The sequence below is a fragment of the Bacillus sp. AP50 genome (assembly GCF_040492675.1).
Classification (GTDB): Bacteria; Bacillota; Bacilli; order Bacillales; family Bacillaceae_G; genus Bacillus_A; species Bacillus_A cereus.
In genome coordinates, this window is sequence record NZ_JBEUTW010000155.1 from 1 (window position 1) to 43,991 (window position 43,991).

The following is a 43,991-nucleotide window of genomic DNA, read 5'->3' on the forward strand; positions in this document are numbered from 1 at the left end:
AAAGTAAAGTTTTTTCTTAAATTATTTTTTGTTCCCACTGCATTGCTTTTAATTCACCTGATCCGGCTACTACATAACCCTCTTTTTGATTAACAATGCGCCATCCGTGCCCTTTAACTGAATCACATACTGTAACAATACCTTCTTCAAGAAGCACACGGCACACACTACTAATACCCGCCTTATTTTGCGTTGAAGTTGTATATAAAACATGTTGATCTACACTTAAGTCTAAATAACTACTTGCTTTCTGCTCACTTTGACATGTGTGCCAATATATTTTTTCACTTGCAATACTTTCATCTATTTTACAATAAGAAATATTCCCGCTAACTCCCTTGCACGATCCACTTGCCGCTACTAAATAAGAATCGTGTAAAGTCAACGCGGAGATCATTTGATTCATCGCAATTTTAATCCTCTTTAATTTACGTGTCTTCAAATCAAAGAGCCAAACACCACCATATTTAGCATGTATTTTCGTACCAATAAATAAGTAATGTTTATATAAAAATAACGATCGAATAGACGGTGCCGCACTGCCATACTCAAGAAACGGATGAATAGTTTCCCATGTCGAACCGAAATTATTAGAAAGATACAGCGTTTTTTCTCCATGAGCAACAACAGTTCCTTGTACATTGCTACATACATTCCAACTCGTTGCTTTTGTTGGAAAACGCTGAATTGTCCAGTTCTCTCCACCATTCATACTACGAATAAAAATCCCTTCGTCACCTACACCATAAACTACATTATCTTCGCTATGTAAATCCCTAATTCGTTTTTGAAAACCATTTAAAATTCGTTTCCATTCTCCGTCTTGTTCAACAAATAAGCCATTATATGTAGTAGCTAACAACAGTTTTCCATCTCTTAACTTTGTAATAGCAGTTGCACTTAACATTGTCTCCACGTTGACACTCCCATTCTTAGAACTTCTCAGCAAATGCAATTGCAAAATTACTGCATTTTTCAACATCCTCTTCATCTTCTGGAGCTAATTCAATTTTTAGCCCTTCTTGTACAAGCTCTGCACCGCGCTCTACAAGACGTTCTTCAAATATCGTTACCGCTTCACAAAACAGTTCATACGCTGTATCACCCGATCCGAACACCGCTACCTTTTTCCCAGCTAAATCTATATTTTCTAAGTCATCATGAAAATCTTCCGCTTCAAATGGTAATTCACCATCGCCCCACGTATAAGATCCTAAAATGATTCCATCATAAGCTAATAATTCTTCAGCATCCATGCCTTCCATTTCTTGCAATACTACTTCATGATCAAAAGCATCTAAACTAACTTTAATTAAATCAGCAATACTCTCTGTATTTCCTGACATACTTGCATAAGCTATTAAAATTTTTGCCACTTTGGCATCCCCCTCTAACAATAAATGATTCTCATTCTCATTATATTAATAATGAGAATCAATTTCAATTGATTTTTTTCTACTTTTATTTACATTTCACATCTGACTATTTATATTTCATTTTAAATATCTACATTCATATTCAACTATTGCCAAATCTATCTTCAAACATTATTGTATTATCATCATTTCACATTACTTATTTCAAATAAAAAATGTTTTTGTATCATGCTCAATCTCTAATCAATTGTTCACTTTACAGAAAGAGGAGTCCTTATGATGAGAAAGTATTTTATTAGATTTTTAAAAGCAACCTCCCTTTTAACAATATTCTTACTAATAGGAGCTGCTATTATTTTATTCGGTACTTCATACGGTCATAATTTACGTGTTATCGCAGCCGAGAGTATTTTAACTTCTCAGCATCCACAATATGCAAAATTCACGTTATTGTCTGATGAAGAATTAAATGATATTTCTCAATCCATCACAAATCCAAAATGGAAAAATAGTGAATTTTTAACTTCTAAACTTTCAAAAAAAGAGTTAGAAAGACGAAAAGATTTACCACTAGATGTTTCTATTGAAACAATAAAGAAAAAATATAATGATCATTTTTTCGAAGGGAAATTAATGACAATTAGTAATCCATTCAACGTAAAACTTGTTACCCAGCAAGGTTCAGAAGGTAAAGACGTCGGAGAAAAAATATACGTAATGGCAAAGCGAAACCATGCAGTTGCCGCTGTCAATGCCAGTGGTTTTTGGGATGAAACCGGGCATGGTGGTGGTAAAACCGGAATCGGTATTGTTATTGAAAACGGTAAAGTTATAAACACGCCGAAAGATATTAATACCCCTACCCTCACTAGTGGTATTACAAAATATGGACAAATGGTTTCTGGAGAGTTTTCTGCTAACCAATTGTTAAATAAAAATGTTGTTTCCGCTGCTGGATTTATGCCTCAGCTAATTGTAAATGGAGAAAAAATGATTACAAATGATGGTGGTTGGGGATATGGCCCTCGAAGCATTATGGCTCAGAAAAAAGATGGATCGATTATGTTTTTCGTCATTGATGGTAGACAACCTCATAGCATTGGTGCTTCCTTGAGAGATTGTCAAGATATTCTTTATGAAAAAGGTGCTGTCAATGCGATGGCAATGGACGGTGGATCATCAGCAACATTATATGCAATGGGAGATATTTTAAATATCCCTTCCACCTTATCTCATAAATCACGCTATTTACCAAACGCATGGGTAGTTACAGCGAACCCTAAGCAACAAGTTCATGTAACAATAGACGGTAATTCTGCGAGCTCTCAAAAAATTTCTGAATTAACAAGGACGACTGCTATAGCTTTCAATAAATAAAAAAGCACAGATGACTATACAATCATCTGTGCTTTTTTATTACTTTTTAAAAATACCAAACGGCTTTCCAACTGGTAAAACAACTTTTCCGAAGTGTGTGTTTAACACTGCTGCTGCTGAACCATAGAAAGATAATAATGAAATAAGAAGTTCAGAATATGCTGCTAAATTATGCATTGCATGCGGCATAACACCTAAAGTACTTAATGAAAGACCGATAAATAAGAAATCAATAAGGACGAAAATCATAAATAATACTTTATGTGTTTCCATTGCACCAATTGTCATAAAGATTGTGAAAATCAAATATCCGATAAAGGCTACACCAAGCTGTTTTGAATCTGCAGCTTGTGCTAATTTTTCGCCAAATACTCCAAGTTGAATTAACCAAGTCATTCCAACACCTAGCCAAAATAGACCGTACGCACCGAATGCTGTTGTACCGAATGTATTGTTATGCTTTGCATCATGAATGCAAGCAAAGATTTGTGCAAATCCTCCTAAAAAGATTGCCCACGGTAATACAAGTGAAACGCCATCTGTTAAGCCTAACTTTTGAGATGATGCTACAAGTGTTACCATCGCTAATCCAAATAGACCAATTCCAGATGGATCTGCTGTTGTCATTTTCACATGATGTGTAGTAGTTTGATTGCTCATATAAACCTCCTGATTATAAACATACTCGAATACAATACTTAAATCAGAAGCCTATGTCAATGGTTTTTTTTGTATGTTGTCAGACGTTATATTTTATAATGATTAAATATATTTCCGACCACTTCATAAGGTTTTATATTCACTTTTTCCAACTCATTTATCGGTAGCCATAACGGAATATAACTTCCTCTACCTTCCCACTGAAATTCCTCAGCTGTTCCACTTCCGAACACTCCGCCTGTAATATAGGCAGCATAATAATATTCATTTCCTTTATATTTTACCTTTGCAATAAGGTGCTCCACTTTTATATGTACCCCTAATTCTTCGTATACCTCTCTTTTCGTTGCCTCTTCAGGCGTTTCACCTTCCTCAATCCCTCCGCCAGGAAACACATAATATGTTTCCTCTTCTCGAATACGTTTTATAAGAGCGATTTTTCCTTCCTGTACAATGATAGCCGCTCCGCGATTTCTTATCATTTTATTACCTCAATACGAATCGCAACTGTTCCCCACTCTTTTTCTTGTTCTTTCGTATATATTTTGTATGTACTTTCTAACATTTCCTCTAAACTATCATTTTCACAATCCAATAATTTTTTATCGATTTGTTCATACATGGCTTTAAAGCTCTCGTATCGCTTTATTTCCGTTACTTTTACCGTCATCATTTCTTTTGTCGTAAGATTCGTAAATACGATTTCATCGCCTTTGTTTATTAGTTGACGTTTTTCATCGTATAGGCGTACTTCATATACTTTTTTTCCTGATTGAATTGACTGAAACGGTTTATTATATAGACCCATTTCGTATCGCATACATCCCACTTCCTTTTGTTCATTTCACCTATTAATACAGTTCACATTACTACATCTTGCATATAATATTCCATACGTATCACTTAATTGAGAAAGGAGGCTGAAGAAGCATGTTATATTTAAATCAAAAACCTGAATATAATAAATATGATATTGGTGATTATACTTATAGTAAAGTAGGGCCAACCATTTTTTCTTGGAACGATGAAACAAAATTAAAAATAGGTAAGTTTTGTTCATTAGCAGAAGAAGTCGTTTTCATACTTGGCGGTGAACATCGCGCAGACTGGATAACAACTTATCCATTTAATGCACTTTTTGATGAAGGAGCACATATTACTGGTCACCCTTCTTCAAAAGGTGATATCGTAGTCGGCAATGATGTATGGATTGGTTATCAATCCTGCATTTTATCTGGTGTTACAATTGGTAACGGGGCCATTATCGGCGCCAGGAGCATTGTTACAAAAGATGTACCCCCGTATGCAATTGTAGCTGGTAATCCTGCAAAATTTGTTCGATATCGTTTCCCGCAAGAAACGATTGACAAACTAGAGAATCTCGCATGGTGGGACTGGGACATTTCTGTTATAAAAGGAGCCATTCCATTACTACTCTCCGACAAAATCGACGAATTTTTCACCTCACCCGAAAAAGAATCTACATGATAAATACAGAAAGAGCATCCTTCTTTCCGGATGCTCTTTCTGTATTTATTTTTTATTTATTTGCAAATGATTACACGGAGAACATTGAAAAGGAATTTTCCCTAAGCAATTAAGATTCGTTTCACAAATTTGTTCTATCGTTGGAACAAATGGAATGACAACTATGTTACTTTCTACCATTTGTGTAACAGGTGGCAATACTGTGCCTACTTGATGTTCGAAACGAATACTCGCTTGATTTATATAATTTCCTGAACCATTTGGCGCGCTCTGCACTACTACTTGGAACGAAACTGTCCGTGCTTCACCTGGATTTAAATTTCCTATAATAAAACCTGATACTGGGTTTACATTTGGCACTGGCGTATTATCAATCGTTACAGTTCCAAGGACAAATTGAACACTACTATCTAACATATCTTGAAAACGAATATTTTGTATTGCTGTATCCCCCGTATTTGTAATAACTGTCGTAAACGTAATAACATCGCCAATTGTTGCTGCCTGTAAATTTGCCGTTTTTACGACTGTCGTTGAGACATTTTGAGAAATAAACGGGATAACAACTGTATTGCTATCACCTTCAACTACTACTGGCGGCTCATTCGGATTTACAGTTGCGAGCCCATTTGCTATAGCAGTATTTGTAACTAAATTATTTATTTGTCCTCCTGTTATTACAACTTGGAAATTAATAATTGCTGCGTCATTTGGCTGAAAATCACCTAACGGAATACCGGTATTCGGATTAGCAAATGGAAGAGGTACATCATTTACCGTTACCGTGCCATTTATAAATAAAGTATTCGGATCAATGATATCTGTTAAAACAATATTCGTCACAGGAACTGTACTGTCATTTATAACGGCAATTCCATAAGTGACAACATCTCCTACCATCGCTACTTCAAAGTTTGCTCCTTTTGCAACAAATAAGATTGCAGTATTTACCGTCACTATAACTGTATTGCTCGTATCCATCACTGTAACTGGAGGCTCCCCTGGTACTAAAATATATTCTGCTAACGCCCCAGCAACGTTCACTACTGTACCACCATCTGGAAAGCTCGTAATCGTAGCTTCATATGTTACAATCGCCGTCTCACCAACTGGAACGTCTACAATCGTAAATCCAACCTGCGGATTTACTCCCGGACGAGCTACTCCATTTACAGTTACACTATTTGGTACAAAAACAGCTTCCGGAGATAGGACATCGATAAATTGAATATTCATCGCATCAGCAGTACCAGTATTTAATATTCGAACCGTATACTTTACTGTTTCTCCTACTCCAACAATTGAATGATCTACTTCTTTTTGCATATCTAAACTGCCTCTATTTACTGGTGTGACTGTCGTATTACTTGAATTCGTAATTGTAAACGGAGGTTCTCCTGGAATTAATTCAAAATCACCCGTTACTCTTGCTGTATTCATAATGCTACTAGAAGGCGGAACTGCGATTACATTTACTTCAAATGTAATTAATACGCTATCCCCTACTGCAAGATTAGGCAATGCAAAGCCTACAAATGGATCTAAACCTACTTGCGGAATCCCATTTATTTGTACACTTCCAGGAACGAATTCTAAACTAGGTGATGGAACATCGCTAAACTGAACGTTCGTCGCTGTTACCGTTCCCGTATTTGTAACTTGCACACTATACGTTAACGTATCTCCTAATCGTGTCGCTTCTTTATTTACAGATTTTATAACGCTGAATCGTCCTCTATTCACTCTAGTTATCGTCGTATTACTCGGCTCTGTTACTACAACCGGTGGCTCTCCTGGCACTAAAGTAAAGCTTCCTGTTATATTTGCAACGTTCGTAATTGTTCCTGATGACGGGATGTTTGTAACTGTCGCTTGAAACGTCACTATAACTGTTTCACCAACTGGGATATCTCCAACTCCAAATCCAGTAATCGGATTTAAGTTTGGTTGCGGGGCTCCATTTATCGTTACACTATTTGGTACAAATGACGCACCTGTTGAAATCGTATCAATAAACTGAACATTGTTAGCTGTTACTGTTCCTGTATTCGTTATTTGCACTGTATACGTCAATACATCTCCAACTAGAGTAGCGGCTCTATTTACTTGTTTAATAACATTAAAGCGTCCTCTATTTACAGTTGTGAGTGTTGTATTACTTGGCTGATTTACTATAACTGGTGGTTCTCCTGGTACTAAAATAAAGCTTCCGGTAACATTTGCCGTATTGGCAATTGTTCCGTTTGACGGAACGCTAACAACTGTTACTTGGAATGTGACTTCTACACTTTCACCTGGAGTTATATCCGGAAGTGAGAAGCCAGTGTTAGGATCTAATCCAGGCTGTAACACACCGTTTATCGTTACACTATTCGGTACGAATGTTATAGAGGATGGTAATACATCACTATATTGAACATTCGTCGCTATCACTGTTCCCGTATTTTGAACTACTGTTGTATATGTGATTGTATCGCCTACTGCAACAACCGGCTGACTTACTGATTTTAAAACATTCAAACCAGATTCATTTATTTCTGTTAATGTCGTGTTACTTGTCGTCGTTTCAGTAATAGGCGGCTCTGTTTCACTTACAGCAAACGTAGCCGTAACGTCCACAAAGTTAACAACTGTTCCACCTTGAGGTATGCTCGTTACCATCTCTTGGTATGTGACAAGTACAAAATCACCTACAGGTATATCTGGAACTGCAAAGCCTATGAACGGATCTAATCCTGGTTCTGGCACTCCGTTTATACTCACACTTCCTGGAACAAATGCTACACCACTCGTACTAGAATCAAGAAATTGGACATTCGTTGCCGGTACCGTTCCAAAGTTAAAAATTAGTACATCATAGGTTAATATTTCCCCAACCGTCGCTGCCTCTTTATCTACTATTTTTACTGGAAAAATTGAAGCTATATTAATTGTCGTAACGACTAAATTCGTTAATATCGTTTGCGTAATTGGTGGCTCCTGCGGATTCGGTTGTGAAGTAAATGTAACGTCAGCATCATTTAATATGACTTCATTATCAGGAATTTCCGTAATGGTCACTTGGAACGTTACAGAAATACTCGCACCAGCATTTAATAACGGACTAACTGTAAAGCCTATTTCTGGATTTAATCCAGGTTGCTGTATTCCACCTATCGTTACACTGTTGTCAACAAACGTCGTCCCTTCTGGAATGACATCTTGGAAGAGTACATCTGTAACAGGGATAATTCCTACATTCGTTATTAGCACTGTATACGTTAATACATCCCCAACAGCCCCAGTTGCAATATTTACTGTTTTTATTGCTATCACTTCACCAGGAGGAGGTAACGGTATTGTAACTACCGTTGTATTACTTGAGTTCGTTGTTGTTACAGGTGGTTGTAAAGGATTCAATAAGAAAGTAGCTGTAGCAGACGCTGTGTTTAGAACTGCCCCAAGCGTTGATGGTGCAACAACTATCACTTGGAATGTTACTGTCAATGATGTGCCAGCTGCAATATTAGGAAGCGGGAAACCAATATTTGGATCAAATCCAGGTTGAGGCGTTCCATTTATCGTTACACTATTTGCTACAAATGTTGTTTCTGGAGCAATCGTGTCAATGAAAGAAATATTTGTAGCTGCAACTGTACCTGTATTTCGTATAACAACAGAATATGTGTAAGTCTCTCCAAGTGCTGCTTGTTGTACAGATGAAGATTTTTGTATAGTTAGTCTCGCTGTATTTACTTGTGTTACTACAAAATTACTATTTGTAGTAGTCGTTATAGGAGGTCCTGCCGGATTTATAAGGAAATTTGCAGTAACATTCGATTGATTTCTTATATTTCCACCACTCGGAACGCTTGTCACTGTCACTTGGAACGTAATTGTAGCAGTTTGCCCAACTGGAATATTTGTAACAGGAAAACCCACTATAGGATTCGCACCTTGCTGAACGACTCCATTAATCGTTACACTATTCGCTACAAATGTAGCTCCAGATGGGATTGGATCTTGAAAAATAATATTCGTTGCGGGGACAGTTCCTGTGTTTTGAATAAGAATCGTATACGTTAACGTATCTCCTACACCTGCTTGTGGTGTATTTACACTTTTTATTACATTAATTGATCCTACATTCACTCGCGTCACAACAATATTACTAATCGTTACAATTGTAATTGGTGGCTGGAGAGGACTTACTTGGAAATCAGCAGTTACATTCGCATTATTCGGAAGAACTCTATTTGGTGGTACACTCGTGATTGCCACTTGGAAAGTAACTGTTACTATACCTCCTACTGGAATATTAGCAAGTGGAAATCCAGTTGTCGGGTTTAAACCTGGTTGAGGTGTCCCGTTTATTGTTACACTATTCGCTACAAAAGTGGTTCCAACTGGAATCGGATCAAGGAATGATACATTTGTCGCTACTACCGTTCCACTATTTTGTATAGCAACTGTATATGTTAGTGTATCTCCTACACCTGCTTCAGTAGCGCTTACACTCTTCATTACATTTAGTCCTGAGGAATTAACAACTGTCATAACAGTATTACTTGGAACCGTCACAGTAATTGGTGGCTCTGTTGGATTTACAAGAAAATCTCCAGTTACATTCGCGTTATTTACAACATTATTCCCTGGCGGAATTTCATCAATTAATACTTCAAATGAAATAATTACACTCGCGCCAGTAGGTAAATCATTTAATGGGAATCCTAGTCCTGGATCTGTCCCCTCTTGTAAAACACCATTAACCAATACACTATTTTCAATAAATAATGTCCCTGGCGGAATTGAATCTTGGAAAAATACACTTGTAGCTGGTACACTACCTGCATTTATAACTTCGATTGTATATACTAAAACATCTCCTACCGTTGCCACATTCGTATTCACTGCTTTCACAACTTCAAAGTTCCCTGATTGTACTGTCGTATTCACAACGTTACTCGGTACATTGATTGTTACTGGTGGTTCATTCGGATTCACTTGAAAGCTTGCTGTTACATTTGCTTGATTTAAAATATCTTCATTTTCTGGATTCTGTACAATTACTACGTCAAATGTGACTACAACCGTTTGAGCCGCAGGAATATTCGGAAGAGAGAATCCTGTATTCGGATTTAGTCCACTTTGCTGTACTCCATTAATTGTTACAGAATTTGCAACGAAGGAAACAGCGGAAGAAATAGTGTCTTGAAATAACACATTTGTTAGCGGAACGTTTCCTGTATTTTGAACGGCAATCGTATATGTTAAAGTATCTCCTACTGCTGCTTGTGTTGTATTCACTTCTTTTATTACATTTAAACCGCCTGTATTAACTTGTGTCACAACTGTATTCGTTTGTCTATTAATCGTTATTGGCGGCTGATTCGGAATAACGACGAAATTAGCAGACACATTTCCGCGATTCGGAATCGTACCTCCTGATGGCGTAGAAGTTACTCGTACTTGAAATGTAACTGTCCTAGTCCCACCTGGAGATATGTTAGCAACTGTAAAGCCAGTTGCCGGATTTGCCCCAGGTTGCGAAATTCCATCTACAGTTACACTATTTGTGATAAAAGTCGTTCCAGTTGGGATTGGATCTTGAAAAATAACATTCGTCGCAAGTACATTTCCTGTATTTTGAATTGTTACCGTGTACGTAAGAACGTCGTTAACCGTTGCAAAAGCTTTATCCACTGTTTTTCTCGTTGTTATATCAGCTATATTAATTGTCGTAACTACAGTATTGCTTGTCGCTTGCCCTGAAACTGGTGGTTGACCAGGTACTGGAGTAAAGTTAAATGTTACACTCGCACGGTTTGGAATTGGATTGACAAGAGGGTTTGATGTCACTCGAACTTGAAAGCGCACTACAGTCGTTTGCGATGCATTAATACTTCCAAGATTAATACTACTTGCTGGATTCGCTCCTGGACGTGCTACCCCGTTTACCGTAACGCTATTTGCGACAAATGTTGTTCCAGCAGGGATACTATCAACAAAAATAACATTGTTTGCAGTGATGTTTCCATTATTCGTTACATTAACCGTGTACGTTAATACATCATTAAGTGTTGCCGTCTGTAGATCTACAGACTTTTGCATACTTATAGTTGCTTGATTCACTGTCGTTTGTACTGTATTTGAAGAAGACGTACTTGCAATAGGAAGGCTACCAACGAAAGGACGAAATTGGTAAGACACCATTGCACGATTTGAAATAGGATTTGGATTTGGAAACGATGTAATTCTTACTTGGAATGTAACGATTCTTTGAGCATTATTTGGTATCGTTCCTAAATTAATTCCACTAGCTGGATTCGCACTTGGTTGTGTTACTCCACCAACCGTTACACTACCAGCTATAAATGCTGTGCCGTTCGGAATACTATCTTGTAATATAACGTTGTCCGCACTTCCTGTTCCTGTATTCGGAACTGTAATCGTATAAGTGAGAATATCTCCTATACCTGCAACTGCTTTATCAACAGATTTGACAGGATTTATAATCGGTCCCGTCGCATCAATTTGAACACCAAAACCAGCCGCTGCATAACCATCACCATTTGTAACGAACCGAACGGTTGCTGACGTTTGATTATTTACTAATGATGATGAAGCATCTACGTTTGTAATATCCCATCCTTGTCTTCGAACAGCCAAAGCTATCCCTAATGGCTGATTCAAATCTCCAAACGTTCCGGTTGTATCTAATTCCCCAAAGTCATTACAAATTTGAGATTGAAAGAAATTATTTGCCGGATTTCTCGGTCCGAATAATGCAACTGTAGCATTTGGGTTTGGTCCAAAGCGAAGTTGATCTCCAGAAATGTTGGAATCTCCCTCTTGAACAGTTACGAGTACTCTTCCTGTAACAGCTCCTGTAGCTGGAGTAGCAAATCCTGAAATAGTAGCATCAACAGGCGGGGATGAAGCATCAATAATTTCTTGGCCTGCATAAACTGACAAATTCCGAAGAGGTAAACTTGCATTTTGATATACAACCTCAAGCGTCCAGCCAGCTGAACGACTGATTGTTGGATCAGCTGAAGTTCTTGCAGCGGGCACAGCACCTGTTGTATATGTGCCTGCCCCACCTGCACTAACAAGATTCGTTACATTAGCAGAGCGAGCATAATAAAACTGATTTCCTACTGAACCTTGCTGCGCGGTAGCGGGATCTGGCGTAACAGCAAACGTCCCTGATGGTGTTGTAAATGTAATATCATCATTTAAAAATGGTAAAACATCTTCCGTATCAGTCCGAAAAGTACCAGCCCAAACTAACTCTGCATATAGCACACTACTCCCCGCCGGAAGATTTAAAATTGCACTTGAAGAATTCAATTGCCATTCATCCGTCGTTCCTGCTGGGAACCCTGGTACTTGCAGCGCTGTATTTACCGTAGTAAATACAGCAAGTGTACCAAAAATATTACCTGGCGCAGGTGATGTAGGGCTAAGCCCTAACGTGTTCCCAGTGAACGTGACGGCACCAGGTACTGTTGTTGTAAAACGGTTTATAAAAGGCACACAATCATCTCATTTCATTTATAGTAAAAAGTGCTCTATACTATAAAATGTAGACAAACTATGCAATGTACGTTGTCCAACAAAATTCCGCACATACGAGAGGAGTTTATAAAACTATGCGCTACGTTATCATAACAGGAACTTCACAAGGTTTAGGTGAGGCTATTGCCACTCAATTGTTAGAAGAAAGTACAACTGTCATCTCTATTTCTAGAAGAGAAAATAAAGAACTTACTAAACTTGCAAAGCAATATAACAGCAATTGTATTTTTCATTCCTTAGATCTTCAAGATGTACATAACTTAGAAACTAACTTTAAAGAAATCATTTCATCCATTAAAGAAGACAATGTATCCTCTATTCATTTAATTAATAATGCAGGTACAGTTGCACCTATGAAGCCGATTGAAAAAGCAGAAAGTGAACAATTCATTACGAACGTTCACATTAATTTACTTGCACCTATGATTCTTACATCTACGTTTATGAAACATACGAAAGAATGGAAAGTAGATAAACGCGTTATAAATATTTCATCTGGTGCAGGAAAAAATCCTTATTTCGGATGGGGCGCTTATTGTACGACGAAAGCTGGTGTAAATATGTTTACACAATGCGTAGCAACTGAAGAATGGGAAAAAGAATATCCAGTAAAAATCGTCGCTTTTGCCCCCGGTGTTGTTGATACAAATATGCAAGCACAAATTCGTGAAACAGCTAAAGAAGACTTCACAAATTTAGATCGCTTCATTGCATTAAAAGAAGAAGGAAAGCTATTATCACCTGAATATGTTGCGAAAGCTATTCGTAACTTACTAGAAACTGAGGAATTCCCTCAAGGCGAGGTTATTAGAATTGATGAATAACAAAAAGGCGTGCTAAAATAGCACGCCTTTTTGTTTTACTTCTCTAAAAATATGAGCACAGATTCCGCAATTTGTTCATAACCAATTTCTTGATAAATTTTATTAGATGTCGGATTCGCTAGATCAGTATATAACGTAGTCGTCTGATAGCCTTCATCTAACATACGTTGACTAAGTGCTGCTACACAATGAGATGCATACCCTTTTTTCCTTGCTTCTTTCGGCGTATATACGAAATTGACTGTTATATTATTTTTAGTTGGTCTCGTTTTTGCAGCTACAGAAACGAGTTTCCCATCCACTTCCAAACCAAACAGTCGATTTGTAGTTATTAATGTATACGCAGTTTGTTTTGCTTCTTCTTTCGTAGTAGGAAGCTTTACGTCTTCACAAAATTGATATATCCACTGTTCTATTAATGGTAATTCATCATTATTTACCGCTCGGAAAAGTCCATTCGCATTACACTTCTTCTTTACTCTGTTCAGCTCATACACACCTTGCTCCATTGCAACATTCGTTTTTTTATTTTCTAATACGGCAATCTCTTCCGCTAATTTCTGTATAATTTTCTTATTACCGATCAATCCAGGAATATCCGGATATACTTTCGTTAATTCTTTTGCAAGTTCCTCAATAGTTACTCCCGCAATTTCAGAAGTTGCAACAATGATTTGTTTCTTCTCTTCTGTTTGCAGAAATACAACCGCAATTTCTTCTCCTTGTTTCGCTATCCCCATAAATATCGGTTCTTGGACCATTTGTAATACACCTAATATGAGATTGTTTTCCTGCTCATTCTTTTCTAGAAATGGTGTAACATCTTCTTTAAAATGAAAAATCTCTTCATATACATGTAATTAAATCATCGACAATCTCTTCTCTCTATTCATAGTTTAATTAAGTATTGGCGATTAATTCATCAAATCCCTCTTTTACGATTCAATAATATTCAAAGCTAATGTATTCAAAGCATTTTCAGCTTGTAAAATTCTCTGTTTTTCCTTTTCAAATACATCTTCTTCTTTTTGAAATGACTCTTTTCGATTTTTGATCATGCGCTCCATCTCTTTTTTACTCGGTCCACCGTATACATTTCTTTTTTGAATAAAAGCTTCTGGCGATATAATTTCTTTCCACTCTTTTTCTAATAAATTTATTTTAAAATGTTCTTGCAAGTACATATTTACCTCTTTGAAGTGTAATTCATGTAGTTCTTTTTTCTGCTCCAATGACATATTTGCAATAGCACTTGCTGCATGATGAGCATGCCGAAATGGAATTTCATAGTTTTTTGTTAAAACATCGGCGAAATCCGTTATCGTTATTGCATGTTTATAGGAACGACTTTTTAACGTTTCTTCTTCTACTTTCATCGTTCGGATCACTGCATTCATCATACAAAAAACACGAATTGCCTTTTCAATCCCTTTATATAAATATGGCTGCAAGTCATCTTCCGTATCGACAATATCACCAAATGGTGTATTATGAATCATTTGAAATACTGTAAATGCTTCTCCTAAAGCACTACTCGTAATTGCACGAGCATGTTCAATTGAAACCGGGTTTCGTTTTTGCGGCATAATACTACTGATTTGTACATATGACTTTGCAACAGTAATACCGTCATATTCTTTCGTTGCTAACAACAAAAAGTCATGAATCCATCTACTCGTATTCGTCATCATTACCATAAGTAGCGAGCTAACTTCTAATAAATAATCCGCTCCAGCAACAGCATCATATGAGTTCTCAATTACATTTGTAAATCCAAGTAGATGAGCAACTCGTTCTCGTTTAATCGGGAAACTTGTTGTAGAGAGTGCAGCCGCCCCCATTGGAGACTGATTTAAAAGCTGGTACGTTTTTTTCATTCGTTCTAAATCTCTTTGCATCGTATCATAAATTGCTAACGTATAATGACCAAATGTTGTTGGCTGTGCTGGTTGTGTATGTGTATAAGCTGGCATAATCGTTTCCTTATGATCAGCAGCAAGTTGCAGTACACTTTCTTGCAATAACAAATGATGTTCTATTAATCGTAATACATATCGCCTTAAACTCATGCGATACATCGTTACGCCCATATCATTTCTACTTCTACCAATATGCATATTACTTACAAAATCGCATTTCGCTTCTTGAGAAATTAAATGTTCGACTAAAAAAAAGAGATCTTCATGCTGCTCTGTATAGAGCAATTGCTCTTCTGGAATTCCCTCTACCTTTTTTAATGCGTGTAATATAACTTTAGCTTCTTCCTTTTTCATTAAATTTTCTTCCGTCAGCATCGTAATATGTGCTTTATGCACTTGAAACATATCTTTCAATAAGTAATTTCGTTGAAAATCAAATACATGTTGTAATACACAATCCACATATGTTTTCCCAGGGAAATCAGCGCCTTCACTCTTTATAAACTCTTCTTTACTTTGTTTCATCACCTTTTCCCCTCTCACCTAATTATTACTACCCATCATACCCAGAGATAGAAAAAAAGTGCTTGTACATAAAAATAAACCCGGTGCTCTCTGCACCGAGTTTATTTAATAAAAGTCGCATCATACTTATCACTTTGCAACACTTGGAAATGCAAGTTTGCTAAATGTTTCCGTATTTCTGCACTATCGTCTTCATTTAAATTATTCGCCAAAAACACAATTTCTGTACAGTTTCCACGTTTATCCATAGCATAAACTGCTTTTGTAACCGTCCATGGTGTGTAACCATTCTTTTGCCCCGCATGTCTGAATGTTTTACGGTATTTCTTGGCACTCATGTCTGTTTCAACGATATTTGCCCACACTTTTTCTTCAGCCTCTGTCAAGCCACCTTTATGGTTTGCCTTTTGAAGTAATACCATATAATCATTTGCAGAAGCTGCTGGTAATCTATCTGACCAAATTTTGTCGTAACGTTCCTCTAAATAAAGCGGAATTTCCTTCTGTAATAATGGTCCCTTCTTCTTTAAGCGTTCATGAATAATCATCGCATATTCACGATATTGCTCTTGAGACATTTCTTTTAACTTTTTCTCTATTTTATATTTTGGAACATGTAATTCTTTATGCAAATATCCCGGGATATACAAAGATGAAACGATTGGAAATAGTGGTTGATGTGCAGGAAGTGATAAACTTTGTAAATTTCGATTGATGTTATCTAATCCTAACAATTCCATTAAGTATTCAGCATTTGCATTCGAACTAAACTTAACCATTCCTTTTGCCACTTCTTCTAAAGAAACCGCTCCTTCAGTTATCTTACCCGTCTTCTCCAAATACTTTTGCCATCTATCTTGTGCACCACCATCTGTATTCGGCACATAATAACGATTCACATCATTAATCGACACGAAACTAGAAGAATCAATTTTCCCTTCAGTAACTTGTTTCGTATATTCAAGCGCCACAATTAATTTCATCGTACTAGCAACTGGCAATACAACATTTGGGTTTACAGAATAAACAACTTTATCATTTCTCTTTACTAGAAGCGCACTATTTTTTTCATCTTTATGTTCTTCAATAAAAGATGCAATATACTGTGCATCATCATTATTTGAACTCCACACTTTTTTCACTAAAAAGTTACCCGATATTAGCAAAACAAAAATACCCACAATTACTGCGCATACTATAGTTTTTTTCAAGTAAAATTCCTCTCCTATTGTGTAACTCTTCTCTATTTATCATTTAAAAACAAAATAATGGAGATGGTCATTTAAATAACCATCTCCATTATTTTAACTTGTATGCTCCTATTATGTCTACGTCATAAATTTCACAAAATCCTCAAGAAACTTTTTATAATGTAACGACCAACCAATTCGCACCCAATTTTTTAATGCTTTTGCATCAGGTTGAGGCCGAAAATCAGCAATACTCTCTCCTTTTGCAATTCCAACTGTATCTACATCGACACGACGATATACATAATCTAAAAGGGATGGATTTGCCGCAACCATCATTGTAACGACGTCATGTACTGGACTTCCTTTTATTTTCGGATTTAACTTTCTATAAGCTTTATAATAGTACGTAAATATCGGCTCGATTAACTTATTAAAACTCGTTTTAGAGTGTTTCGTAATATATTTTACCATTTCCGGTGTAATAATTGCTTCAGATGTAACGTTAAGTGGCACTAATGTTACATTTTTGGCATTTTGCATAACTAATTGTGACGCAATGGGATCACCATGAAAATTCGCCTCTGCGACTGGTGTTACATTGCCAGGCATTAAGAAAGCACCGCCCATTATATAATATTCTTTCACATACTTCATCATCGGCTTTTCTAAAATAAATGCTGTCGCTAATGTTGTTGATCTACCAGCATCGACTATTATTAATTCTCCTTTATATTTTTCAAGAAGATCAAAAAATGTACAAAAAGGCTTTATATTTGGTGAAAAAGTTTTTGGAGGTTTAATTGGCCCTAAACCGTCTGTCCCATGAATTTCTGGATAATACGTCGTAATATCTCCGGATAAAGGAATTTTCGCACCATTAATAACAGGTATATCTTCCCGTCCTGCCATTTGCAATAAATATGCGGCATTACTTGTCGCCTTTTCTTGTGTTACATTTCCATATCCCGTTACTACACCAACAATATCAATATCAGGATGCAACAATCCATACATAATTGCTAAAGAGTCATCAATGCCTGGGTCTCCTAAAAATAATACTTTTTTCATCGACCTCAACTCCATCCCCTCAGTTGTTATTAATTTATGAATAACCGTGGATATACAGAATAAAAAATGAACAAATTCACACAAAAAAACGCAGTCTTATAAGGACTACGTTTCTTCAGCTAACCTATACTGTTTTTTTTACAGCACTCATACTTCCAATGATGTAAGCGATAAACGCAAAACAAATCGGGAAGACAACTGTATGTATACCGAACGGATTTGGATAGAAAAGATGAATACACATATATGAGCCTACCCCAACTAAAATAGACGCAAGCGCTCCTGTAGCATTTCCTTTCCTCCAATATAACCCTAATACGATTGGCCAAATGAATGCTGCTTCTAATCCACCGAAAGAAAATAAATTTAGCCATATTAAAAAATCTGGTGGTTTAATTGCCGCTGCATAAACGAGTAGTCCTACAATACCCGTAATCCACAAACTTCCTTTTTTTATCGTACTGTCTGCTGCATCTTTATTTATGTAATTTACGTATATATCTTTAATAATTGACGAGCTTACAAGTAATAATAAAGAGTTTACTGTAGACATAATCGCTGCCATCGGTGCAGCTAAGAAAACTCCAGCTAACCAAGGTGGCAACACTTCCATCGCAAGTAGCGGCATTACTTTATCTGGTACCGTTATACCTGGAAGTACTACTCTTGCAAATACACCTGTTAAATGCATACCGATCATAATTGTGCCAACGACAACGGTTCCAATTATTAAAGCTTGGTGCATCGCTTTTGAATTTTTATAAGACATGGCACGCACGCTAATTTGCGGTAAACCGACAACGCCAATTCCAATTAAAATCCAAAATGATGTAACATATGATTTCGTTAAACTGCCATCTGCTCCGAATGGTGTAATTAACTTTGGATTAATTTGAACAAGTTCCTGCATAATCTTTTCAATTCCACCACCAGCAATGACAGTAGCAATTAAAATGATTGTTGTTCCAACTAACATAATGATTCCTAATAATGTATCTGATAGAGCAACTGCACGAAATCCACCAATTAATACGTACACAAGTACAGAAAAAGTAAATAAAAATAGTGCTGTTGTATACGATAGCCCCGTTAGTGACTCGATTAATCGTCCACCGCCGACCCACTGGGCTACTGTCGCTGAAAATAAAAAGATAATAATACATAACGCAGAAAGTATAACAACTGCTTTATTATTGTATCTCCCTTTTAAATAATCGATAAGAGTAATTGCTTCCATCTTCCTAGCGATAATTGCAAACTTTTTACCGATAACCGTTAAAACGATATACCCTGTTACAACTTGAATCGCAGATAACAGTACCCATCCAAGACCCATATTGTAAGCAATACCAGGGCCACCAATAAAGCTACTTGCACTACCGTATGTAGCAATCATTGTCATCGCTAATAATAAACCGCCTAGCTCACGCCCACCAAGAAAATATTCTTGCAAAAATTTATTATGAGCAGTTGCTTGCACGCGTCTTGAAGCATATACACCAATTAAAAATACAACGATAAACGAAATTATCATTGGAATGATTACATACCAATTCATCTATTATTCCTCACTTTTTTCTTCCTCATCGAGTGAAATATCTTGAAATACAAAACGAACAACTAAACTAAGTAAAATAACCATAACGATAAATCCAACGATACAGCTATAAAAAAACCATGCGGGAAAACCTAATACATATGTATATTCATTCGGATTTTTACTACCAAGCCCATAAGCAAATCCGTACCAAATTATAAAATTAATAATAGCAAGTCCAAGACCAATTAACGCTTCTCTATGGGCTATTCGAAAGCGTGGATCATCATGATAATCTTTCATTTTTACCCCTCCTCTCACGATGTATTATTGTACCATTGTTCTTCTAGTTTTTCCTACTAGAAAGCAAAAACAAGCAGGATTTTTTATAATCATATAGAAGATTCTCTTACATTACATATTTTTTACAATTGTAACACAAATGAAATTTGAATTTTCAGTATTTATTAATTATGATTTTAATTAGAGGCTTTCCATCTAGTTTCCACATCCTTGATTTCGGAATAAGCGCCGTCTCGTACTGCGTTTACATTATATTTTCAAGGGGGTTATACAATGAGTCAACTAGCTGTAAATCTTCATGAAAAGGTAGAGAAGTTTCTTCAAGGTACAAAAAAGTTATATGTGAATGGATCTTTCATTGAAAGCGCTTCCGGTAAAACATTTAAAACACCTAACCCAGCAACTGGTGAAACACTTGCCGTCGTTTCTGAAGCTGGTCGCGAAGATATTCATAAAGCTGTAGTCGCAGCTCGTATGGCTTTTGACGAAGGTCCTTGGTCTCGTATGAGCACTGCTGAGCGAAGCCGTCTCATGTACAAGTTAGCTGATTTAATGGAAGAACATAAAGAAGAGCTTGCACAGCTCGAAACATTAGATAACGGAAAGCCAATCCGTGAAACAATGGCAGCAGACATCCCACTTGCAATTGAGCATATGCGCTATTACGCTGGCTGGGCTACGAAAATCGTTGGTCAAACAATTCCTGTTTCCGGTGATTACTTTAACTATACACGCCATGAAGCTGTTGGTGTCGTTGGTCAAATTATTCCTTGGAACTTCCCGCTTCTTATGGCAATGTGGAAAATGGGAGCAGCGCTTGCTACAGGATGTACAATCGTTTTAAAACCTGCAGAACAAACTCCACTATCTGCTCTATACTTAGCTGAATTAATTGAAGAAGCTGGATTCCCGAAAGGTGTTATTAATATCGTACCTGGATTCGGTGAATCAGCTGGACAAGCTCTCGTTAATCATCCACTCGTTGATAAAATTGCATTTACCGGTTCTACTCCTGTCGGTAAACAAATTATGCGACAAGCATCCGAATCATTAAAACGCGTTACACTTGAGTTAGGCGGTAAATCACCAAATATCATCTTGCCGGATGCTGATTTATCTCGCGCGATTCCTGGTGCACTTTCTGGTGTTATGTTTAACCAAGGACAAGTATGCTCTGCTGGATCACGCTTATTTGTTCCGAAGAAAATGTATGATAATGTCATGGCTGATCTCGTCCTCTATTCTAAAAAACTAAATCAAGGTGTCGGTCTTAACCCTGAAACAACAATTGGTCCTCTCGTTTCTGAAGAACAACAAAAACGTGTAATGGGCTACATTGAAAAAGGGATTGAAGAAGGCGCTGAAGTACTTTGCGGAGGAAGTAATCCATTCGATCAAGGCTACTTCGTTTCTCCTACAGTATTCGCTGACGTAAATGATGAAATGACGATCGCAAAAGAAGAAATTTTCGGTCCAGTTATTTCTGCAATACCATTTAACGATATTGATGAAGTAATTGAACGTGCAAATAAATCACAATTCGGCTTAGCGGCTGGTGTGTGGACAGAAAATGTTAAAACAGCACACTATGTTGCAAGTAAAGTACGTGCAGGTACAGTGTGGGTAAACTGTTATAACGTGTTTGATGCAGCATCTCCATTTGGAGGATTTAAACAATCTGGTCTTGGCCGTGAAATGGGATCTTATGCATTAAATAACTATACAGAAGTAAAGAGCGTTTGGCTTAACTTAAATTAATGAAAAGAACCTGACCTATCCGGTCAGGTTCTTTTCATTATGTATTCCTTTAAACTTGCAGTCCTCCGCTCACATTTAGTACTTCACCTGTAATATAAGATGCGTATTCTGATGCTAAAAAGGCTGCTGCGTTCGCAATATCTTCTGGCGTTCCAATTCTACCAACTGGAATAGCGCCAACCATCTTTTCTTTCACTTTATCTGGTATCGTTTTGGTCATATCTGTATCCATAAACCCCGGACAAATCGCATTACAAGTAATACCGAAACTTCCAACTTCTTTCGCTGCTGTTTTTGTTAATCCTACAACTCCAGCTTTCGTTGCAGCATAATTTGCCTGTCCAATATTCCCCTCTCTACTTATAGAAGAAATATTAATAATTCTTCCATATCCTTGTTGTCTCATATAAAGAAGTGCTGGTTGCATACAATAAAAAACACCAGTTAAATTCACTTGTAATACTTGTTCCCAAGCAGATTTCTCCATTTTATGTAACATTGCGTCTCTTGTAATTCCAGCATTATTCACCAAAATATGTAATGTACCAAATTTTTGAACTGCATATTCAATTAACGACTTTGCTTCATTTTGATTACTCACATCACATCGATATGAGCACACTTCATATCCTTCATCTGATAACTCACGTGTCGTTTTTTGTAGCTTCTCTTCATTTACATCGCTAATTAATACTTTCGCCCCTAGCTTTGCATAAACCCTTGCAATCTCTTTTCCAATTCCCTGTGCAGCTCCTGTTACAACAGCTGTTTTCCCATTTAAAAACTCCATTCCTATCCCCCATTTCTATTACTTATACTGTATATTTCGGCTTTTTACTTTCCAACTCCTCTTTGTATAAAAAAGTCTATTTGTGTCAAACTAACTTTGCAACGTCGCATAAAGTGAAACTTTAATTAGTGGGAAGTTTGTTCATCCCCACTGATTATCAGCCCTCACCAATCGGGCATTTACGGGCAGTTAATCTCCCACCTAGCTTCTTTGTTCCATCTGAGTTTTAAGGTTGGAGTTTTACTACCCGTTATGCGGGATAAAGTGCAAGGAGATTGTGTCGAATGAATAAAAAGAATTTCAAACAAAGCAAAGCAACGGATGGCATTGATGTTGAGTTCTCTCGCGAACTCGCTGACCACAATGACTTAGAAGCAAACGCACGTGCAAATGCCGCTGATGCACGTCAAAAGCGCCAACCAACCGAAAAATAAGGTACATCACAACCTTATTCTTTTCAAAAGGGACCTACTACCCAACAAAATAAACCGAGAGACATCTCTCGGTTTATTTTCTATATTTTTTTGCATAATGAGCCAAAGTAAGCAACGGATATATATGAGCATAACTATGATAACGAATATAAAACCCACCTGGTAAACCTGTTCCAGTAGGATATTTTTCATTTATATAAGGGTTGGAGAGCAAATATGAAATACCTTTTCGAATAACTGGCGTTTCTTTATCATAGTAAGAAATGAGGGCATCTAACGCCCATGCTGTTTGGGATGGTGTACTAAATGGCAAAGTAACAAATCTTTTTTCTACACTACTTTGGCAAGATTCTCCCCAGCCACCATCTTCATGCTGTATATGTTCAAGCCATAAAGCTGCTCGTTTCAATGATGGATCGCTAGATGGTATTCCTAGTGACCGTAAACCAGTCAACACTGCCCACGTACCATATATATAACAAATTCCCCATTTCCCATACCACGATCCATTTTCCTCTTGTACATTCATTAACCAATTTATCGCACTTTGTTTTTGTTTCTCGGGCAATTCATTTTGCGTATACGTTCCGAAAAATTCTAACACTCTTCCTGTAATATCTGGTGTAGAAGGGTCTGTAATCATATCACTTGCATTTTCGATTGGTAAATTTGCTAATATACGGCTCGTTACCCCTTTTTCAAAAGCCCCCCAACCACCATCATTATTTTGCAATCCTTTAACCCAATTAACCGCTCGCTTCCAAGCATTATCTACATGTTCGTTCCCTCTACTTCGCGCCAATGCTCTTAACACAGCAGTTGTATCATCAATATCTGGAATCGTCGTATTCACATCCGAAAAGCCCCAACCACCCGGGAAGAGATCCGGTGCATGTACACTCCAATCTACTTTCTTCGTTTGCTGTTTTCTTAGTAAATATGCTGATGCATTTTGAATCACTTTACTTGCTTTCGGAACTTGAGCTTCTTGCAAAGCATAACTGAGTAAAGCTGTATCCCATATAGTTGATGGAGAGTTTTGCAAATGGCTCCCTCTCTCCACCTTCCATATATAAGATGTAATTCCCATTATAGCCTTCTCAATAATTGGTGATTGAATAGAATGTCCTAATGCAAGTAAAGCATAAATCATATAAAACGAGGCAGTTGCGTAGCTATATAATGTTCCATTTTCATCAATACGCTCTTTCATAAAACGTTCTACTTCCTCATATCCTTTATGATGCAAAGAAAGTGGATACGTTATAATTTTCTTCACGTCACTTACTAACGTTTGAAAAACTGGAGACCGATCCTCTCGAAACCATTCTCCGCCCCCGCCTGCAATGTGATTTAAATTTGGCAATAACTTTTTCCCTACTCGAAATCTTTTATTTAAACACAACATCATCGGAATTAAATGAATACGTGCTGAGCTACTCAATTCAAATATACTGAGAGGGGAATCATTCTGCAGAAACATAATTGGTGTTGGCAAATGAAAAAGAGAAGGATATTCATATTCTCCATGAATCGCTAATAAAAACTTCGTCATAAAATGAGCACGTGCTACCCCACCGCGCTCATTTATAAACATTTCCGCTCGCTTCATATTCGCATCTTCTTTTGTGTATTTTTCCGATGCAAGTAAGGCGGCATAAGATTGAATGGTAGCTGATAAATTACCTCCCACCTCATCTTCATACAATTTCCATGTTCCTTCATTTGTTTGAAGTGATGCTAATCTTTTCACAAACGGTTCTATCTCTTTATCTCTACCTAATAATTTTAATAAAAAAATCATATGGCAATCTGTTAATGGAGCTCCTTCAAAACAAAACCGCCACGTACCATCTTGCCGTTGCATTGTTTGAAGTGCAGTTGTTCTTCTCGCTATTTCTTCATGCACTTTTTCATATAATAACAAGTTACTCACCCACCCTTTCGAAATCCGTATAACGATATTCAAAAAGGTAGCTGAATATGTATAAAAACAAAGAAAAGCAGAACATATAAAATGTTCTGCTCATAAACAATACCCTACTCCGACAATAATTCCTAATAAAGCACCGACTACTACTTCATACGGTGTATGCCCAACAAGTTCATTTAACTTCTTATATTCTGTTTCTCTACCGTGAAAAAAGTCATTCAATATTTTTGCTTGTTTACTTACTGCAAGCCTTACTCCTGAAGCATCATACATAACAATAATGGCAAAAATAGTAGCAACCGCAAACATCGAGCTTTCCACACCTTCCACTACTCCAACTCCTGTAGCAAGCGCTGTAACTGTTGAAGCATGAGAACTTGGCATCCCACCTGAAGCAAAAAACTTTGCAAAATCAAATTCACCTGTTTTAACTAATTTAAAGACTACTTTCGTTAATTGTGCTAAAAACCATGAAATTACAGCTGCCATAAGCGGATCATTATGTAAAATTGTTTCCATGTTCTCAGCTCCTTACTAGCTATAATGGAAATCCTATATAGTATCAGTATAAAGAAAAATGCGTAGAAAATACTACGCATTATGATACTTTTGCTGATTTATTTTTTATAAATTTCGGTTGTTTCTGCACTAAAAACTTAGTCTTCGCTACCGAGAATACAAATAATGCAACCCATATACAGAAAAATGCAATCATATGAGTAGATGTGAAATGTTCACCAAATACGAATACACCTAAAATTAAGCTAATTGTTGGTGCAATATATTGTAAAAAACCTACCATATAAAGCGGAATAAGTTGGGCTCCTTTTGCAAAATAAAAAAGTGGTAGAGCTGTAACAATACCCGCTCCTATTAATAGTAATGTCGATAACATTGAGATAGAGCCAAATGAGCCGAAACCATGTACTCCTGTCATTACTAGATAAATAATCGCAAACGGCGTTACTAACATCGTTTCCATCGTAAGTCCAATTGTCGCATCATAGTTTAACAATTTTTTCGTTAATCCGTATAATCCAAATGAAAGGGCAAGTGATAAAGAAACCCACGGGATAGCCCCGAAACGTACTGTTAAAATGATAACCCCCACTCCAGCTAAACCAACTGCAACATATTGCCAGAAGTTTAACTTTTCCTTTAAAACGACTGTACCAAGTAAAATACTAATAAGCGGATTAATATAATAGCCAAGACTCGCTTCAATAACATGATTATGATTAACGGCCCATATGTAAACAAACCAGTTTCCACTAATCAAGACTGAAGCTATTGTTAATGACATTAATAATTTAGGTCGTTTAAAAAGATTCACAAATTCCCCAATAAACTGGCGAAACCTCTTCGTAACACCTAATACGAGTAACATAAAAACAAACGCCCAAACGATGCGGTGTGCTAATATTTCATCTGCTGGAACTTCCTCAACCCATTTCCAATAAATCGGTAGGATTCCCCACATCGTGTAAGCACCAGCCGCATATAGTATCCCTTTTTTTTGCTCTGCTGATTGACTCCCCATCTTCCTTTTTCTCCTCTTCTCATTTTTTCTCCATTATACGGTCTCACATGCTCACTTTACCAATAATCAATCTGCATTTCTTTCGACATTTCTCATACAACGAATAATAAACATACCGTTATTACAACAAGTAACGGTATGCCGAAAACAAATTTCTTTTTATGAGTTTTATGATGAAACATATACATGCCAATCCAAGCTCCAACTGCTCCCCCAGCTGCCGCTGATAAAAACAACGTACTTTCTGGCGTTCTCCACTGTTTCTTCTTCGCTTTTCGTTTATCAAGCCCCATAAGGCTAAAAGCTATAATGTTAATAATAAGAAAATAAATCCATTTCATCGCTTTCTCTCCTTATGAAAAATTCGCTTAATGGTAACACGAAAAAACGACGGAAACAACTGAAGAACTCTTTTTATCCAACTAGTTTCATTCCTTTTTCTTAATTAGTTACCTTCATATTTACATAACCAACTAAAATCGCAGTTAAAGCATTTAATATAGAAAAATGTTATGAGCAGAATCCTATATTTCATTACATTCATCCACTACCATATCATCAAAAAAATTGCTCTCAATCACTTTCTCATCAAAACGAAGAACTACAATTAGCCCTACATATAAAGAAACAAAATTTAGAAACCATTCCCCATTCTCATCTTTCTTAGCTAAGCATTTAAATATCTCTTGAAATTGCATACGCTCATCTGTCGCAACAACCGGTCGCACGCCAAAATATTTCAATACAAGATGTAGGTTGAGCTGCACGGATAATGATAAAATATACTTTAATAACTCGGTATAATGAGCAACATTTTTTTGACTATATAACTTCACAAGCTCTTGATGTAAAGTAGAAATTGATAATTCTTCTTTAGTCACTTTTGTTGCTTCTATCATTTCAATCATCTTTTTCATATCCATTCCATTTACCCCTCCTGTTACAAAACAAAAGCCAAAGTATACTTATTTTATAATCAACAATAATTGATTATTTCTCGTCTCTCTTTCTTCTTCACTTACTAAGTCATACTTTTTTAAAAGATGAAATACATCATTTAATATTTCTTGTGAGTGATTACCTTGTAAAAAATTTTTTAACCCTTTAAAAATCTCTTCTGATAAAAAACTCTTTTGACTTTCAAGCTTATTCATCACATCTTCAATAGAATGATCAATGTTACATGCCATACTAAACTTCCCCCTCTATCCTCTATAAATAATATCCTCAGCTAACGATGTAAACACTTCTCCAACAAGAGAATCTTCATCATATACAGATGAACCATTATTTTCTTCACGTTTCGCAAAAGGTATTTGAGCAATTACTTCTGTTTGCAATTGTTCTGCAAGCATTTCGCCGCCGCCTTTTCCGAAGAGATAATTTTTCGATCCATCTTGTTCTTCATAATAAGCCATATTTTCCACAATACCTAAAATCTCATGCTTCGTATGTTTTGCCATTACACCGACTCTTGAAGCAACGAATGAAGCTACATTGTGCGGAGTTGTAACAATTATTTCTTTCGCTTGCGGAATCATCGCTGCAACATCGATCGCAACATCTCCTGTACCTGGTGGTAAATCAAGTAATAAATAATCTAATTCTCCCCAGTGCGTATTCGCAAGAAAATTTTGAATCCATTTATTTAGCATCGGTCCGCGCCACATAACTGGGTTATTTCCTTCTGTAAAAAATCCCATCGACATGATTTTAACACCGTGACTAATGACTGGAATTGCCGTTTGATCAATCATCGTTGGTTTCTTATTCGTTTCCATCATAGCTGGAATACTAAAACCATATATATCTGCATCTAATATCCCCACCTTTTTGCCCATACGCGCTAGTGCAGTTGCAAGATTAATTGTCACCGTTGATTTTCCAACTCCGCCTTTTCCGCTCGTTACAGTAATAAAACGTACTCCTGAATCCGGGCGAAGCATGCTCGGCATACCAGTTTCTGTTCTAGTATTTTTCTTTAATTTCTCTGTTAAAGCTGTACGTTCTTCTTGTGTCATAGAACCAAATGTTACCTCCACTTTAGAGGCACCAATTGCGTGAAGTGATTCTTCAATATCTTGTTGAATTTTTGCTTTTAACGGACAACCTTGGATTGTTAGTACTACTTCAAGTTTAACCTCTGTTCCGTTCATTTGTATATTTCTAACCATATTTAATTCTACAACACTTTTGTGTAACTCTGGATCCTCTACATGTTTTAATGCATTCATTATTTGTTCTTGAGTAAGCATAGAACTCATCCCTTCTCTTATTCTAATTTATATACAACATTTTCTTGGCGCTTCATCTGGTGAAAAAGCTTATCATCCACCGCTAACAGGCGGGATTAATGCGACTATATCTCCAGCTTTTATCATCTCTTCATTCATTACAAACTCTTCGTTAACAGCGACCATCACTTTATCCAACGATTGTAAACAATAGCTGGCTTTAAGCCATTCTTTTAATTGTTGCACTGTCATTTCTTGCTTTTCTGAAATCACTAATCGATCCGATCCAACTTCCTCACGCAAATTTGCAAACAATAAAATTATAATCATTTTCTCATTCTTCCTTCTTTGGTTTTCCTTCTGGATATGGTGTATTTTCAAGTTGATCTCCAATCCACATCGTTCCATCTTCCCAAAATTCTTTTTTCCAAATTGGAACAATTCGTTTTATACGTTCAATCGCGTACTCATTCGCTTCATAAGCTACTTTACGATGCGGTGATGAAACTGCAATGACTACCGCAATATCCATTATTTCTAGCCGCCCTACACGGTGCGTAATTGCTACTTTTGTATCCGGCCATCTTTCACAAATTTCTTCTCCAATTCTCATAAGTTGTTTTACTGCCATCGGTTTATATGCTTCATACTCTAAATGTAGCGTTCGTTTTCCTTTTGTTAATTCTCTCACCGTACCAATAAATGTTGTAATCGCACCTGCTTCTCTTCTTGCGACTTTATTCGTTACTTCTTCAACTAAAATCGGATTATCTACAATCTCAAATAGCACTTGTTCCATTAAAACCACCTCTCACTTTATGAAATGTCCAAGGCCATTCACTACCTTCGTTATCTTCTAATAAAAGAACATCGACAAACATATCTTTTTTATATCCTCTTGTCCCGCCCGGCAATACGATAAACGCGTTGGATTCTGCCAATGAAGAAACTGAGCTAGATTTATCAAACCCTGATGGATAAGCGATTAATTTCCCCTCATCATATTGCAATTTTGCTCGTACAAATCTTGTAAATGGATTCGGTTTTAGAAAATCTTCTCCTAATAACGCTTTTTCTCTTTTTAAATGTACTTTTTCACTAAACATATACGTCCGAATACACGGTCTTACGAATAATTCAAACCCTACGTAACAAGCTGATGGATTTCCTGATAAACCAAATAATAACTTGCCATTTAATTGTGCTACAGTCGTAACACTTCCTGGTCGCATTGCAACTTTATTAAAAAGAACAGATGCACCTAACTTTTCGTAAATAGCTGGTAAATAATCATAATCTCCTACTGATACACCGCCCGTTGTAATTAACATATCTACTTGGCCAAGCGCTTCTTTCACAGCTGTAAAACACGTATTAAAATCATCACTAAACTTCCCAAAATATTTTACTCTTCCGCCCGCTCTTCGAATTTGAGACAATATCATGTACGTATTACTGTTTCGGATTTTCCCTGGCTGTAATGAATCATTGACATCCAGTAATTCACTCCCATTCGCTAACAGTCCAATTACAGGCTTTCTCGCAACTGGTACTTCACTATAACCGAATGTAGCAAGAAGAGCTGAAATACCTGGATTAATGTACGATCCCTTCTTTGCAAGAACTGTTCCTTTACGAGCATCTTCACCTTGAAAAGAAATATTGTCGCCCGTTTTGAATGATCGCTTCACTTCCATATAATTGTTGCCATTCTTCTCATATTGACGAGTCAGCTCTAACATAACAACCGCATCACACCCATTCGGAATTTGTGCTCCCGTCATAATTCGAACTGCTTGAAACGGACCTACTTTCTCATGGAATAGCGATCCTGCGCCAATTTCACCCATTACTTCAAATACAATTGGCGTTTCATAACTTGCTAAATTAGTATCTTCTGCTCGAATAGCAAATCCGTCATACGGCGAACGATTAAATGACGGCACATCATGGTCAGCTACTAAATCCTCTGCTAATATACGTCCATAAGCTAATTCAATTGGTAATAGCTCCTTTAAGCCTTTATCAGCAAACCCCATCACTTTACGAACAGCTTCTTCAACCGTAATTGGCACTCTTCTTTCCATTATTGACACCCTCTCTATTAACCGAATACGCGATAATATAGTTGTTTCGCTTTCGAAATATCATTTGTACCATGAATAAAAACACGATCATCCTGAAAAACAACGATGCGGTAATCATCGAATCGGCAAGATAGTAAATACGGATTCCGATCTACTTTCCCCAATTTTTTTAATACTTTTTCTATATCATCAAAATTGTATTTCCTATTGTCTACTGTTCTAATTTGAACTGTATTTCTTCCGCATAAAACAGCTGCTTTCGTTTGGTTTTCGTATGATAAATAAGGATAAGTTCGATTTGAACCGCATGAGAGACAAGCGTCTGTTTTTATTTTCCCTAATTTTATAAAATGATTTTGATTACTCCATATATCAAACATGAAAAATGTTTTTCTAATTGCTGAGAAATCTTCCACTAAAATTTTGAGTGCTTCTGCCACTTGATATGCTGCGACGATTTGAACAGTAGGGCTAATAATTCCAGCGGTATCACATGTCACACCTGTAACAGGAATATTTTTAAGCATACAATGTAAACACGGTGTCTCTTGTGGAATAATTGTATAACTCATACCATACGATCCAACGCAAGAACCATATACCCACGGAATATTATGTTTTTGTGATAAATCATTTATTACAAATCGAATATCAAAATTATCTGTTGCATCAATGATTACATCTACATTTTTTAATAGACCTTCCATATTTTCTGAAGTTGCATCCATTACGAAAGCATGTATTTGTACTTCCGAATTAATTTGTTCTAACCGATTTTTTGCAGCAATTGCTTTCGGCATTTTCTCTCTCGCATTTTGTTCAGAGTACAATTGTTGCCTTTGTAAATTACTCCATTCAACGTAGTCACGATCAATAATCGTCAACTTGCCAACACCTGCACGTACGAAACTTTCGGCACTTGCACTTCCTAATGCGCCTGCCCCTACAATTAACACATGTTTATTTCGAATTTTTTCTTGTCCTTTACTCCCAATTGGTTTGAACAACTGTTGTCGTGAATACCGATCAGCCATTACATACCCTTCCTCTCAAGAACTCTATTTCATATTAGAATGTTGTTTCTGATAACAAGCAAAGTAAGCAAAACCAACAAACCCAGCTCCTCCAATTACATTTCCGATAAAAACAGGAACAAAATTTTTAGCCAGATCCATCCACGTTAGATGACCAGCAAAAATAACAGCGGAAATGACAAACATATTTGCTACTACTTGCTGAAATCCAATCACTACAAATGCCATAATTGGAATCCAAATTCCGATGATTTTTCCGACAAAATCACTCGTCCCGTAAGCGAGCCAAAGAGCAAGACAAACGAGCCAATTACAACCAATTGCTAAAATTAAAGTTCTCCCAAATGATTCATGTAACTTCCCTTCCGCTATCGCTACCGTTTTATTTAAATACTCTCCCTCTGTTAATCCGCCAAGATGCCCAAAGCAATACGCAACGAAAATTGCCCCAATAAAATTCATGAGAGTAATCCAAACCCAGTTATTCAGTACGCTTATCAATGTAATTTTCTTTGCATAAAGCGCCATAGACAGTGACATCATATTTCCCGTAATTAATTCTCCTCCTGCTAATACTACGAGCATGAGTCCAACAGGAAATACTGCTCCTCCTAAAACATTCACTAGACTTCCCCAGCGCTCAGGTAAATTCCCTAAAACTCGAATGTTAAGTAAAAAACCTATCGCAATAAACGCTCCTCCTAAAAAACCGAGAATAAGCATCGCTGGCAATGTCTGTCTTACTTTTTGAACACCGGCCTCAATGACAAGCTCAGCAATTTGTTCCGGCTTATGAAATGCCATTACCCATTCCTCCATTTTCTCCAAATAAAAAAGCAGCTTCAAAAAACCTCCTCAAAATAAAGGTTTTTGAATGCTGCTTAATTTCTCTGCACATCTTTTACAGAGATATCAATCATCACTTTTACTATAAAATAGAAAATCCACAACTCTTGTAAATTTTCCATTTTTCACTATGAAGCTAGCTTTATATATTAACCACCGATATGTGACATTTCAATTTTAGGTATTGTTTTCTTATTTGTATGATTTAAGCGTTCATCTGAATAACGATCTTCCCTATTATTCCATATATCGCGTACTACATCTGTAATGTCCTCATCTGTATGTTCAGAACGAAGCAATTCCCTTAAATCATTTCCTTTAGAAGCAAATAAGCAAGTATATAATTTTCCTTCTGCAGAAATACGAGCTCTCGTACATGATGAGCAAAAAGAATCTGTTACTGATGAAATAATACCTATTTCCTCATCGCTTCCTATATAACGATACCTAGTAGCCACTTCACCAGAATAATTTGCTTCTATCCGTTCTAACGGCATAACTTGATGAATCGTATCTACTATTTCTTGTTTAGAGACGACCTCTTTTAAATCCCAACCATTATAATTTCCAACATCCATATACTCAATAAAACGAAGAATATGCTTATTTTCCTTAAAATATTGCGCCATCTGCAAAATGTCCTGTTCGTTTTTTCCCTTTTGAACGACCATATTTATTTTAATTTTCATTCCAACTTCAGCTGCAGCCTGTATTCCTTCCAGAACCCTTTGCACTTTGCTCCTATTACCATTTAAATAGAAAAACCGCTCTTCTTCTAAGGAATCTAAGCTAACTGTTACACGTGATAGTCCCGCCTTATATAAATCAGGAGCAAACTTTTTAAGTAACGATCCATTGGTTGTTAAACCGATATCTTCTACACCATCAATTTTATTAAGGCGCTCAATAAGCTTTGGAAGCCCTCTTCGAAGTAACGGTTCTCCGCCCGTAATCCGTAATTTTCTCACACCTAAAGAAACGAAAATACGTGTTATCCTTTCAATTTCATCAAAAGATAAAATTTTATCATTAGACAAAAACGAGTAATCAGGACCAAATATTTCTTCTGGCATACAATATCGACAGCGAAAATTACAGCGATCAGTAACTGAAATACGTAAATCCTTTAACGGACGTTGCAACTTGTCTAATGTAACTGATTTCATCTTCATTGCCTCACTTTTATTTTATATTTAAAACACGTTCTGGATGGGTATATACATTTAAGGAGTGATTACGAATAAATCCTATTGTCGTAATACCTAAATCTTCCGCTAGTTGCAAAGCTAACTCAGTTGGAGCTGATTTTGATAGTATAATTTCACAACCGATTTTTGCAACTTTCAATAATATTTCCGAAGAAATACGACCACTAAAAACAATGATTTTATCTTTTATAGAAATATCGTTTCTTAAACAATAACCGTAAATTTTGTCTAATGCATTATGCCTACCAATATCCATTCGACTTAAAATAATACCATTCACATCACATAAAGCTGCATTATGAACCCCACCAGTATGATGAAACGTATCCGCAGATTGCTGCATTTCTTTCATTAACCGAAAACAATCCTCTGCAGCAACCTGTACATGGACACCCTTCATTTTTTTTGCACTTAGTGCATCATTTGCAAAAACAAACCCTTGCCTACCCATACCACAACAAGACGTAATATAGCGTTTATTTTGCATTTGTTCATAATACGGATTTACTTTTGTCGTTGTTACATGCACAAATCCTTCTTTCTCCTGCACCCATACACTATCAATATCTTCATACTTCCGAATGATTCCTTCAGACGCTAAGAAGCCTATTACCATATCTTCTATATATTCTGGAGTACTAACCATTGTAACAAACTCCTGTCCGTTCATTTTAATGGTGACAGGAAACTCTGTTACAATGCTGTCCTCTATATGCTTAAACGCCCCTTGTTCATAACGAAAGATTTCTCTTTCTACCTGTATCGGTTTCACGATCAGTATCCTTCTCTCACGTTATATTTTTATCGAAAACAAATACCGAAACTGCAATATCTTCTTCTACTTTCATATCTGAAAACAAATTCACTAATTTTGCTCCAACAAGTTCCTCCAAATGTTCACGGGAATTCGCAGCATACACCTCTTGAATCATTTTCGTTCTAGCCATATGAACCATTTCCGCACCGTCCATCGTACTTGAAATAAATTTTTCAGTAGGTGTTAAGTTTCCATAAAGAGTCGCTATAGCCATATTTTCTGCAAAAACAGTATGAATTCGTTCTGGTCCTTTTCCGAAAAGTTCTTTTCGAAGTTTTCGTATCATATCATTAAATTCATGTACTTTTTTTGACATACAATCATACCTCCCAAAAGCCTCATTTTACTTTATTATATATTTTACCAAAATGAGCCTTCCGCCCAAACTATTTCGTACAAATATTTAGGCGGAAAGGTTCACTTCATGAAGTTTATTCGTCTTTTAACCCTTTCCCCATACCTTTTAAGAAATGAAGCCCAAACCCGATAGCACGGTTAATATCTGGGTCTTTCAATACTTTCATAAGATCGAATACCCCTACTTTTTTATTACTTTCTAGATGTTCATTACCTTCTTCTAGTCCGACTAATAAACTACCTATAAGCTTTTTCGTAAGTTCTGGGTCAAGTTCAGTTAACGCACCTGCAGCACCCATCATATTATTAATTAAATTTGTAACAGGCTCACGAGTTACTTGACCTAGAACAATTTTCGCAATTGGTTCTTTCGCTTTTAGCATTGAATTTGCAGCTTCTAGCATTCCAATGTCATTTAATTCTCCTACTATATTAAACATCTGATTTAGAGCTTCCTCATTATTAGTTAGAAGCTCTTTTAAATCATCTAACTTTTGCTGTTTTATTTCTTCCTCAGTTAATTCTTGTTTTTGAATCATTTTTATAGGTGCAGCCATAGTTTTCTCCTCCTACTTATCCGTTAAATGCACATACCCTGGACGTGCCCACTTACGATGTACCTCAATGCCAGCTTGAGGGTGACGTTTTTTATTGCGTGGGTTCGCTTTTGGCATCGGATTTTCGCCGTCAACTTCTAACACTTCCATACGTACTTTCGTTTGTTTATACGCAGGTGTATTCGTACGTACATCCACAGCAGGACCTGTTAAGAAATTAATTGCTGTTTCGTTATCTGTAGAGTTCATCGGTAAATATAACTCATTCGCTTTTACACGATCTGTAACGAGTGCACGTAATTTTAATGCTCCAAAAGGAGAGACAAGACGAACTAACGAACCTGTTTTTACGCCACGTTCTTTTGCAAGGTCTGGAGAGATTTCAACGAAAACACCAGGTACTTTCGTTTGAATACCTGTTGATTTATTTGTCATATTCCCTTCATGGAAATGCTCAAGCATACGACCGTTGTTAATGTGAAGGTCAAACTCGGCTGGAAATTCAGCTGGACGTACCCAGCCAGCAATCGCAAAACGAGCTTTTTTATCTGGGAAGTTAAATCCATCTTGGAACAGAAGTGGTGTATTTGTTCCATCAAAACTTCCCCAATGGAAACTGTTCCACCCTTCAAGCACTTCATAGCTCGCTTGCGAGAACAATGGTGATAAACTTGCCATTTCAGCAAAGATTTCACTTGGGTGGCTATAATTCCAGTTTGCACCTAGTTTATTCGCAACTTCCTGGACGATCCACCAGTCTGGTTTCGCGTCTCCTAGCGTAGGAAGAACTTGATATAATCTTTGGACACGGCGCTCTGTATTTGTGAAAGTGCCTTCTTTCTCAAGAGATGGCGCTGCTGGTAATACAACATCTGCATATTGAGCAGTTTTAGAAAGGAAAACATCTTGCACAACGAAGAAATCAAGGCTAGATAACACTTCATGTACATGATTTGCATTAGAATCTACAAGAGCCATATCTTCTCCGACAAGATACATTGCTTTCATTTTTCCTTCGTCAATTGCGTGAAGCATTTCAATATTATTAAGACCTGGTTCACTATCAATTTTCACTCCGTAAGCAGTTTCAAATTTCGCACGTTCCATTTCGTTAGTAACGTGCTGATATCCTGGAAGCCATCCTGGTAAAGTACCCATATCACAAGCACCTTGTACGTTATTGTGACCTCGAAGTGGGTATGCACCTGCTCCTGGACGACGATAGTTCCCTGTTGCAAGAAGTAAGTTTGAAATTGCAGCGGAAGTATCAGAACCACCTGTATTTTGCGTTACCCCCATACCCCAAAGGATACATGTACCATCTGCATCACGAATCATTTCAGCCATTTGAATAAGTGTTTCTTTTGAAATACCTGTTACTTCTTCTGCATATTCAAGTGTATATTCTTCTAGGCTCTCTTTGAAATCTTCAAAGAAGTTTACATTCTCATTAATAAATTCCTGATCATGCCAACCTTGATCGATCATATATTTCGTAACAGCCATTAACCATACTTGATCTGTTCCTTGTTTTGGACTAATAAAGACATCTGATCGCTCTGCCATTTCGGTTTTACGAAGATCAGCTACAATTAACTTTTGTCCGTGTAATTTATGTGCACGTTTAATACGTGTAGCTAGAACAGGATGACCTTCTGTCGGATTACATCCCACAATAATAACAAGACCAGATTGCGCAATATCTTTAATCGTTCCGGCATCACCGCCCATACCAATTGTACGGAACAAACCATCCGTTGCTGGTGATTGGCAATAACGTGAGCAGTTATCAATATTATTCGTTCCAAATACTTGTCGAGCTAATTTTTGAATTACATAATTGTCTTCATTTGTAATTTTAGAGGAAGAAATAAATCCAATAGAACCTTTACCGTACTCTTCTTTAATAGCGCCTAATTTATTTGCAACTACATTCAGTGCTTCTTCCCATGTAGATTCAACAAACGTTCCATTTTTACGAATTAAAGGTTTTGTTATTCGTTCTTTAGAATTTACGAAATCCCAACCAAATTTCCCTTTTACACAAGTGGAAATTGCGTTAACTGGTGCATCTGAAGATGGCTGTACTTTAAGGATTTTACGCCCCTTCGTCCACACTTCAAACGAACAACCTACACCACAAAATGTACATACTGTTTTCGTTTTCTTCGTACGAGTATCACGCATGGCCGCTTCCACTTCTGATACCGCAAAAATACCGCTATACCCAGGCTCAACTTCTTTAATTAAATCTACCATCGGTTCAAGAATATCTGGTTTTAATCCCGTCATAAATCCAGCTTCACCGAGCATCGTTTTCTCCATTAAAGCGTTACAAGGACAAATCGTTACACATTGACCACAGCTAACGCATGAAGAATCATTAATATTTACTCCTTCATCCCAAATAACTCGTGGGCGTTCCGCTTCCCAGTCTATCGATAACGTTTCATTTACTTGTAAGTTTTGACACACCTCAACGCATTGACCGCATGCAATACATTGATTAGGATCATAGCGATAAAACGGATGCGTCATATCAACTTCACTTACATCTACTTTCGGTTCATACGGATATTTTTGATGTTCGATTTCCATTAATTCTGCTGTATTATGCAGTTTACAGTTCCCATTGTTGTTGTCACATACTGTACAGTATAATAAATGATTTTCTAGTAACCGATCCATCGCCTCTGTTTGTGCTTCTTTTGCGCGAACAGAAGCACGTTCAATGTTCATACCTTCCGTTGCTATCGTCGAACAAGAACGCATTAACTTTCCGTCAACTTCTACAATACAAGTGTCACATGTTTGAATAGGATCTACTTCTGGCACGTAACAAATTTGCGGATGTTCAATCCCGTTCTCATTAATAACACCCAATATCGTCGAACCAGGCTCCGCTGTATACTTTTTTCCGTCAATTGTAATATGAACCATGTTGTCATTCATGGTCTTTCCCCCTTTTTGAGAATAAAAAAACTCCACCACGAAAATATACGCACCACATTTTTGGCACGCTATCATCATGGTGGAGTAGTTTATTAGCACATCTTGCTAAAATACCAATCCATTTATTCATAAATAAAACGATAGATTCATAACAGGTCATATCACGATTCCATCTTTAACACTATAATTATAGCGTTAAAGTTAAAAATATACAATATAAAATTTAAACTACGCATATGTCAGCTTGTAACTATCCATAATAACCCATATAAAACATAACAAGGAGTAAGCGAACAAATGGGGTCTTTTAATAAATGGATTCGTGGTGAAAAATCTTTTTCTACCAAAGAGCAAGCTAATCACACATTAAATAAATCTATCTCTTCTTCCCTTTCCCTTAATTTAAAGCACTTGTCCAAACTGTTTAGCGGTATTCCAGAATTAATAACACGCACTTTTCCATTAAAAAACGGACAGGAAGCTGCACTTATATATATGGAAGGACTTGTAGACAAAACTGTTATTAACGTAAACATTCTTCGTCCTCTCTTATTTAAAGAGTGGAATGAAGACGATTTTTGGGAAGCCTCTGTTTCTATCGGAGATATTAAAAAAGTTCAACAGTGGACAGACATTGAACAATCTCTTTTACACGGCAAAAGTATTTTATTTATAAACGGGCAACTATCCGCTTTAGAGCTTGATACGCAAGCGGCACCAAAAAGGAGCATTGAAGAACCTACAACAGAGAGCTCCATAAAAAGCTCACACGAAGGATTTAATGAAGTAGCGAGCGACAGCCTTGCACTTATTCGTCGATATATTCCAAATCGCGAATTGAAAGTGAAGGAATTCACTGTTGGTGAACGAGCTACTTCAAAGGTTTTTTTGCTTTATCTAGCAGATGTTGCGAACGAAAATGTCGTAAAAGAAATGGCATCCCGTATCGAGTCAGTAAAAGTTGATGCGATTCTTACTACTGGTGAATTAGAGGGATTTGTTGAAGATAATTCCTTTACTCTCTTTCCGCAATTATCAATAACTGAACGCCCTGACACAACAGCACATCATATTCTAGATGGGCGAATTGCCGTTATTGTAGATCGCTCACCAGGCGTATTAATAGGACCTATGACCTTTTCATCCTTTTTTCAGACGATAGATGATTACAGCTTCAGACCTATGATTCCATCTTTTATACGACTCCTTCGTTTCACTGGACTATTTATTGCAATATTTGCTCCTGCTCTTTATATTGCTATGATTTCCTTTCATTATGAAGTAATTCCACTTAAATTATTGTTAACAATTGGAGAATCTCGAGCCAAAATTCCTTTTCCGCCTATATTAGAAGCACTTTTGATGGAATTAGTACTTGAAATGCTACGCGAAGCTGCAGTTCGACTTCCCGGTCCCGTCGGACAAACAATTGGCGTCGTAGGAGGGATTGTCATTGGACAAGCTGCAGTTCAAGCAGGAATCGTAAGTAATGTTATGGTTATCGTCGTATCTATTACCGCAGTCGCTTCTTTTATCATTCCCAATCTGGAAATGTCAGCAGGAGTTCGGATTCTTCGCTTTCCAATGATGATAATCGCTTCTTTATTCGGAGTCATTGGAATTATGGTTGGAATGTCAGTTATCATCATCCATATTCTTTCTATGGAATCACTTGGTGTTCCTTACGGTAGTCCTTTTTCTCCATCATTTGCTACGGATTTAAAAGACGTTCTTGTGCGTTTGCCATGGAAACTAATGAAGAAACGACCACTATCCCTTAACTTAAAACAAGAAAATCGACAACCGGATATAGAAGAAAAGGAGGAAGATAAGTGACAAAGCGTGTAAAGAGGGAGATTAGTTTATTTCAATACATTTTAACGATTAGTGGTGTTCAAGTAGGATTCGGTGTACTTACACTGCCACGTGAAGTGGCCCAAGGGGCGAATACAGATGGCTGGATGTCTATTATTATAGGATGCGCTATCACTACTTTAGTCAGTCTATGTATTGTAAAAATCATGGAGAAGCATCCTGGTTACCATTTACTTGATGTGCTAACTCGTTATCTTGGAAAATGGTTAGGAAGAGTAGGAATGATTTTTTGGATTTTATATGCTGTTCTTGCAGCGGTTTCTTTAATTTTTTCCCTCTTATACGTTATTCACATTTGGATTTTGCCTAGATCTCCAATGTTTTTAATCATGATGCTATTATCTATTCCAATGGTAATGCTCGCATGTAAAGGTGTTCTTATTATTAGCCGCTATGCTGTTTTTACTGTCTTATTTACACTCTGGATGCCATTACTATTATTTATCCCACTTAAAGATGGGCATTGGATTTATCTTCTTCCTCTCCTTAAAGAGGGATGGATACCAGTTTTCAACACAGTAAAATCAACTATTATTGCCTTTCTCGGATTTGAGTTTGCATTCGTCCTTTATCCTTACCTCAGTAATAAATCATCTGCAAAAAAAGGGATTGTTCTTGCGAATTTGATTACGCTATTTATTTATCTTCAAGTCACGTTTGTCTCTTTTGTTTATTTTAGTCCAGATGGTATAACAAAGTTTTTATGGCCGACTCTTTCTCTTGTTACACCATTTCACTTCTCATTTCTTGAGCGATTTGAAATTATCTTTTTGTCATTTTATCTCTTTATTATTTTTGATTCTTGCATTCCTTATATTTTTACTGCTTCAGATGGAATCAATCAATTACTTAACAAAAAAAGGAGTTCATTACCTATTTATGGTTTATTATTCGGGTGTATCTTCATCTTATTCTTTTATATCCCTTCCTCTTACCAAATAAGTGCGTTGCGAGAATTTTGGGGAACTGCAAGTTATTTTATCGTTTTTCTATTCCCGGTCGTATTTCTCTTATACATGACACTTTATCAGCATTGGAAAAGGAGAAGAGTTTAAATGAGGCGCTTTATTCATTTCACTATACTTTACTTTCTCATAACCTTTTTAACAGGCTGTGGAGATCGACTCGACTTAGAAAAACAATCGATTTCATTAATTTACGGCTTTGATGCAAAAGCAAAAGGAAAATTAATTGTGTACCACGTAAATCCTATTTTTAATGAAGACGTAGAAAAAAAGTACGAAACACATGAAGCGAAAGTACGTACACCTCGAGAAGCAAAAGCAACGTTTAATAGTTCAAGTGGCGGTTTAGTATCTACAGAAAAGTTACAGCTCATTTTATTTAGCACAAATTTTTTAAAACAAGAAGGGGCTATGCCTTACCTTGATGTTTGGTATCGTGATCCTAAAAACACTGGAAACATGCGCATGGTTGCAGTAGACGGTCCAATTTCTTCAGTTATATATAATAACTTTAAAGATAAGCCTGCCCTTCCCGAGTATTTAACAGATTTAATTAATACGAACAAACTGTACAATCGGACCGTTTTTACGACATTCCATGAATTTCACAGGCAAACGTTTAATAAAGGTATAACACCTGCTATTTCAGAAATAAAAAAAGGTAAAAAGGATGTTATCGTTACTGGTTCCGCGCTATTAACTTCTCGCGGAATTTATAAAATGTCATTAAATCGTTATGAAAGCGCCCTTCTTCTTTTGTTACAAAAGAAAGCGAATACACCGGTTTCGCTTACATTGAAAATCCCTTCTACTTCAGTTGAAAGTAATAGTGATTTAAAAGATACCGATGGCGGCGATTTCGTAACAATAAATGTTCTTAGCATGGATCGTGATATCCATACAGATTATAGCGATAACCACTTCAAATTTCATGTTAAAATGGATTTGAAAATTGCTGTCTCTGAACTTACATTCAATATGGATATAGACAAAGATAGAAAGAAATTAACTTCTCTTATTACAAAACAACTAAACAAAGATTTGAACGATTTAATCCACAACATTCAAAAACAGCAACTTGATCCATTCGGATTTGGTGATTATGCGAGAGCGTTTCAATATAAAGAATGGAAACAAGTCGAAGATGATTGGCCGAGTGCCTTTTCAAAAGCTAATGTGAAAGTGGCACCAACTATTAAAATTTTAGAAAATGGGATTATTAAATAGAAAAAACACGCTACTTGTTCTTATATGAATAAGTAGCGTGTTTTCATTTCCATTACAAGTATTATTTCAATGGACTATACTTTATTTCTATTTCTAACATTACTATGTTTTTTAGCATATACAAAATATATGAAAACCCCTATTATAATCCATGCCACAAAACTAATTAAAGTAAGCTTAGAAAGGTTCAATGCCAAATATATACAACTTACTATTGAAACGATAGGTAAAAAAGGTACTAGAGGGGCACGGAATGGCCTCTTCATATTAGGATGTGTCTTTCTTAATACAATGACAGCTATAGATACAAACACAAATGCTGTTATCGTTCCCATATTCACTAAATTAGCTAATAAATTCAAATCCACTAATCCCGCTAATAAAGCTGCTAGTATACCTGTAACCCACGTATTAAAAAATGGAGTTTGTAAACGTTTATGGACACTTGAAAGTCTTTTTGGTAACAGTCCATCTCGACTCATCGAGTAAGATACACGAACAAATGCAAACATAGCTACTAACAGAACTGTTGTTAGCCCTGCTATCGCTCCCACCGATAACAACCCAGCAATTCTATCTTCTCCTACAGTGCGCAACGCATATGCAACCGGATCAGCAACATTTAATTCCGTAAACGGAACCATTCCAGTTAGCACGAATGAAACACCTACATATAGAACGGTACAAATGAACAAGGAAACAAGTAGCCCAATTGGCACGTTACGTTGTGGACGCTTCACTTCCTCTGCGGCTGTTGCAACTGCATCAAATCCTAAAAAAGCAAAAAATACAGTAGCAGCGCCCCCTACCACACCGTGAAAACCAAACGGTAGAAATGGTTGCCAATTCTCTGGTCTTACATATTGTGTCCCTACAACAATAAATCCTACAATAACAGCCAGTTTAATAATAACCATTATATTATTAATTCGTGCACTTTCTTTTGCACCACGGCTTAATAAAAATGTAACAACTAAAATAATAAGAACTGCTGGTAAATCAATGATTCCACCCTTCCCCATTCCTGGTGCTGAAGCAAAAACCGTAGGAATGTGAATATTAAAACCTAGTAGCAATGACTGAAAATATGCTGACCAGCCTGCTGCAACCGCAGAAGTCGCTAATAAATACTCCAGCATAACACACCAGCCAACTATAAATGCAAAAATCTCACCTAGTGTCATATATGTATATGAATATACACTTCCCGAAACTGGAACTGTAGATGCAAATTCAGCATAACAGAAAGCTACACATGCACATATAATTGCCGCTAATACAAAAGATAATACAATCGCCGGACCAGCATGTTTCGCTGCTACAATACCAGTTAATACGAAAATACCTGTACCAATAATTGCTCCAATACCTAAAAGAGTTAAATCAATCGCTCCTAAAGTTTGATTCAATACTTTTTTCTTTTCTTCATCCATTGCTTTCTTTATGAAAAGACTCATTCTTTGAAACCTCTTTTTCAAGTTTATCTCTTACTTGTTACATTCTTTATTACTGTTCTATTTTAAAAATAAAAATATACATAGTTCACT

39 protein-coding genes are annotated in these 43,991 nt (G+C 36.7%); 8 read left to right on the forward strand and 31 right to left on the reverse strand.

Annotated features, from left to right (window positions below; all coding sequences use genetic code 11):
- Nucleotides 1-16 precede the first annotated feature (16 nt).
- Together ABWK52_RS13420 and ABWK52_RS13425 are read right to left on the reverse strand one after the other, a co-directional pair.
- Nucleotides 17-916, reverse strand: a complete 900-nt coding sequence (locus tag ABWK52_RS13420; RefSeq protein WP_097796151.1) for a WD40/YVTN/BNR-like repeat-containing protein — start codon at nt 914-916, stop codon at nt 17-19.
- 16 nt (nt 917-932) lie between these two features.
- Nucleotides 933-1,376 carry a flavodoxin gene (locus ABWK52_RS13425; protein ID WP_001062752.1) on the reverse strand — a complete coding sequence of 148 codons (444 nt, stop codon included), beginning with the start codon at nt 1,374-1,376 and terminating at the stop codon, nt 933-935.
- A 279-nt stretch (nt 1,377-1,655) separates the two neighbouring features.
- On the opposite strand from ABWK52_RS13425, the gene ABWK52_RS13430 reads away from it, so the two are divergent.
- Nucleotides 1,656-2,753, forward strand: a complete 1,098-nt coding sequence (locus ABWK52_RS13430; RefSeq protein ID WP_001233794.1) for a phosphodiester glycosidase family protein — start codon at nt 1,656-1,658, stop codon at nt 2,751-2,753.
- A gap of 39 nt (nt 2,754-2,792) precedes the next feature.
- Here the strand turns inward: ABWK52_RS13430 and ABWK52_RS13435 are convergent, their stop codons facing one another.
- From ABWK52_RS13435 to ABWK52_RS13445, 3 genes are all read right to left on the reverse strand, one after another.
- Nucleotides 2,793-3,413 (reverse strand): acetate uptake transporter, encoded by a 621-nt coding sequence (locus ABWK52_RS13435; RefSeq protein ID WP_000070938.1) that lies wholly within the window; start codon nt 3,411-3,413, stop codon nt 2,793-2,795.
- 86 nt (nt 3,414-3,499) lie between these two features.
- Complete coding sequence (locus ABWK52_RS13440) at nt 3,500-3,895, reverse strand: NUDIX hydrolase (protein WP_000620829.1); 396 nt, start codon at nt 3,893-3,895, stop codon at nt 3,500-3,502.
- Nucleotides 3,892-4,233 carry an ASCH domain-containing protein gene (locus ABWK52_RS13445; protein WP_001268348.1) on the reverse strand — a complete coding sequence of 114 codons (342 nt, stop codon included), beginning with the start codon at nt 4,231-4,233 and terminating at the stop codon, nt 3,892-3,894. The genes ABWK52_RS13440 and ABWK52_RS13445 overlap by 4 nt, the downstream gene beginning before the upstream one ends.
- 110 nt (nt 4,234-4,343) lie before the next feature.
- Here ABWK52_RS13445 and ABWK52_RS13450 point away from each other — a divergent pair, with 110 nt between their 5' ends.
- A complete protein-coding gene (locus ABWK52_RS13450) occupies nt 4,344-4,901 on the forward strand; it encodes a CatB-related O-acetyltransferase (RefSeq protein ID WP_000966305.1) in 558 nt (185 codons plus the stop codon).
- A gap of 45 nt (nt 4,902-4,946) precedes the next feature.
- Here the strand turns inward: ABWK52_RS13450 and ABWK52_RS13455 are convergent, their stop codons facing one another.
- On the reverse strand, nt 4,947-12,419 hold the full coding sequence (locus ABWK52_RS13455) for a DUF7507 domain-containing protein (RefSeq protein ID WP_098542293.1): 7,473 nt from the start codon (nt 12,417-12,419) through the stop codon (nt 4,947-4,949).
- Between the two features lie 116 nt (nt 12,420-12,535).
- Here ABWK52_RS13455 and ABWK52_RS13460 point away from each other — a divergent pair, with 116 nt between their 5' ends.
- Nucleotides 12,536-13,285, forward strand: coding sequence for a (S)-benzoin forming benzil reductase (locus ABWK52_RS13460; protein ID WP_098542291.1), 750 nt, complete (start codon nt 12,536-12,538; stop codon nt 13,283-13,285).
- 35 nt (nt 13,286-13,320) lie between these two features.
- Here ABWK52_RS13460 and ABWK52_RS13465 read toward each other — a convergent pair whose 3' ends face one another.
- From ABWK52_RS13465 to ABWK52_RS13490, 6 genes are all read right to left on the reverse strand, one after another.
- Nucleotides 13,321-14,127, reverse strand: a complete 807-nt coding sequence (locus ABWK52_RS13465) for a GNAT family N-acetyltransferase (RefSeq protein ID WP_255289051.1) — start codon at nt 14,125-14,127, stop codon at nt 13,321-13,323.
- A gap of 93 nt (nt 14,128-14,220) precedes the next feature.
- Nucleotides 14,221-15,729, reverse strand: coding sequence for an argininosuccinate lyase (gene argH, locus ABWK52_RS13470; RefSeq protein ID WP_000813961.1), 1,509 nt, complete (start codon nt 15,727-15,729; stop codon nt 14,221-14,223).
- Nucleotides 15,730-15,830: 101 nt separating this feature from the next.
- Entirely contained in the window at nt 15,831-16,940 is a 1,110-nt protein-coding gene (locus ABWK52_RS13475) for a serine hydrolase (RefSeq protein WP_000751366.1), read from the reverse strand.
- A gap of 117 nt (nt 16,941-17,057) precedes the next feature.
- A complete protein-coding gene (locus ABWK52_RS13480; RefSeq protein ID WP_000756459.1) occupies nt 17,058-17,990 on the reverse strand; it encodes a nucleoside hydrolase in 933 nt (310 codons plus the stop codon).
- Between the two features lie 124 nt (nt 17,991-18,114).
- On the reverse strand, nt 18,115-19,548 hold the full coding sequence (gene panF, locus ABWK52_RS13485; protein WP_001104819.1) for a sodium/pantothenate symporter: 1,434 nt from the start codon (nt 19,546-19,548) through the stop codon (nt 18,115-18,117).
- Between the two features lie 3 nt (nt 19,549-19,551).
- Nucleotides 19,552-19,830, reverse strand: coding sequence for a YhdT family protein (locus ABWK52_RS13490; RefSeq protein WP_000656239.1), 279 nt, complete (start codon nt 19,828-19,830; stop codon nt 19,552-19,554).
- Nucleotides 19,831-20,103: 273 nt separating this feature from the next.
- Between ABWK52_RS13490 and dhaS the strand changes: the two genes are divergently transcribed.
- The gene (gene dhaS, locus ABWK52_RS13495) at nt 20,104-21,588 is read left to right on the forward strand and encodes an aldehyde dehydrogenase DhaS (RefSeq protein WP_000080279.1); all 1,485 of its coding nucleotides are present in this window, start codon (nt 20,104-20,106) and stop codon (nt 21,586-21,588) included.
- A gap of 49 nt (nt 21,589-21,637) precedes the next feature.
- Here dhaS and fabG read toward each other — a convergent pair whose 3' ends face one another.
- On the reverse strand, nt 21,638-22,378 hold the full coding sequence (fabG, locus tag ABWK52_RS13500) for a 3-oxoacyl-ACP reductase FabG (protein ID WP_000395029.1): 741 nt from the start codon (nt 22,376-22,378) through the stop codon (nt 21,638-21,640).
- A gap of 284 nt (nt 22,379-22,662) precedes the next feature.
- Here fabG and ABWK52_RS13505 point away from each other — a divergent pair, with 284 nt between their 5' ends.
- Nucleotides 22,663-22,812, forward strand: coding sequence for a YfhD family protein (locus ABWK52_RS13505; RefSeq protein WP_001035813.1), 150 nt, complete (start codon nt 22,663-22,665; stop codon nt 22,810-22,812).
- Between the two features lie 73 nt (nt 22,813-22,885).
- On the opposite strand, the gene ABWK52_RS13510 is transcribed toward ABWK52_RS13505, so the two are convergent.
- The 17 genes from ABWK52_RS13510 to fdhF all read right to left on the reverse strand — a co-directional run bounded on the left by ABWK52_RS13510 (nt 22,886) and on the right by fdhF (nt 38,377).
- On the reverse strand, nt 22,886-24,739 hold the full coding sequence (locus ABWK52_RS13510) for a terpene cyclase/mutase family protein (protein WP_003315873.1): 1,854 nt from the start codon (nt 24,737-24,739) through the stop codon (nt 22,886-22,888).
- A 99-nt stretch (nt 24,740-24,838) separates the two neighbouring features.
- Nucleotides 24,839-25,264, reverse strand: a complete 426-nt coding sequence (locus ABWK52_RS13515) for a divergent PAP2 family protein (RefSeq protein WP_000447820.1) — start codon at nt 25,262-25,264, stop codon at nt 24,839-24,841.
- Nucleotides 25,265-25,343: 79 nt separating this feature from the next.
- Nucleotides 25,344-26,285: an EamA family transporter RarD gene (gene rarD, locus ABWK52_RS13520; protein ID WP_000535537.1), complete on the reverse strand. Its 942-nt coding sequence runs from the start codon at nt 26,283-26,285 to the stop codon at nt 25,344-25,346.
- 92 nt (nt 26,286-26,377) lie between these two features.
- Nucleotides 26,378-26,626: a DUF1294 domain-containing protein gene (locus ABWK52_RS13525; protein WP_000871346.1), complete on the reverse strand. Its 249-nt coding sequence runs from the start codon at nt 26,624-26,626 to the stop codon at nt 26,378-26,380.
- Nucleotides 26,627-26,809: 183 nt separating this feature from the next.
- Complete coding sequence (locus tag ABWK52_RS13530) at nt 26,810-27,208, reverse strand: hypothetical protein (RefSeq protein ID WP_000367289.1); 399 nt, start codon at nt 27,206-27,208, stop codon at nt 26,810-26,812.
- Nucleotides 27,209-27,250: 42 nt separating this feature from the next.
- A complete protein-coding gene (locus ABWK52_RS13535) occupies nt 27,251-27,475 on the reverse strand; it encodes a hypothetical protein (protein WP_000752383.1) in 225 nt (74 codons plus the stop codon).
- Between the two features lie 15 nt (nt 27,476-27,490).
- Nucleotides 27,491-28,540 (reverse strand): P-loop NTPase, encoded by a 1,050-nt coding sequence (locus ABWK52_RS13540; protein WP_000957509.1) that lies wholly within the window; start codon nt 28,538-28,540, stop codon nt 27,491-27,493.
- 72 nt (nt 28,541-28,612) lie between these two features.
- Nucleotides 28,613-28,849 carry a molybdopterin converting factor subunit 1 gene (moaD, locus tag ABWK52_RS13545; protein ID WP_000583943.1) on the reverse strand — a complete coding sequence of 79 codons (237 nt, stop codon included), beginning with the start codon at nt 28,847-28,849 and terminating at the stop codon, nt 28,613-28,615.
- Between the two features lie 4 nt (nt 28,850-28,853).
- A complete protein-coding gene (gene moaE, locus ABWK52_RS13550) occupies nt 28,854-29,318 on the reverse strand; it encodes a molybdopterin synthase catalytic subunit MoaE (protein WP_000438664.1) in 465 nt (154 codons plus the stop codon).
- The gene (locus tag ABWK52_RS13555) at nt 29,299-30,606 is read right to left on the reverse strand and encodes a molybdopterin molybdotransferase MoeA (protein ID WP_098542289.1); all 1,308 of its coding nucleotides are present in this window, start codon (nt 30,604-30,606) and stop codon (nt 29,299-29,301) included. The genes moaE and ABWK52_RS13555 overlap by 20 nt, the downstream gene beginning before the upstream one ends.
- Before the next feature lie 17 nt (nt 30,607-30,623).
- The gene (locus ABWK52_RS13560) at nt 30,624-31,640 is read right to left on the reverse strand and encodes a molybdopterin-synthase adenylyltransferase MoeB (RefSeq protein WP_098281433.1); all 1,017 of its coding nucleotides are present in this window, start codon (nt 31,638-31,640) and stop codon (nt 30,624-30,626) included.
- A gap of 24 nt (nt 31,641-31,664) precedes the next feature.
- Nucleotides 31,665-32,444 carry a formate/nitrite transporter family protein gene (locus ABWK52_RS13565; RefSeq protein WP_000863998.1) on the reverse strand — a complete coding sequence of 260 codons (780 nt, stop codon included), beginning with the start codon at nt 32,442-32,444 and terminating at the stop codon, nt 31,665-31,667.
- Nucleotides 32,445-32,635: 191 nt separating this feature from the next.
- Entirely contained in the window at nt 32,636-33,652 is a 1,017-nt protein-coding gene (gene moaA / locus ABWK52_RS13570) for a GTP 3',8-cyclase MoaA (RefSeq protein ID WP_000844124.1), read from the reverse strand.
- A gap of 16 nt (nt 33,653-33,668) precedes the next feature.
- Nucleotides 33,669-34,466, reverse strand: coding sequence for a formate dehydrogenase accessory sulfurtransferase FdhD (gene fdhD, locus ABWK52_RS13575; protein WP_098542287.1), 798 nt, complete (start codon nt 34,464-34,466; stop codon nt 33,669-33,671).
- A 16-nt stretch (nt 34,467-34,482) separates the two neighbouring features.
- Nucleotides 34,483-34,827, reverse strand: coding sequence for a DUF2294 domain-containing protein (locus tag ABWK52_RS13580; protein WP_000039582.1), 345 nt, complete (start codon nt 34,825-34,827; stop codon nt 34,483-34,485).
- A 115-nt stretch (nt 34,828-34,942) separates the two neighbouring features.
- Entirely contained in the window at nt 34,943-35,425 is a 483-nt protein-coding gene (locus ABWK52_RS13585; protein ID WP_000729897.1) for a DUF1641 domain-containing protein, read from the reverse strand.
- 12 nt (nt 35,426-35,437) lie between these two features.
- Nucleotides 35,438-38,377 carry a formate dehydrogenase subunit alpha gene (gene fdhF, locus ABWK52_RS13590; protein WP_098542285.1) on the reverse strand — a complete coding sequence of 980 codons (2,940 nt, stop codon included), beginning with the start codon at nt 38,375-38,377 and terminating at the stop codon, nt 35,438-35,440.
- 297 nt (nt 38,378-38,674) lie between these two features.
- Here fdhF and ABWK52_RS13595 point away from each other — a divergent pair, with 297 nt between their 5' ends.
- Genes ABWK52_RS13595 through gerSC form a run of 3 tightly spaced genes read left to right on the forward strand, consistent with a single transcriptional unit; the run spans nt 38,675 to nt 42,444 of the window.
- Complete coding sequence (locus ABWK52_RS13595; protein WP_098294648.1) at nt 38,675-40,213, forward strand: spore germination protein; 1,539 nt, start codon at nt 38,675-38,677, stop codon at nt 40,211-40,213.
- Complete coding sequence (locus ABWK52_RS13600) at nt 40,210-41,307, forward strand: endospore germination permease (RefSeq protein ID WP_097796147.1); 1,098 nt, start codon at nt 40,210-40,212, stop codon at nt 41,305-41,307. Before ABWK52_RS13595 ends, ABWK52_RS13600 begins: the two co-directional genes overlap by 4 nt.
- Nucleotides 41,308-42,444, forward strand: a complete 1,137-nt coding sequence (gerSC, locus tag ABWK52_RS13605) for a spore germination protein GerSC (RefSeq protein ID WP_001252211.1) — start codon at nt 41,308-41,310, stop codon at nt 42,442-42,444.
- A 74-nt stretch (nt 42,445-42,518) separates the two neighbouring features.
- On the opposite strand, the gene ABWK52_RS13610 is transcribed toward gerSC, so the two are convergent.
- Nucleotides 42,519-43,901, reverse strand: a complete 1,383-nt coding sequence (locus tag ABWK52_RS13610; protein WP_000051665.1) for an APC family permease — start codon at nt 43,899-43,901, stop codon at nt 42,519-42,521.
- Nucleotides 43,902-43,991 lie beyond the last annotated feature (90 nt).

What these genes read in the sequence shown, in the direction of transcription:
- ABWK52_RS13540 (WP_000957509.1), bottom strand. Translation starts at nt 28,540, where the DNA reads ATGCTTACTCAAGAACAAATAATGAATGCATTAAAACATGTAGAGGAT.
- ABWK52_RS13460 (WP_098542291.1), top strand. Translation starts at nt 12,536, where the DNA reads ATGCGCTACGTTATCATAACAGGAACTTCACAAGGTTTAGGTGAGGCT.
- dhaS (WP_000080279.1), top strand. Translation starts at nt 20,104, where the DNA reads ATGAGTCAACTAGCTGTAAATCTTCATGAAAAGGTAGAGAAGTTTCTT.
- moaA (WP_000844124.1), bottom strand. Translation starts at nt 33,652, where the DNA reads ATGAAATCAGTTACATTAGACAAGTTGCAACGTCCGTTAAAGGATTTA.
- ABWK52_RS13610 (WP_000051665.1), bottom strand. Translation starts at nt 43,901, where the DNA reads ATGAGTCTTTTCATAAAGAAAGCAATGGATGAAGAAAAGAAAAAAGTA.
- fabG (WP_000395029.1), bottom strand. Translation starts at nt 22,378, where the DNA reads ATGGAGTTTTTAAATGGGAAAACAGCTGTTGTAACAGGAGCTGCACAG.
- ABWK52_RS13595 (WP_098294648.1), top strand. Translation starts at nt 38,675, where the DNA reads ATGGGGTCTTTTAATAAATGGATTCGTGGTGAAAAATCTTTTTCTACC.
- moaE (WP_000438664.1), bottom strand. Translation starts at nt 29,318, where the DNA reads ATGGAACAAGTGCTATTTGAGATTGTAGATAATCCGATTTTAGTTGAA.
- ABWK52_RS13555 (WP_098542289.1), bottom strand. Translation starts at nt 30,606, where the DNA reads ATGGAAAGAAGAGTGCCAATTACGGTTGAAGAAGCTGTTCGTAAAGTG.
- ABWK52_RS13515 (WP_000447820.1), bottom strand. Translation starts at nt 25,264, where the DNA reads ATGGAAACAATTTTACATAATGATCCGCTTATGGCAGCTGTAATTTCA.
- ABWK52_RS13435 (WP_000070938.1), bottom strand. Translation starts at nt 3,413, where the DNA reads ATGAGCAATCAAACTACTACACATCATGTGAAAATGACAACAGCAGAT.
- ABWK52_RS13530 (WP_000367289.1), bottom strand. Translation starts at nt 27,208, where the DNA reads ATGGATATGAAAAAGATGATTGAAATGATAGAAGCAACAAAAGTGACT.
- argH (WP_000813961.1), bottom strand. Translation starts at nt 15,729, where the DNA reads ATGAAACAAAGTAAAGAAGAGTTTATAAAGAGTGAAGGCGCTGATTTC.
- ABWK52_RS13450 (WP_000966305.1), top strand. Translation starts at nt 4,344, where the DNA reads ATGTTATATTTAAATCAAAAACCTGAATATAATAAATATGATATTGGT.
- ABWK52_RS13585 (WP_000729897.1), bottom strand. Translation starts at nt 35,425, where the DNA reads ATGGCTGCACCTATAAAAATGATTCAAAAACAAGAATTAACTGAGGAA.
- ABWK52_RS13490 (WP_000656239.1), bottom strand. Translation starts at nt 19,830, where the DNA reads ATGAAAGATTATCATGATGATCCACGCTTTCGAATAGCCCATAGAGAA.
- rarD (WP_000535537.1), bottom strand. Translation starts at nt 26,285, where the DNA reads ATGGGGAGTCAATCAGCAGAGCAAAAAAAAGGGATACTATATGCGGCT.
- ABWK52_RS13580 (WP_000039582.1), bottom strand. Translation starts at nt 34,827, where the DNA reads ATGTCAAAAAAAGTACATGAATTTAATGATATGATACGAAAACTTCGA.
- panF (WP_001104819.1), bottom strand. Translation starts at nt 19,548, where the DNA reads ATGAATTGGTATGTAATCATTCCAATGATAATTTCGTTTATCGTTGTA.
- ABWK52_RS13505 (WP_001035813.1), top strand. Translation starts at nt 22,663, where the DNA reads ATGAATAAAAAGAATTTCAAACAAAGCAAAGCAACGGATGGCATTGAT.
- gerSC (WP_001252211.1), top strand. Translation starts at nt 41,308, where the DNA reads ATGAGGCGCTTTATTCATTTCACTATACTTTACTTTCTCATAACCTTT.
- ABWK52_RS13480 (WP_000756459.1), bottom strand. Translation starts at nt 17,990, where the DNA reads ATGAAAAAAGTATTATTTTTAGGAGACCCAGGCATTGATGACTCTTTA.
- ABWK52_RS13445 (WP_001268348.1), bottom strand. Translation starts at nt 4,233, where the DNA reads ATGCGATACGAAATGGGTCTATATAATAAACCGTTTCAGTCAATTCAA.
- ABWK52_RS13560 (WP_098281433.1), bottom strand. Translation starts at nt 31,640, where the DNA reads ATGGCTGATCGGTATTCACGACAACAGTTGTTCAAACCAATTGGGAGT.
- ABWK52_RS13565 (WP_000863998.1), bottom strand. Translation starts at nt 32,444, where the DNA reads ATGGCATTTCATAAGCCGGAACAAATTGCTGAGCTTGTCATTGAGGCC.
- ABWK52_RS13430 (WP_001233794.1), top strand. Translation starts at nt 1,656, where the DNA reads ATGAGAAAGTATTTTATTAGATTTTTAAAAGCAACCTCCCTTTTAACA.
- fdhF (WP_098542285.1), bottom strand. Translation starts at nt 38,377, where the DNA reads ATGAATGACAACATGGTTCATATTACAATTGACGGAAAAAAGTATACA.
- ABWK52_RS13440 (WP_000620829.1), bottom strand. Translation starts at nt 3,895, where the DNA reads ATGATAAGAAATCGCGGAGCGGCTATCATTGTACAGGAAGGAAAAATC.
- ABWK52_RS13535 (WP_000752383.1), bottom strand. Translation starts at nt 27,475, where the DNA reads ATGGCATGTAACATTGATCATTCTATTGAAGATGTGATGAATAAGCTT.
- moaD (WP_000583943.1), bottom strand. Translation starts at nt 28,849, where the DNA reads ATGATTATAATTTTATTGTTTGCAAATTTGCGTGAGGAAGTTGGATCG.
- ABWK52_RS13525 (WP_000871346.1), bottom strand. Translation starts at nt 26,626, where the DNA reads ATGAAATGGATTTATTTTCTTATTATTAACATTATAGCTTTTAGCCTT.